49 protein-coding genes, 3 tRNA genes, 1 pseudogene and 1 riboswitch (1 of these 54 running past the window's edge) are annotated in these 57,137 nt (G+C 63.1%); of the genes and pseudogenes, 30 read left to right on the top strand and 23 right to left on the bottom strand.

The features are described from left to right. Positions 1-189 precede the first annotated feature (189 nt). Both G4923_RS12835 and G4923_RS21155 read left to right on the top strand, forming a co-directional pair. Positions 190-459 carry a hypothetical protein gene (locus tag G4923_RS12835; RefSeq protein ID WP_163137297.1) on the top strand — a complete coding sequence of 90 codons (270 nt, stop codon included), beginning with the start codon at positions 190-192 and terminating at the stop codon, positions 457-459. Between the two features lie 223 nt (positions 460-682). Beyond that, positions 683-1,003: a type I restriction endonuclease gene (locus G4923_RS21155; RefSeq protein WP_204356829.1), complete on the top strand. Its 321-nt coding sequence runs from the start codon at positions 683-685 to the stop codon at positions 1,001-1,003. Between the two features lie 212 nt (positions 1,004-1,215). Here the strand turns inward: G4923_RS21155 and G4923_RS12845 are convergent. Together G4923_RS12845 and dauA are read right to left on the bottom strand one after the other, a co-directional pair. Next, positions 1,216-1,303 (bottom strand) — tRNA-Ser (locus G4923_RS12845). 182 nt (positions 1,304-1,485) lie between these two features. Continuing rightward, positions 1,486-3,222, bottom strand: coding sequence for a C4-dicarboxylic acid transporter DauA (gene dauA / locus G4923_RS12850; protein ID WP_111912377.1), 1,737 nt, complete (start codon positions 3,220-3,222; stop codon positions 1,486-1,488). Between the two features lie 556 nt (positions 3,223-3,778). On the opposite strand from dauA, the gene G4923_RS12855 reads away from it, so the two are divergent. The 15 genes from G4923_RS12855 (at position 3,779) to G4923_RS12925 (ending at position 19,747) form a co-directional block, all read left to right on the top strand. Then, a tRNA-Asn gene (locus tag G4923_RS12855) sits at positions 3,779-3,854 on the top strand. A 2-nt stretch (positions 3,855-3,856) separates the two neighbouring features. Beyond that, positions 3,857-3,932, top strand: a tRNA-Asn gene (locus G4923_RS12860). A gap of 310 nt (positions 3,933-4,242) precedes the next feature. Continuing rightward, positions 4,243-5,679: a circularly permuted type 2 ATP-grasp protein gene (locus G4923_RS12865; protein ID WP_163137298.1), complete on the top strand. Its 1,437-nt coding sequence runs from the start codon at positions 4,243-4,245 to the stop codon at positions 5,677-5,679. After that, positions 5,673-6,599: an alpha-E domain-containing protein gene (locus G4923_RS12870; RefSeq protein ID WP_106887085.1), complete on the top strand. Its 927-nt coding sequence runs from the start codon at positions 5,673-5,675 to the stop codon at positions 6,597-6,599. The genes G4923_RS12865 and G4923_RS12870 overlap by 7 nt, the downstream gene beginning before the upstream one ends. Further along, complete coding sequence (locus G4923_RS12875) at positions 6,596-7,396, top strand: transglutaminase family protein (RefSeq protein WP_042648101.1); 801 nt, start codon at positions 6,596-6,598, stop codon at positions 7,394-7,396. The genes G4923_RS12870 and G4923_RS12875 overlap by 4 nt, the downstream gene beginning before the upstream one ends. 31 nt (positions 7,397-7,427) lie before the next feature. Then, the gene (locus G4923_RS12880) at positions 7,428-8,129 is read left to right on the top strand and encodes a proteasome-type protease (protein ID WP_163137299.1); all 702 of its coding nucleotides are present in this window, start codon (positions 7,428-7,430) and stop codon (positions 8,127-8,129) included. 87 nt (positions 8,130-8,216) lie between these two features. Next, positions 8,217-8,702, top strand: a complete 486-nt coding sequence (locus G4923_RS12885) for a YqhA family protein (protein WP_106887087.1) — start codon at positions 8,217-8,219, stop codon at positions 8,700-8,702. A 122-nt stretch (positions 8,703-8,824) separates the two neighbouring features. Continuing rightward, on the top strand, positions 8,825-9,274 hold the full coding sequence (locus tag G4923_RS12890) for a hypothetical protein (protein ID WP_163137300.1): 450 nt from the start codon (positions 8,825-8,827) through the stop codon (positions 9,272-9,274). Positions 9,275-9,278: 4 nt separating this feature from the next. Then, positions 9,279-12,269: a YncE family protein gene (locus G4923_RS12895; protein WP_163137301.1), complete on the top strand. Its 2,991-nt coding sequence runs from the start codon at positions 9,279-9,281 to the stop codon at positions 12,267-12,269. Next, on the top strand, positions 12,269-13,093 hold the full coding sequence (locus G4923_RS12900; protein ID WP_106887089.1) for an FTR1 family iron permease: 825 nt from the start codon (positions 12,269-12,271) through the stop codon (positions 13,091-13,093). The genes G4923_RS12895 and G4923_RS12900 overlap by 1 nt, the downstream gene beginning before the upstream one ends. A gap of 80 nt (positions 13,094-13,173) precedes the next feature. Further along, positions 13,174-14,595: an NAD(P)/FAD-dependent oxidoreductase gene (locus tag G4923_RS12905; RefSeq protein WP_163137302.1), complete on the top strand. Its 1,422-nt coding sequence runs from the start codon at positions 13,174-13,176 to the stop codon at positions 14,593-14,595. 169 nt (positions 14,596-14,764) lie between these two features. Further along, positions 14,765-15,325: a hypothetical protein gene (locus G4923_RS12910; protein ID WP_163137329.1), complete on the top strand. Its 561-nt coding sequence runs from the start codon at positions 14,765-14,767 to the stop codon at positions 15,323-15,325. 106 nt (positions 15,326-15,431) lie between these two features. Next, positions 15,432-16,694: a hypothetical protein gene (locus tag G4923_RS12915; RefSeq protein ID WP_163137303.1), complete on the top strand. Its 1,263-nt coding sequence runs from the start codon at positions 15,432-15,434 to the stop codon at positions 16,692-16,694. 87 nt (positions 16,695-16,781) lie between these two features. Beyond that, the gene (locus G4923_RS12920; protein WP_163137304.1) at positions 16,782-18,428 is read left to right on the top strand and encodes a hypothetical protein; all 1,647 of its coding nucleotides are present in this window, start codon (positions 16,782-16,784) and stop codon (positions 18,426-18,428) included. Between the two features lie 116 nt (positions 18,429-18,544). Further along, entirely contained in the window at positions 18,545-19,747 is a 1,203-nt protein-coding gene (locus tag G4923_RS12925) for a Bcr/CflA family multidrug efflux MFS transporter (protein WP_163137305.1), read from the top strand. A gap of 82 nt (positions 19,748-19,829) precedes the next feature. Here G4923_RS12925 and G4923_RS12930 read toward each other — a convergent pair whose 3' ends face one another. The 4 genes and pseudogenes from G4923_RS12930 to G4923_RS12950 all read right to left on the bottom strand — a co-directional run bounded on the left by G4923_RS12930 (position 19,830) and on the right by G4923_RS12950 (position 22,716). Further along, positions 19,830-20,396 (bottom strand): pyridoxamine 5'-phosphate oxidase family protein, encoded by a 567-nt coding sequence (locus G4923_RS12930; protein WP_163137306.1) that lies wholly within the window; start codon positions 20,394-20,396, stop codon positions 19,830-19,832. 29 nt (positions 20,397-20,425) lie between these two features. Beyond that, positions 20,426-21,853 (bottom strand): sodium:proton antiporter NhaD, encoded by a 1,428-nt coding sequence (gene nhaD / locus G4923_RS12935; protein WP_163137307.1) that lies wholly within the window; start codon positions 21,851-21,853, stop codon positions 20,426-20,428. Positions 21,854-22,108: 255 nt separating this feature from the next. Then, a pseudogene (locus tag G4923_RS12945) lies at positions 22,109-22,204 on the bottom strand (DUF4357 domain-containing protein); the annotation flags it as partial. A gap of 38 nt (positions 22,205-22,242) precedes the next feature. After that, positions 22,243-22,716, bottom strand: a complete 474-nt coding sequence (locus G4923_RS12950; protein WP_025326602.1) for a DUF4357 domain-containing protein — start codon at positions 22,714-22,716, stop codon at positions 22,243-22,245. Between the two features lie 152 nt (positions 22,717-22,868). On the opposite strand from G4923_RS12950, the gene G4923_RS12955 reads away from it, so the two are divergent. The 5 genes from G4923_RS12955 (at position 22,869) to G4923_RS12975 (ending at position 29,546) form a co-directional block, all read left to right on the top strand. Further along, complete coding sequence (locus tag G4923_RS12955; RefSeq protein WP_111912345.1) at positions 22,869-23,543, top strand: ABC transporter ATP-binding protein; 675 nt, start codon at positions 22,869-22,871, stop codon at positions 23,541-23,543. A 21-nt stretch (positions 23,544-23,564) separates the two neighbouring features. Next, complete coding sequence (locus tag G4923_RS12960) at positions 23,565-25,985, top strand: FtsX-like permease family protein (protein ID WP_163137308.1); 2,421 nt, start codon at positions 23,565-23,567, stop codon at positions 25,983-25,985. Next, on the top strand, positions 25,982-27,049 hold the full coding sequence (locus tag G4923_RS12965; protein WP_163137309.1) for a lipocalin-like domain-containing protein: 1,068 nt from the start codon (positions 25,982-25,984) through the stop codon (positions 27,047-27,049). Before G4923_RS12960 ends, G4923_RS12965 begins: the two co-directional genes overlap by 4 nt. A gap of 385 nt (positions 27,050-27,434) precedes the next feature. Next, positions 27,435-28,256 carry an ATP-binding protein gene (locus G4923_RS12970; RefSeq protein WP_240455336.1) on the top strand — a complete coding sequence of 274 codons (822 nt, stop codon included), beginning with the start codon at positions 27,435-27,437 and terminating at the stop codon, positions 28,254-28,256. Between the two features lie 69 nt (positions 28,257-28,325). Further along, positions 28,326-29,546 carry a DUF3644 domain-containing protein gene (locus G4923_RS12975; RefSeq protein ID WP_240455338.1) on the top strand — a complete coding sequence of 407 codons (1,221 nt, stop codon included), beginning with the start codon at positions 28,326-28,328 and terminating at the stop codon, positions 29,544-29,546. Positions 29,547-29,581: 35 nt separating this feature from the next. On the opposite strand, the gene G4923_RS12980 is transcribed toward G4923_RS12975, so the two are convergent. Beyond that, positions 29,582-30,364 carry an alpha/beta fold hydrolase gene (locus G4923_RS12980; RefSeq protein WP_163137310.1) on the bottom strand — a complete coding sequence of 261 codons (783 nt, stop codon included), beginning with the start codon at positions 30,362-30,364 and terminating at the stop codon, positions 29,582-29,584. Positions 30,365-30,473: 109 nt separating this feature from the next. Here G4923_RS12980 and G4923_RS12985 point away from each other — a divergent pair, with 109 nt between their 5' ends. Genes G4923_RS12985 through G4923_RS12995 form a run of 3 tightly spaced genes read left to right on the top strand, consistent with a single transcriptional unit; the run spans position 30,474 to position 31,734 of the window. Next, on the top strand, positions 30,474-30,845 hold the full coding sequence (locus G4923_RS12985) for an MmcQ/YjbR family DNA-binding protein (RefSeq protein ID WP_163137311.1): 372 nt from the start codon (positions 30,474-30,476) through the stop codon (positions 30,843-30,845). Between the two features lie 5 nt (positions 30,846-30,850). Continuing rightward, positions 30,851-31,387 carry a GNAT family N-acetyltransferase gene (locus G4923_RS12990; RefSeq protein WP_163137312.1) on the top strand — a complete coding sequence of 179 codons (537 nt, stop codon included), beginning with the start codon at positions 30,851-30,853 and terminating at the stop codon, positions 31,385-31,387. An 11-nt stretch (positions 31,388-31,398) separates the two neighbouring features. Continuing rightward, entirely contained in the window at positions 31,399-31,734 is a 336-nt protein-coding gene (locus G4923_RS12995; protein WP_163137332.1) for a DUF3802 family protein, read from the top strand. 278 nt (positions 31,735-32,012) lie between these two features. Here the strand turns inward: G4923_RS12995 and msrA are convergent, their stop codons facing one another. Then, positions 32,013-32,645 carry a peptide-methionine (S)-S-oxide reductase MsrA gene (msrA, locus tag G4923_RS13000; RefSeq protein WP_106887105.1) on the bottom strand — a complete coding sequence of 211 codons (633 nt, stop codon included), beginning with the start codon at positions 32,643-32,645 and terminating at the stop codon, positions 32,013-32,015. A 252-nt stretch (positions 32,646-32,897) separates the two neighbouring features. On the opposite strand from msrA, the gene argA reads away from it, so the two are divergent. Both argA and lysC read left to right on the top strand, forming a co-directional pair. Continuing rightward, positions 32,898-34,226, top strand: a complete 1,329-nt coding sequence (gene argA, locus G4923_RS13005; RefSeq protein WP_025326593.1) for an amino-acid N-acetyltransferase — start codon at positions 32,898-32,900, stop codon at positions 34,224-34,226. A gap of 108 nt (positions 34,227-34,334) precedes the next feature. Beyond that, positions 34,335-34,556, top strand: a riboswitch (Lysine riboswitch). A gap of 86 nt (positions 34,557-34,642) precedes the next feature. Further along, entirely contained in the window at positions 34,643-35,995 is a 1,353-nt protein-coding gene (gene lysC, locus G4923_RS13010) for a lysine-sensitive aspartokinase 3 (protein WP_163137313.1), read from the top strand. A gap of 136 nt (positions 35,996-36,131) precedes the next feature. Here lysC and G4923_RS13015 read toward each other — a convergent pair whose 3' ends face one another. Continuing rightward, positions 36,132-37,226 (bottom strand): protein kinase family protein, encoded by a 1,095-nt coding sequence (locus tag G4923_RS13015; protein ID WP_163137314.1) that lies wholly within the window; start codon positions 37,224-37,226, stop codon positions 36,132-36,134. Positions 37,227-37,475: 249 nt separating this feature from the next. Between G4923_RS13015 and G4923_RS13020 the strand changes: the two genes are divergently transcribed. Further along, the gene (locus tag G4923_RS13020; RefSeq protein WP_163137315.1) at positions 37,476-39,737 is read left to right on the top strand and encodes an LTA synthase family protein; all 2,262 of its coding nucleotides are present in this window, start codon (positions 37,476-37,478) and stop codon (positions 39,735-39,737) included. Positions 39,738-40,215: 478 nt separating this feature from the next. Here G4923_RS13020 and G4923_RS13025 read toward each other — a convergent pair whose 3' ends face one another. Next, positions 40,216-40,533 carry a heavy metal-binding domain-containing protein gene (locus tag G4923_RS13025; protein ID WP_163137316.1) on the bottom strand — a complete coding sequence of 106 codons (318 nt, stop codon included), beginning with the start codon at positions 40,531-40,533 and terminating at the stop codon, positions 40,216-40,218. A gap of 253 nt (positions 40,534-40,786) precedes the next feature. Between G4923_RS13025 and G4923_RS13030 the strand changes: the two genes are divergently transcribed. Continuing rightward, positions 40,787-41,977 carry an OmpP1/FadL family transporter gene (locus tag G4923_RS13030; RefSeq protein WP_163137333.1) on the top strand — a complete coding sequence of 397 codons (1,191 nt, stop codon included), beginning with the start codon at positions 40,787-40,789 and terminating at the stop codon, positions 41,975-41,977. 84 nt (positions 41,978-42,061) lie between these two features. Here the strand turns inward: G4923_RS13030 and G4923_RS13035 are convergent, their stop codons facing one another. The 5 genes from G4923_RS13035 to G4923_RS13055 all read right to left on the bottom strand — a co-directional run bounded on the left by G4923_RS13035 (position 42,062) and on the right by G4923_RS13055 (position 48,979). After that, positions 42,062-43,354 (bottom strand): NAD(P)/FAD-dependent oxidoreductase, encoded by a 1,293-nt coding sequence (locus G4923_RS13035; protein ID WP_139744328.1) that lies wholly within the window; start codon positions 43,352-43,354, stop codon positions 42,062-42,064. Positions 43,355-43,428: 74 nt separating this feature from the next. Further along, positions 43,429-43,968 carry an alpha/beta hydrolase YcfP gene (gene ycfP / locus G4923_RS13040; protein ID WP_163137317.1) on the bottom strand — a complete coding sequence of 180 codons (540 nt, stop codon included), beginning with the start codon at positions 43,966-43,968 and terminating at the stop codon, positions 43,429-43,431. A 209-nt stretch (positions 43,969-44,177) separates the two neighbouring features. Then, positions 44,178-45,998 carry a M3 family oligoendopeptidase gene (locus G4923_RS13045; protein ID WP_163137318.1) on the bottom strand — a complete coding sequence of 607 codons (1,821 nt, stop codon included), beginning with the start codon at positions 45,996-45,998 and terminating at the stop codon, positions 44,178-44,180. A gap of 114 nt (positions 45,999-46,112) precedes the next feature. Then, positions 46,113-47,891, bottom strand: a complete 1,779-nt coding sequence (locus G4923_RS13050) for a M3 family oligoendopeptidase (RefSeq protein ID WP_163137319.1) — start codon at positions 47,889-47,891, stop codon at positions 46,113-46,115. 173 nt (positions 47,892-48,064) lie between these two features. After that, entirely contained in the window at positions 48,065-48,979 is a 915-nt protein-coding gene (locus G4923_RS13055) for a DUF808 domain-containing protein (RefSeq protein ID WP_106887111.1), read from the bottom strand. Between the two features lie 270 nt (positions 48,980-49,249). Here G4923_RS13055 and G4923_RS13060 point away from each other — a divergent pair, with 270 nt between their 5' ends. Next, a complete protein-coding gene (locus G4923_RS13060) occupies positions 49,250-49,852 on the top strand; it encodes a DUF924 family protein (RefSeq protein ID WP_163137320.1) in 603 nt (200 codons plus the stop codon). A 66-nt stretch (positions 49,853-49,918) separates the two neighbouring features. Here the strand turns inward: G4923_RS13060 and secF are convergent, their stop codons facing one another. The 8 genes from secF to G4923_RS13100 all read right to left on the bottom strand — a co-directional run. Then, positions 49,919-50,833 carry a protein translocase subunit SecF gene (secF, locus tag G4923_RS13065; protein ID WP_205597071.1) on the bottom strand — a complete coding sequence of 305 codons (915 nt, stop codon included), beginning with the start codon at positions 50,831-50,833 and terminating at the stop codon, positions 49,919-49,921. Positions 50,834-50,942: 109 nt separating this feature from the next. Beyond that, a complete protein-coding gene (secD, locus tag G4923_RS13070) occupies positions 50,943-52,745 on the bottom strand; it encodes a protein translocase subunit SecD (protein ID WP_163137321.1) in 1,803 nt (600 codons plus the stop codon). A 146-nt stretch (positions 52,746-52,891) separates the two neighbouring features. Further along, a complete protein-coding gene (locus G4923_RS13075; RefSeq protein WP_163137322.1) occupies positions 52,892-53,389 on the bottom strand; it encodes a hypothetical protein in 498 nt (165 codons plus the stop codon). A gap of 68 nt (positions 53,390-53,457) precedes the next feature. Beyond that, positions 53,458-54,318, bottom strand: a complete 861-nt coding sequence (locus G4923_RS13080; RefSeq protein WP_106887116.1) for a DUF6279 family lipoprotein — start codon at positions 54,316-54,318, stop codon at positions 53,458-53,460. Between the two features lie 51 nt (positions 54,319-54,369). Then, positions 54,370-55,233: a phosphotransferase gene (locus G4923_RS13085; protein WP_205597072.1), complete on the bottom strand. Its 864-nt coding sequence runs from the start codon at positions 55,231-55,233 to the stop codon at positions 54,370-54,372. Beyond that, positions 55,223-55,819, bottom strand: a complete 597-nt coding sequence (lpoB, locus tag G4923_RS13090) for a penicillin-binding protein activator LpoB (protein WP_163137324.1) — start codon at positions 55,817-55,819, stop codon at positions 55,223-55,225. The genes G4923_RS13085 and lpoB overlap by 11 nt, the downstream gene beginning before the upstream one ends. Beyond that, a complete protein-coding gene (locus tag G4923_RS13095; protein WP_163137325.1) occupies positions 55,819-56,217 on the bottom strand; it encodes a YcfL family putative periplasmic lipoprotein in 399 nt (132 codons plus the stop codon). Before G4923_RS13095 ends, lpoB begins: the two co-directional genes overlap by 1 nt. Before the next feature lie 67 nt (positions 56,218-56,284). Next, positions 56,285-57,137, bottom strand: the 3' portion of a protein-coding gene (locus tag G4923_RS13100) for a COG3014 family protein (RefSeq protein ID WP_163137326.1). Its footprint extends 569 nt past the window's final position; the window shows 853 of its 1,422 coding nt (coding positions 570-1,422); its start codon lies beyond the right edge, outside the window; it ends in the stop codon at positions 56,285-56,287.

Here is a 57,137-nt window from a genome sequence, read left to right on the forward strand (position 1 = left end):
GGTTTCGGGTTTGAATTGAGCAGTAAATGAGGGACTTAATCTTGTCATTGAACACCTCAAGGAATGGTGGCGACTGTACAACCTAAAATGGTGGCCGGGAGGATTAGACCACTACATGTGGACTTTATAGCGGGCAATGCTGGCAAGGTCTTTGTCAAGCCGAAGCCTAGAACCCGCGGATGGAACCGAGTGATCCAGGATCTGATAGACGAGACGGCCAAGGCTAAAACCATTTTTATAGGGCGTGCGGCTGGCCAATCCACATCTGCTATGCGAGGGAATGGCGTATTGTTCTGTTCGCAGGCAGGTCACTCCAGTTTCTCCCTGTTTGGCGGAGGCGATGATGGCGCGGCCAACAATGTCGACAAAACACCAAATGTACCAGCCGAGTGGAATGGCGATGACAACGGTGGTGGGATATCAATCATCGAGTTTGTGGTGGAACAAGGAGAAGGCTAATGGTTTTTTTATCCAAGGCCTCGGTGGAACTGGCATTACTGGAACAGTTGGGAGAGTTGGAATACAGCATCGCACGCTAGGAGGTCATCGGCCCTGATGGACATCGATCAGAGCGCGAGAGTCACGATGAGAGCGTCCTCAAGGAACGACTCTAAGACGCTGTCGCACGTCTGAGCCCTAGCCTACCACTGGAGAGGTCAAGCAGGACTCCTTGTGCCGCGTGATGCAATCCGAACTGTCATCGTTGCTCGAAAACCGCCGCATCCACAAGCTGATGACAGAAGGTGTGTACGTCCAGCACTACGTGAACAACTGCACTGTGACTGCTGGCAAGACAGCGCTCATCAACGTTGAGCAACCGGAGCAGAACGACTTGCTGGCGGTAAGCCAGTTTGTGGTGATCTGCAGTCAGAATAACCGGCAGCCCGATGTGGCGGTGTTCATAAATGGCTTGCTGCTGGCCATGTTCAACCAGTTGCAGACTTACAAGAATCAGATTCCAGGGTTGTTCAAAACCGACGAGATAAGAGATAACGCTCATTAAGCTACGTGGGAGGTGGGCGTTATCCCTATCTAGATAGCACATGATGATCGCTCTTGTCCCGTAGGTGACAACCCGTGAATCATCGACCACATTGTCCAACAGGGTACGAGATAGTTCCGTACCAGCCAACATCAGATGGCATAGTGGATGGCATATCAAAAATAACGCATAAAGAAAAAGCCCAAGCAATTCAATTGCTTGGGCTTATCATTTGGCGGTGAGGGAGGGATTCGAACCCTCGATACGTTGCCGTATACACACTTTCCAGGCGTGCTCCTTCAGCCACTCGGACACCTCACCAAATTTTTGACTGCCGTTTAACGTGTTCAATCGCCACGTGGTTCGTTGCGCTGCTGCGCTGGAACGGGGCGTAATGTAAGGGATAGGAGCAAGCCGGTCAATCTCATTTTTCATCTTTTGCTATCGTTTGCTCAATTTGCGAACCAACTGACCAAAAAGATGCCGTTTCCTATCCCTTTACGTCAATTTTCAATCGCTTCGTGCAAATGTTCCCCTCTGATAGCCTCCTCCAGCGAGCCGTAGAACTCCAGCTCACCCGGGACAGGACGCACTTTGGCCCGCGCCAGGGTCTTGAGGGGCTGGAACTGCAACTCGGCCACCTTCAGCTGGACGCCCGACTTGGCCATGCGCCTGGCAAATTGCTGGAAGGCAGAGAGCCCGCCGGCGTCCAGGATGGAGACGGCCTCCATCTGCAGGATCAGCGCCTTGTGCTCCCCAACCTGGGCCAGCAGCTCCTCGAAGACCCGCTCGGCGGCGGCAAAGAACAGGGGACCGTTGATCTTGTAGAGCAGGGTCTGCGCCGGCACTTCGCTGGCATATCGACCGTGCTCGGCCAGGTTGTGCAGTCGGGTCATCTTGGCGATTTCACGCATGAACAGCAGGGACGCCAGGATCACCCCGAAGGTGATGGCGATGACCATGTCGAAGATGACGGTGAGGGACAGGCAGACCAGCAGCACCAGCACATCCGAGCGGGGCGCCCGGCGCACCAGATCCACCACCTTGTGAGCCTCGCTCATGTTCCAGGCCACCAGCAGCAGCAGGGCAGCCATGGCGGAGAGCGGCAGCCAGGAGAGCCAGGGGGCCAGCACCAGAATGGCGGCCAGCACCACCAGCGCATGGACTATGCCGGAGATGGGCGAGGTGGCCCCCGCCCGCACGTTGGCGGCGGAGCGGGCGATGGCGGCCGTCGCCGTGATGCCGCCGAAGAAGGGGGCCAGTATGTTGCCAAGCCCCTGCCCCACCAGCTCGCCGTTGGAGCTGTGCTTGCGCCCCGTCATGCCGTCCAGCACCACGGCGCAGAGCAGGGATTCAATGGCTCCCAGCATGGCCATGGAGAAGGCGGCGGGCAGCAGCCGTTCTATGGCCGCCAAATCCCAGACCACGGGGGCGCCGTCCGGCCCGGGCAGGGCCCAGGGCATCACCAGGGTCGGCGCTATGGGGGGTATCCCCATGCCCTGAGTGCCATCGGCCAGGGTATAGCTGAACTTGCTGCCTATGGTGGCCACGTCCACGCCCAGGGCGTGCAGGCCGACCCCCAGGCCTACCCCCACCAGCACGGCCGGCAGGTGACCCGGCACCGGCAGCCGCAATCTTGGCCAGAGCAGCAGCACCGCCAGGGTGGCCACCCCCACCAGGGTATCACCCCACTGCCAGCTGGGCAGGGCATGGGCCAGCGCCTGCACCTTGCCGACATAGGTTTCCGGCATCTCGGGAACGTGCAGGCCGAAGAAGTCCTTGATCTGCAAGGTGGCGATCACGATGGCGATGCCGCCGGTGAAGCCCAGGGTCACCGAGGGCGGAATGTATTCGATGAGGCGACCGAGGCGCGCCATCCCCATGGCCACCAGGAAGAAGCCGGAGATGAGGGTCGCCATCAAGAGGCCCCCCACCCCGAATTGCTGGGCCACCGGATAGAGGATCACCACAAAGGCGGCGGTCGGCCCCGAGATGGAGAAGCGCGAGCCCCCCGTCACGGCGATGACGATGCCGGCGATGATGGCGGTGTAGAGGCCGTGCTGGGGCGGCACCCCGCTGGCGATGGCCAGCGCCATGGCGAGCGGAATGGCGATGATGCCGACCGTGATGCCGGCGATGAGGTCGCGGCCGAAGCGCGCCACGCTATAGGGTTCATCGATGCAGGATTGGCGCAATGCGATAGCCAGCTTCACGCCTTGTAAGGAAGCTTGATTGTGCATGTCTAGGGTAATACCAGAAGAGGGAGACAAAGGCCGGAGTGAACCGGCACCCGATCATCATCAAGGGCCGGCAGAGCTGTCGACGCGGCGATGGTATCCAGAGCAACCATACCCGAGCCGGCCCGATAATTCGATGGGCAGGATCAAGAAATGGCCATTACCCTGCATTATTGTCATCGATAGCTCGCATATCGCCGATTTTCCCAGCCATCCCTGCAGTTATTTGCTCATCGCGAATCAGCATCTTCCCCGCATCCCCCTCCCAACGCCTCAGAGGCAAGTCCATCGGCAATCGGTATATCGCCGATATGCATCACCTCCCCCCTCCATGATCGGCTCATCCATTGCCTGCCCCCTCCAGGCCGGGGCACGCCTTCACGGCCAGCTCAACCGTGGCCGCAGGCAGGGCACCTCAAGCTGCTGATTGTGCTGAAAATAGTCCACAGCGCCCAAGTTTTGGGCAAACGGGCCGAAAAGCCATTTTTCCGTGGAATGGCGGGTTGACACCCGTCCGAGGGATCATTAATATCCGCTCCGTCTCGACGAGACAGGCAATTCCTCCTTAGTTCAGTCGGTAGAACGGCGGACTGTTAATCCGTATGTCACTGGTTCAAGTCCAGTAGGAGGAGCCAATTCCCTCGTAGTTCAGTCGGTAGAACGGCGGACTGTTAATCCGTATGTCACAGGTTCAAGTCCTGTCGAGGGAGCCATCTTCTAAAGCCCAGTCTCAGGACTGGGCTTTTTCGTTTCCCCTGCCCCAGCGCGGGGCAAGGCGAAGCTGCGCGGCCTCCCCTCCCTATCCGCCTCTGCTCATCGCGCCTGGGGCGCTGCCACAAGATGACGCAGGACTACCCTCTCTGGGGTACCAGTCTGGTGCAGCGTCCTTTCCCCTTTGATGACAACGCACTCATCCTTCTGATTTATCAGTATAAAATTACTGATATCGGCCTTCATAGCGACTCAGTTGACTGGCACAGCCCTTGCAATTCCTGACCTCAGGGACGTCACAAGGAGTTGCCTATGCTACCCATCAAGCCGCCCGGACCCGGTTGCTACGACGAGATGTTGCTCGCCAACAACCAGTTTCGCGATCACTACCACGCCTACCTGGCGTGGCTGCACCAAACCGACGAGAAGAGCATAGAACGCAAGCGTGAGGAGGCCGATCTACTGTTTCACCGGGTCGGCATCACCTTCAACGTCTATGGGGATGGCGATGGCGCCGAGCGCCTTATCCCGTTCGACAGCATTCCCCGCATCATTCCCGCCCAGGAGTGGCAGCATCTGGACAAGGGGATCCGCCAGCGCGTCACCGCCCTCAACGCCTTCCTGCACGACATCTATCACGATCAGCGCATCCTGAAGGCGGGGGTGATCCCGGCCGCCCAGATCCTCACCAATGCCCAGTACCAGCCCTGCATGCAGGGGGTCGACCTGCACCGCAACACCTATGTCCACATCACAGGGGTCGACATCATCCGCAACAGCGACGGTGACTACTACGTGCTGGAGGACAATCTGCGCACCCCCTCCGGGGTCTCCTACATGCTGGAGAACCGCAAGATGATGATGCGCCTCTTCCCGGAGCTGTTTCACAACCAGCCCATAGCGCCGGTGGAGCGCTACCCGGCTCTCTTGCTGCAGACCCTGCGCGAGAGCAGCCCGGTGGACAACCCCTGCGTGGTGGTGATGACCCCGGGCCGCTTCAACAGCGCCTACTTCGAGCACAGCTTCCTCGCCCAGCAGATGGGGGTGGAGCTGGTGGAGAGCGCGGATCTGGTGGTCAAGGATGGTCAGGTTCTGATGCGCACCACCACTGGGCTGAAACGGGTGGATGTCATCTATCGCCGCATCGACGACGACTACCTGGATCCCCTGGCCTTCAACCCGGACTCTCTCATAGGCGTGCCGGGCCTGCTCTCTGTCTATCGCGCCGGCGGCGTGGTGCTGGCCAATGCCATCGGCACCGGGGTGGCCGATGACAAGTCAATCTACCCCTATGTGCCGGAGATGATCCGCTTCTACCTGGGGGAGGAGCCCATCCTCAACAACGTCCCCACCTGGCAGTGCCGGGAACCCGATGCCCTGGCCTATGTGCTGGCGCACCTGGAGGAGCTGGTGGTCAAGGAGGTCCATGGCGCCGGCGGCTACGGCATGCTGATCGGCCCCTGCGCCAGCCGCGAGGAGCTGGCCCGTTTTCGCGAGCTGCTCAAGGCTAGGCCCGACAACTACATAGCCCAGCCCACCCTCTCCCTGTCTACTTGCCCCACCTTCGTCGAGGCGGGCATAGCCCCCCGCCACATCGACCTGCGTCCCTTCGTGCTCACCGGCCAGGAGCTGCGCCTGGTGCCGGGCGGCCTGACCCGGGTCGCCCTCACCGAGGGCTCCCTGGTGGTGAACTCCTCCCAGGGCGGCGGCACCAAGGACACCTGGGTCATGGAGGGCAACCCATGCTGAGCCGCACCGCAAGCGAACTCTACTGGATGTCCCGCCACCTGGAGCGGGCGGAGAACACGGCGCGCATGCTGGACGTCACCCAGACCATGTCGCTGATGCCCTCCATCGACGCCGATCACAGCGAGCTGCTGGCCCCCCTCACCATCAGCGGCACCCACGAACCTTTCCTCGCCCGCTACGGCCAGGTGAACATGGAGAACCTGCTGCAATTTTTCTGCTTCGACGAGGAGAACCCGAGCAGCATCTTCAGTTGCCTGCGCATGGCCAGGGACAATGCCCACGGGGTGCGCGGCAAGATCCCGGGAGAGGTGTGGGAGAGCATCAACGCCGCCTGGATAGAGATACGCAGGCGCCGCAAGGCGGGCCTGTCCAGCGGCCAGGCACAGGAGTTCTTCGACTGGATCAAGGAGCGATCCCACCAGTTCCGTGGCGCCACCTACGGCACCATGATGCGGGGGGACGTGCTCTGGTTCCTGCGCCTTGGCACCTTCATCGAGCGAGCCGACAACACGGCGCGCATCCTTACCGTCAAGTATCAGGTGATCCGGGAGGACGAGGACAGCGTGCGCGAGTTCTACCGCTGGAACGCCCTGCTGCGCTCGGTGGGGGCCTACGAGGCGCACCAGACCCTCTACAAGACCCTCTCCCACGCCTCCATCGCCGAGCTGCTGATCCTGCGCAACGAGGTGCCGCGCTCCCTGCGGGCCTGCCTCGACGAGATGGAGCACATCCTGGCCCAGATCGAAGGCAACGCCGGCCAGGCGCCGCGCCGCCTCACCACCATACTCAACGCCCATCTGACCTATGGCGCCATCGAGGATGTGTTCGCCCTCGGCATGCAGGCGTACCTGAGGGACTTTCTCAGCGACATCGGCGCCATCGGCCAGAGCATCCACGCCGCCTACCTGGAGGTATTATGAGACTCATCATCGATCACCAGACTCGCTACCACTATGCCGACGTGGTGCGCCGCAGCACCCAGTACCTGCGCCTGACCCCCCACAGCACGGCCCGCCAGCAGATCCTCTCCTGGCAGCTGGAGCTGCCCGGCGAAGCCACCTGCACCACGGACGGTTACGGCAACATACTGCATGTGCTGAGCCTGGAGTCCCCCCACGAGGGGATCCTCATCCGCGCCCGTGGCGAGGTGGAGATCCGCGACGATGCACAGGAGGACGAAGAGCACTCCCTCATCTCTCCCCTGAGCTACCTGAGGCCCACCACCCTCACCTGCCCAAGCGAGGCCCTGCGCGCCCTGGCGCAGGAGTGCCTGCCCTCCGAGCCGACCCAGGCCGACCTGCAGGGCCTGATGGCGCGCATCCTGGCCCGCATGCCCTATCAGCCGGGCAGCACGGACGCCACCTTCAGCGCCGACGAGGCCCTCGCCTCGGGCAGCGGCGTCTGTCAGGACCACACCCATGTCTTCCTGGCCTGCTGCCGCCACGCCGGTCTGCCGGCCAGGTACGTGAGCGGTTACCTCTACAGCCAGGACAGCAGCCACGTGGCGATGCACGCCTGGGCCGAGGTGTGGATTGAGGCGCGCTGGCACACCTTCGATGTCACCAACCTCACCTGCTCCGCCAACGAACACCTCAAGCTGGCGGTCGGCATGGACTACCTGGATGCCTGCCCGGTGCGCGGTGTGCGCTACGGCGGCGGCTGCGAGCAGTTGCAGAGCCAGGCGCGGGTCACCCGCCTGGATGGGCAGCAGCAATGAGGGCCCAGGAAGTGCTGGCGGGAGCGCGGCCATGACCTATTGCGTCGCCATGTGCCTGCAAGATGGCATCGTCTTCGCCTCCGACTCGCGCACCAATGCGGGGGTGGACCACATCGCCACCTTCCGCAAGCTGCACCTCTTCACCCAGGAGGACAGGGTGATAGTGCTGCAAAGCGCCGGCAACCTGGCCACCACCCAGAGTGTCATCAGCCTGCTGACGGAGGGGACGGGTCTGCTCAGCCTCCCCAGCCTGTACGAGGTCGCGGCCCTCATAGGCCAGACCATACGCACCGTCATCAGCCGGGATGGGGGCCAGCAGCAGGGGCATGTCAACTTCGGCTGCAACATACTGCTGGGGGGCCAGATCCGGGGGGAGCGCCACCGCCTGTTCCACATCTATCCGGAGGGCAACTTCATCGAGGCGGGCCCGGACACCCCCTACTTCCAGATTGGTGAGAGCAAGTACGGCAAGCCCATCATAGATCGCATCATCCAGTACGAGACGCCGCTCCAGACCGCCATGCAGTGCGCCCTCATCTCCATCGACTCGACCCTGCGCAGCAACCTCTCGGTGGGCCTGCCCCTGGATGCGCTCGTCTATTCCGAGGGGAGCTTCTCGGCGGCACAGCTGCACCGCATCACAGAGCAGAATCCCCACTTCCAGGCCCTGCGCAAGGCCTGGGGCGAGGGGTTGCAGCGGCTGTTTCGAGATCTCCCCCCCTTCCCCCTCTGAACGGGCGAGGGAGCGCCATGGCGCTTTCCCGCCCCCCTCTTTCCAGATATTCTGGCTGCCATTCGCTTCCCTCTCGATGGAGTCCCCATGCGCCGCTTCAACTTCATGCTCAACGGCAGCCGGCTGATGATGTTCCCCTTCTATGTCTGCATCCTGGTGTGCGTCGCCCTCTTGATGGTGAAATTTGCCATGCAGCTCTATGTGCTGTGCCGCGACATCATCGAGATCGACTATCTGGATCTCATCACAGGGGTGCTCACCCTGGTGGACTTCGTGCTGGTGGCCCAGATGCTGATCCTGGTGGCCATCTGCGGCTATGTGCAGTTCATCAAGACCCCGGAGCAGCGGGCGGCCCTGGGGGACAACTGGCTCAGCAAGATCAACTTCGCCTCCCTCAAACTCATCGTCATCAACTCCCTGGTGACCATAGCCGGGATCGAAGTGCTCAAGGCCTTCCTGGAAGATGGCACCGGCAACGAGATAGAGATGAAGTGGTCTGTCATCGTCTTCCTGGCCTTCTCCACCGCCGCCCTCATCTACGCCATCACGGAGCGGCTGGCTGATCACAAGTGACCCGGCCCTGATTTCATTCAGGATCTATTCATCAGTGGCCGAATTGATAACTCTTTTCATTACCCTTACCCCATTGTAAACTTGCTCGCCCCGGGCCGAACCGCCCGGGTGCTGGAGCACCTATGACAAGCCTTTCCCTCTCACCGCGACACCTCTGGCAATGGCTGACCTATCACCATCAGGCCGCCGAGGGCTCCCTCTACCTGATGTTCTTCTCCGGCCTGCTGCTGTGGGAGCCACTGACCCCGGTCTGGTCCCTGGCACGCTGGAACCTGTTTCTCCATGTGATGCTCTCCCTCTCCCTGTTTCCCCTGTTGTTTGGCGCCTTCTGGCTCTCCCATCGCAGCCTGCTGAACAAGAGCCGCAAACCCTTTCTGCGCACCACCGGCCGCATCATCGAAGGCTTGCTGCTGGTCTGTCTCGCCAGCGGCCTGTTGCTGGTGCTGCACGGTACCCCGGGGGACAGCCTGGGCAACCTCGCCAGCTGGGCCCACTGGCTGAGCGCACTAGCGTTGACGCCCCTGGTGCTGCGCCACGCCTGGCGCTGGACCATCTTGAAATGGCGCACATGATCTTATGTTGAAGTTGTTGTTATCCCTGATGTTTGCCGCCCTGCTGCTGGCCAGCCCCCTTGCCAGCGCCCAGGAGATGGGCACGGCCATGGTAGCCTATGACGAGGGCGACGCCCCTCGCCTGCTGGTAGCCAACCAGAGCGCCGGCTCCGTCACCCTGCTCGAGCGGGGCAGCGGCAAGGGAATAAAAGAGGTGCAGCTGGGGGGCGATCTGCGCCAGCTGGCCCGTGCCGATGACGGCACCCTGCTGGTCACCGACTACAGCGGCGATCGCCTGCTGCTGCTGGACGAAGATCTCGACTTGGAGAGGGCTATCCCCACCGGCCATAGACCCTACGGCGTCATCTTCGATCCCAAGCGGCGCTGGTTCTGGGTCACGCTGTTCGAATCGGCTCGCCTGCAGGCCTATGACAGCTCGGGCAAGCTCCAGTTGGATGTGACCGTTGCCGAGACACCCCGCGGGCTGGCGCTGACCGACGATGATCGCCTGCTGCTCACCCACGCCATGACCGGCCAGCTCGCCATCTATGATCTCGCCAAGCTTGGCAACGGCGCCAAGGGCGCCGCCTTACCCAAGCCCAAGCTCATTACCTTGGCCGAGACCCATAGCGATACGCCGAGCGACTCTCAGGGATTGCCACGCCTGCTGGACGGCATAGCCCTCTCCCCCGATGGCAGCGAAGCCTGGCTGCCTCATGTGCTGTGGAGTTTCGACCACCCCTTCCAGTTTCAGAGCACCGTCTTCCCGGCCGTCTCCATCATAGATCTCGATGAGGAGCAAGAACGGGTAGACGAGCGCAAGCAGCTCTTCTTGCAGATCAATCTGCCAAGCGTCGGCAACCGCAGCCAGATCGTCTCCAACCCCTTCGCCGCGCGCTTCGCCGCCGATGGCAAGCGGGTCTACCTGACCCTGGCGGGCTCGGAAGATCTGCTGGTGTTCGACTTGTCGCGCAGCGGTAAATCCAACAGCAACCGTCACAGACGCAAGAAGTTCCAGGGGGGCGCCAAGGCGACCCAGCTCTTGCGCCACCTGCCGGGCCAAAATCCGCGGGACTTGTTGGTTGATGACGACCACATTCTGGTGCACAACGCCATGGGGCAGGATCTTACCCGCCTCCATAGCGGCGGCAGCGGCCCCTTCGCCCGGGTCACCGTCGATGTGCCCCACTTTGCCAAACTGGTAACGACGGATCCGCGCCCCGAACCGCTCAAGCGCGGCGAGCGGCTATTCAACCTGGGCAACACCGCCGCCAATGCCCGCTTCCCCATGGCCGGGGACAACTGGATGAGCTGCAACTCCTGCCATCTGGACGGGTTCAACTTCACCAACCGCCATCTGATGGCGGCCCATCGCCAGCAGAACGGCGACAACGCCATCAACGGCCACGCCAACCTCGCCAACATGGTGGCGGGGGACTTCGTCGGCGAATACCTGCGCATGACCCAGCAGACTCAGGGCGGCATGGGCCACGATGGTCGCGATGGGGCCGAGACTGTGGATCCCGCCAAGCCCCAGCCCGAGGTGAAGGCGATGATGGAGGATCTGCACGCCTTCGTCACCGCCGATGGCAACCTCCCCTATCTCGCCAACTGGCTGCGACTCGATGCCCCGCGCAGGGATCCCACCAAGGCGCCGACCACCCATCCCAAGGAGTGGCTCAACTCCGCCTCCTGCCAGAACTGCCACCAAGAGGCGTTCAAGGACTGGAGCGAGAGCAACCACAGACTGATGGGCAACTCCCACCCCTACTACAAGGTGGTGCAGGCGCTGGCCCGCGAAACCGAAGGGGAAGCCTTCGGCCAGTGGTGTCAGGGCTGCCACATGCCCCAGCAGGTGATGACAGGCCAGATGGATCTGCCCAAGGGCTCCCACATGTTCGAGCAGGGGGGCGCCTCGCTCATTGCCGCCCACAAGGCAGGCGAACCCGTGGTGGAGGAAGGGACAGGTTGCGTGCTCTGCCATCGCATCACAAGGCTCGAAGATGCGGGCGGCAACAGCGCCTTTACCGTGAATTTGAAAGACCGCGAGAGCTATGTGTTCGAGGATGCCCCGGGGGGGAGCGCCCGCCACTGGCTGGCAGAGCGGCAGATCAATGCCCGTCCCGCCATGCACAAGGCCTCCTATCAGAAGGATTTCTACCAGGATGCAGCCCTGTGCAAGTCATGCCACAACGAGTTTGCCCCGGGCAGCGGCGCCAATATCGTCAACACCTGGGACGAGTGGGAGAACTCCAGCTTCGCCAAGGCGGAGGATCCCGCCAAGCGGCGCACCTGCATCGACTGCCATATGAACCCCGAGCCGGGCAACGGCGGCGCCCCTGTGGCGGGCCAGTCCACCGAAAACGGCACAATGAAGGCGCGCCTCTATCGCCACAACTTCACCGGTGCCCAGCACCAGCTGGTGGGGTTACGAAATCCAGACCTTGAGCAGGAGAGCCTGGCGCTGCTGCGCTCCAGCGCCACCCTCTCTGCCCGCATCGAACAGGCTGCCGAAGGGCAGCAACTGGTGGTGCGGGTCGCCAACACAGGCGCAGGCCACGCCCTGCCCACCGGGGTGGCCGATTTTCGTGAACTCTGGCTGGAGCTGACCGTCACAGACGCCAGCGGCAACATAGTGCTCACCAGCGGCCAGCCGGTGGAGGGCGCCGTGCCCGAGGACGCGCGGCTGTTTCGCAAAGTATTCGGTGATGCCGAGGGCAAACCGGTGGGGCTCAAGTTCTGGCGTTACGCCAAGCTGCTGGCGGATACCCGCATCCCGGCCGATGGCTGGCGCGATGAAGCCTGGCCGCTGCCGGCGGATGCCAAGGGGCCCTTCCAGGCCGATATCAGACTCAATTTCCGCACCTACCCCAAGTGGGTCAGTGATGCGGTGCGCGCCGCCGAGCCGAGCCTGCCGGCGCCACCCATAGTGCTGCTCACGCGTCTACAACTAAATCGGTTGCAACTCACCCTGCAGCCTCTCCCCGTCACGCCCGATACGGAGCCTCAATCCTGATGTTTGCAAGTTTTCTCATTACCCTGCGCGAGGGGCTGGAAGCCTTTCTGCTGGTGGGCATCTGCCTCTCCTACCTCGCCAAGCTGGGGGCAAGCCGCTACAACAAGTTCATCTATCTGGGGGTGGGGCTGGGTCTTGTCGCCTCCCTCGTGGTCGCCTTCCTGTTCCAGGTGGTGGTGAGCCAGTTCGAGAGCGAGCGTTACAACCACCTCTTGATGGCGGGGATCCTGATCTTCGCCACCCTGGTGCTCACCTATATGGCAATCTGGATGCAAAAACAGGCCAAGTCCCAGGTGGGGGCCATGACGGCGCGCATCGATGCCGCCATCGACGGCGGCAACCTGTTCGGTCTGGTGCTGCTCGCCTTCCTCGCGGTGATGCGGGAAGGTTTTGAAACCGTACTGTTCTTCTCGGCCCTGGTCTATTCCGGGCAAGGGGTGGATCTGCACGAGGGACTGATGGGGGCGCTGGCGGGGCTGCTGGTCTCAGTGGTGCTGGTGTGGGGGCTGCTGCGCTCCACCCGCAAGGTGGCGCTGGCCCCCTTCTTCCGCTGGACCGGGCTGCTGATCATCATCATAGCCGCGGGGCTGCTGTCGTCCGCCGTCAACATGTTGCAGGCGGCGGACGTCATCACCTTCTGGACCACGCCCGTGTTCAACATCAGCCACATCCTCGACGATCAGGGGGTCTTCGGCACCTTCCTGCGCGCCCTGTTTGGCTACAATGCCTCACCCGCCGGCTTGCAGTTGCTGACCTGGGCCACCTATCTGGCCATCTTCGTCACCCTCTGGCATCGCAGCTATCGCCCTCGGGTGCAGGGTTAAACCCGTCCCCGGTTGCAACCCCATTCGGGGGCCGCGCCCTGGCACGGTCCCCTTAGATATCAAGCCGTTTCGGAACACTCATGAGCGACAACAACAAGAAGATTGCGGTACTGGGTGCCGGTCCCGCCGGTCTGATGGCCGCCTGGCGCCTGTGCCAGGCCGGTTATGCGGTCACCCTGTTCGAGCAGGAGAGCGTGGTGGGGGGCATGTGCGCCACCCAGACCTTCAAGGGGCGCGATGGTGACTATCGCTTCGACTACGGCGGCCACCGCTTCATCACCAAGAACCCCGAGCTGCTCGCCTTTATCGACGAGCTGATGGGGGACGACTTGCTCCACGCCGAGCGAAAGAGCGTGATCCGCTTCGGCGGGCGCACCTATGACTACCCCTTGAACCTCACCAACCTGCTGAGGACTGCCCCCCTAACCCTGATGGCGGGGGCGGTGAAGGATCTGCTGCTGTTGCCTTTTGCCAAGAAGCCGGACGATTTCGCCAAGGCGAGCTTTGCCGAGTGGATCCAGAGCCACTTCGGCCGCACCCTCTATCGCCAGTTCTTCGAGGGTTACACCGGCAAGCTGTGGGGCATCAACCCGGACAAGCTCTCCGCCGACTGGGCCGGTCAGCGCATCAGCCTGATTGACCTTAAAGACGTGGCACGCCGCCTGCTGCCAAGACGCAACGGCAACCTCTCGGTGCGCACCTATGCCCGCAAATACCGTTATCCAAAGTACGGTTTCGGCCAGATCTTCACCACCCTGGGGGAGCGGCTGGTGGCGGAAGGCGTGACGGTCAAGACAGGCGCTACCATCACCCGCCTCGAGCAGGTCGATGGCCGGATTGAACGGGTCTATTGGTCACAAGATAACGTTGAGCAGTGCGAGCACTTTGATCAGGTGATCTCCACCCTGCCGCTGCCGCTCACCTGCCAGCATCTGGGCTTGCCGTGCGATCTCCACTACCGGTCGCTTCGCTTCGTCAATATGCCGCTTAAACAGGAGAACCTGTCGGACAACACCTGGCAGTACCTCTCCGACCCCCATATTCTGGCCACCCGCTTGCAGGAGCCACGCCGCCGCAGCCCCTTTATGGCGCCACAGGGCCAGACCTCGGTGATGCTGGAGATCCCCTGCAACCCGGGGGATGCCACCTGGCAGGCGCCGCTGGCCGAGCTGCGGGGCCGGGTGACAGAGGATCTGGCAACGCTTGGTGTAGATACCGCCAAACTTGGCGATGAGACCTTCGAGGCGCGAAGCGAGTACGCCTATCCGCTGATGGATCTTGGCTATCAGGCCCGCCGCAACGAAGCCATCAAGGCGCTGATGCCTATAGCCAACCTCATCATGACAGGTCGCCAGGGGACATTTCGCTACATCTTCACCGACACCGCCATGGAGATGGGGATGATGGCTGCGGACATGGTGATCGACGGGGTGGACAGACGCCACGCCATCTTCAATCATCGCAACGAAAATACCGTGATCGAAACCCAGAGCGTGGCGTAGCAACAGGAACAACCCCCTCCCGACCTCCCTCTTCGAAAGGGAGAGGTGCTTTACCGACGTTGTCAGCAACGCGATTTGCTCCCTCCCCTGACAGAGGGAGGGTCGGGGTGGGGTCCAACGAATCAGGACTGGCGCCATGCCGTCAGGACAAATCAACAAGGAGAACAGGATGACCATACGCCCGGGTTTACTCGCCCTCACCCTGCTGCTGACCCTGAGCGGCCAGGTGCAGGCTTACTCCTACGCCGCCGCCGGCAAGGAGCCACTGATCGATGCGCGCGAAGCATTGCTTGGCGCCGCCAGTGAAGGCAAGGATGCCAGCGCCACCTTGAGCGAGATTGCGGACGAGCTTACCTATCTGGAAGAGCACCACAAGGTGACACTGCAAGCGCCCCTGGCCGCCGCCATCAAGGGGAAAGATGCCGCCGCCACCGCCGCCCTGCTCAACCGAGCCTATAAAGCGGAGATAGAGCGTCGCCTCGAGGGGGCCGGGCAGAACCTCGGCGACTACCAGAGCGCCAAGGTGCTGGTGGTCAAGAGCAAGCGCTTCCTCGATTTGATCCTCCCCTCCCTCAGCGAAGGGGATCGCAAGGCCGCCGAACAGGCGCTGGCCAGGGTGCTGGATGCCATCGGCAACCCTGGGGTATTCGGGGTGGGGGCCAAACCCGCCGATGCTGCCGCCTTCGCAGAAGCCGAGAAAGCGCTGATGGCCGTGCTGGCGCCGCTCTGATGACATTTCATCGATGATGACGGCCCCCCTCATCCCCGGCCCTTCTCCCGCAAGGGGAGAAGGGGGGCGTCACTACGGCCGATTACGCTTCGCTAATCGACCCTACTTGCTGATCCTTCTGCAACTGGTCTGGACGGGCTGGCTATTTACCTTCCCTGTGGCCCTCGATTCCGACGATGCCCTGAACTTCGCCCACGGGGTGGTGCGCTTTAGCGTGCTGGAGTTCTCCCCCCACTTTCCGGGCTACCCCGCCTTTATCTGGCTGGCGCGGCTCATCAATCTGGCGGTGGACGATCCCGCCGCTGCGGTGCAGTGGGCGAGCCTTTTGGGCACAGCGCTGATAGCGCCGCTCGCCGCCTTGCTGGCGGTGAGATTGTGGCAGCGACCAAGCCTGCTCGCCCCCGTCTGGCTGCTGGTGCTGGCCCTGCCGCTCACGCCGACGCTGGCCCTCTCCGGCCTCTCGGACGGGCCCGCGCTCGCCGCCTGGCTCGGGACGCTGCTGGCCTTGCAGAATCGCAAACCAGCGCTGGCCGGTCTGCTGCTGGGACTCTTGCTGGCGCTTCGCCCCTCCTACTTAGTGCTGGCCCTGCTGCCGCTCTGGCTCGGGATAGAGCACAAGGGTGAGCGGCGTAAGTTTCTGCTGCCCATCGCTTTGGTAGGGCTGATAAGTCTGCTCTTTGTCTGGCAGGCCGATGGCTGGGCCTATTTTGGCGAGGGGCGGCGCTTTACCGACGGCCACTTCACCCTCTGGGGCAACACGGCGGCGGCCCACGGCGATCGGCTGCTGAGCTGGGCACGCACCTTCCATGATCAGCTCACTCCGCTCTGGCCCTTGGCTGTCGGAGCCTTGCTGGTGCTGCCGCTCTGGCAAAGATCAAAAGACCAAGTAGCCGCCCTCTCCCCGCTCTGGACCCTCTACTGGCTCGCCCTGCTGCTCTGGACCCTGTTTGGCCAGAACCCGGACAATCCCCGCCATCTGGCCCCCCTCACCCTGCTCGGCATAGTGCTGCTGGCGGGCAGGCTGCCGCTATGGGGCGAGCGACCTGCCATGCTGGGGGCCCTCTTGCTGCTGACGAACACACTCACGCCTGCGGCGCCGCCCGCCATGGTGCAGGCGGCCATGCTGGCAGAAAAAACCTGCCCGGCCCTGGTGACCCAGTGGGGGGTACGGCTGCTTAGGGAAACCACTGCATTGCCGGTGACCGATGGCTGGTACCAGGGGGATGCGGCCCTTGCGCTCACCCAGGGGGCCTGCCGCCTCAGCCGCCGCTCCATAGCGCAGAGCGAGATGCCGCTCCCCCACCAGGCGCACTGGTTTGCCCCCCGCTTTGGCGCCGAACCCGGCCTCTGGCTCGCCATACCGCGCTGACAGGCTCAGGGCTCTGGCCCAAACGCGTCGCTGCGCCAGCTGACTCGTCTACACTCACTGCGCATGGGCGTGGCAGGGAGAGGATGCATGAAGGGAGGCAAGGAGTGGGCACTGGTGCCCCTGGTTCTGGCGCTGGCCAGTGCGCTCCTGGTGCTGCCTGTCTGGTTGCAGGGGGGCACTCAGGGGCACGATCTGTTCCACCACCTGCTCTCCGGCCACTATTTTGCCCGCCAGCTGTGGCAGGGGGAGCTCTATCCCCGCTGGCTGATGGCCATGAACGGCGGCTTTGGCAGCCCCACCTTCTTCTTCTATCCCCCGCTCCCCTACTATGTCAGCGCCCTCTTTGCCGGCCCCGCCGCCCCCGCCCAGCAGGCCATCTATCCCCTGCTCGGCAGCGCCACCCTGGCGCTGCTGCTCTCAGGCGCGTTCGCCTATCTGTGGCTGCGCGCCACCACACCCCCGGGCCGGGCCCTGGCGGTCAGCCTGCTCTACCTGATCCTGCCCTATCACCTGGCCATGGATCTCTATGCCCGCTTCGCCCTGGCGGAGTTCTGGGCCTTCGCCTGGGCGCCGCTGATCCTGCTTGGCCAGGATCTCGCCCATCGCGGCCTGCGCCAGGGCCTGCCCCTGCTGATCCTGGGGCTGGCGCTGCTGGCCTTCTCCCACCTGCCCAGCCTGCTGCTGATGATGGGTCTGGTCAGCGTGCGCGCCCTCTGGTTCGCCTGGCGATCCCGCACCCTGGCACCCTGCTGGATAGCCCTGGGGGCCCAGGGGCTGGGGCTTTGTATGGCGGCGGCCCTGCTGCTGCCCGCCCTGGCGGATCAGGGGGCCATCTCCATGGAGCTGATGCGCGGCGGCATGTTCGACTTTCGGCGCAACTTCCTCGACCGCCTGCCTTCTGGCTGGGGGGACTGGCGCTTTCGCGGCCACCTGGCGTGGCAGAGCCTGCTGACCCTGGCCTTGCTGCTCATCGCCTGGGCCGCCGCCCGCGAGCCGCGCCACCCCGAGCTGCTCTGCTGGGGGGCGCTCGGAGTGGGAGCCTTCCTGATGATGCTGCCCCTGAGTCAGCCCCTCTGGAGCCTGCTGCCCCCCCTGCAACGGGTGCAGTTTCCCTGGCGGCTCAATCTCATCCTCACCCTGGCCACGGTTGCCGTGGTGGCCCTGGGCACCCCCACTCACCGCCCCTGGCAGTGGCTCTGGTGGGGAACACTCCTGCTGACCCTGATCACCACCCTCGCCTACGTCCGTCACGCCCCCCTCACCCAGGCCCCCACCCGGGAGGCCATGGCCTTCGAGTTCGACAGCAAGCGCAGCGCCCGGGAATACAGACCAAGAATGGTGCCGGGGGGCATGTTCGCCCCGACCCTGCTCGCCTGGAAGGACGAGTTCCAGCCCCCGGTGAGCGCCGAGCCCCCGGGCGCCAGCTGGACAGTGCACCGCTGGCAGCCCAGGGCCCTGACCCTGGCGGTGACGGCGGCCGTGCCGACCCGGCTGGTCCTGCACCAGTATGATTACCCCGGCTGGCAGGCCTGGCTCGACGAGCGCCTGATGCTGACGGTGGGCGCCAATCCCCAGGGCCTGATGCAGCTCTGGGTGCCGGCGGGCAGCCACAGCCTCACCCTCAGGCTGACGGCGCGCTGGCCCGAGCGGGCAGGCAATGCCCTCTCCTTGCTCGGGTGGCTGGGCTGGCTGCTGCTTCTGTGCCACCACAGGGCGAGGCGTCCGGGGCGCTGATCCCGCCGCAGATCTGACCTCAAGGGCCGGGGCAGGATAGACCTGCTCAAGCCTGCCAAAGCTGATAGACTCAACACTCGCCCCTTTTCCCTGCCCTGCCACGACTCGGATACCCTATGCCTCAAGCCACGCCCCTCTCTCCCCGCTTCCTGTTCATCCTGCTCGGCGCCCTGGCGGGCCTGACCCCGCTCGCGGTGGATATGTACCTGCCCGCCATTCCGGCCATAGCCCGGGATCTGGCCACCAGCATAGACGGGGCCCAGCTCACCATCAGCGCCTTCCTCGGCGGCTTCGCCATCGGCCAGCTGTTCTATGGCCCGCTGGCAGACAGCTTCGGCCGCAAGCCGGTGATCCTGGCGGGACTGACGATGTTCGCCGTGGCCTCTGTGGGTTGCGCCATGGCCGACTCCCTGCCGGAGCTGCTGGCCTGGCGTATGCTGCAGGCTGCCGGCGGGGCGGCGGGATCCGTAGTGGTCAATGCCCTGCTGCGGGATCTGTTCGAGAAGGATGCGTTTTCGCGGGCCATGTCCTTCGTCATCCTGGTGATGACGCTGGCCCCCCTGGTGGCCCCGGTGGTGGGCGGCTACATCAGCGCCCACAGCGATTGGCGGGTGATCTTCTGGCTGCTGGTGGGGGTGAGCCTGCTCATCTGCGTGGTGATGCAGTGGAAGATCCAGGAGACCCTCAAACCCGAACACAGGCAGCCGCTCAAGCTCGGCCAGGTGCTGCGCAACTACTGGGGCGTGCTCTCCCACCGCGGCGCCATGGGCTATGTGCTGTGTGGCGCCCTGTCGAGCTCCGGCATGTTCGCCTTCCTGAGCGCCTCCCCTTATGTCTATATCGAGTATTTCAAGGTACCGACCGAGCACTACGGCTGGCTCTTTGGCCTCAACATCCTGCTGATGATGGTGGTCACCTTCGTCAACAGCCGTCTGGTGAAGGGGGTGGGCGCCGAGCGCATGCTGCAATACGGCCTGACTGTGCTGCCGCTGGCCGGGGCCCTGCTTATCTATAACGCCTGGAGCCAGACCGGGGGCCTCTGGGGCATCGTCATCCCAGTGGTGCTCTTCGTCGGGCACATCAGTCTGGTGGGGGCCAACGCCATGACGGGCCTGATGGGCCACTTCCCCCAGTCGGCGGGCACCGCCTCGGCGCTCGCGGGCACACTGCGCTTTGGCATAGGCGCCGTGGTGGGCATTTTGGTCAACCTCAATCCCCCCGAGTCGCCGCTGCCCATGGCCATCGCCATCGCCGCCTGTGGCCTGGGCTCGGCACTCAGCTACTGGCTGCTCACCGGCAAGCGTGCCAGGGCGGCCTGACGCGCTCTTAGGCTCACCGCGATGCCGACACGAAAAAGCCCTGTCCACCGGACAGGGCTTTTTGCATCTGGGGCGCGGGCCCTCAGGCGTCTGCCGGCAAGCCGCTGCGGGCCAGGATCTCGCTCTCCACGCCATCCAGGCTCAGCTGATTCTTCTTGCGCCAGTAAGCCTCTATGCCCTCCTTGCCCTGGCGGGCCGACCAGTTGGCGAGATCCTCCCTGTCCCCCTGGTAGTCAAACAGGGGCACCGACATGCCGCAGGAGGTCTGGACCCGTTCAATGTCGAGCAGGAAGATCTGGCGGGCCGCCACGCTGGCCGGGAAGCGCGCCAGGGCCGTCTCCCAGTCCGGATCGCCCCGGTGCAGCACCCGCGCCTGACCATAGGCCCGCAGTATCATGGGCGCCCCCTCGAAGGCGCAGAACATCACCGTCATGCGCGGGTTCTGCAACACATGGGCCGCCGACTCGTTACCGCTGCCGGTCAGGTTGAGCCAGGCCAGGGTATGGGCATCGAGAATGCGCAACGAATCCCCGCCCTTAGGGGAGAGGTTGACCGTGCCCTCCCCCGCCGCCGTGCCGACAAAATAGATCTTCTGCGCCGCGATAAAGGCCACATGGCGCGGCGAGAGCGCCTCGAACAGTTGTCCCATAGTCCCTTCCCTTGCAATCTTCATGGTGCTCAGAACAGGGCGCTGTTGAGCCACAGATGCGCCCCTATGCTGACCATATAGCCAAGCAAAATGGCAGGCAACCACTTGAGATGGCCAACGAAGGTATACATGCCCCTGGCCTGCCCCATCAGAGCCACACCGGCGGCGGAGCCGATGGAGAGCAGGCTGCCCCCCACCCCCGTGGTCAGGGTCACCAGCAGCCACTGCCCGGTCGACATCTGCGGCTCCATCGACAACACGGCGAACATCACCGGAATGTTGTCGATGACGGAGGAGAGCAGGCCTATGACCACATTGGCCTGGGTCGGATCCCCCTGATAGAGGAGCTGGGACGCCAGCGCCAGATACCCCATGAAGCTGAGCCCGCCGACGCACATCACCACCCCGTAGAAGAAGAGCAGGGTGTCCCACTCGGCCTTGGCAATCTTGTTGAACACATCGAACGGCACTATGGAGCCGAGGCGCAGCAGCCGCGCCTCGTCACCGGTGCGCTCATAGAGGGCGCGCTCCCGCGCCAGGACGCCAGGCTGGGTCTTGCGCAGGTAGAAGCCGAAAAATTGCAGATAGCCCAGCCCCGTCATCATGCCGAGCACCGGGGGCAGTTGCAGGAAGTGATGGCAGGCGACGGCCGTCCCTATGGTGAGGAGGAAGAGCAGCACTATGGTGGCGGCCCCGCGCCTGAGCGTCACTTCCTCGTCCAGCACCCTGGGGGCATGGCGCGGCACCATCAGGCTCATCAGGAGGGCCGGGATCAGGAAGTTGAGCAGGCCGGGGATGAAGAGCGCGAAGAACTGGCCGAAGGGCACCTTGCCCGCCTGCCACACCATCAGGGTGGTGATGTCGCCGAAGGGGCTGAAGGCGCCGCCGGCATTGGCCGCCACTACGATGTTGATGCAGGCCAGGTTGATGAAGCGGCGATCCTCGTTGGCCACATTGAGCACCACTGTGCACATCAGGAGCGCAGTGGTGAGGTTGTCCACTACGGGGGAGATGAAGAAGGTCAGGAACCCGGTGAGCCAGAACAGGGTGCGCAGGCTGAGCCCGGCCCGCACCAGGCGGGCGCGCAGGGCGGCAAACAGCAGCCTGTCCTCCATGGCGTTGATGTAGGTCATGGCCACCAGCAGGAACAGCATCAACTCCCCATATTCCAGCAGGTTTTGCCGAAACCCCTCGTGGGCCAGCGGGCTCAGCCCCGCGTCCGCATAGACGACGCCAATGGCTATCCAGATGATGCCGGCGGCGATCAGCACCGGCTTGGATTTTCGCAGCTTCAGGTACTCTTCGGCCATCACCAGGAGGTAGGCGAGCACGAAGATGACGAGGGCAAAGAGGCCGACGCCACTGTGGGTCAGGGCTAGGGGGCCGCCCTCGGCCAGGGCGGGGCCACAAAACAGGCAGAGCCCGGACAAGGGGGCAAGGCGTGAGGATCCAGACATGAGTGCGCGTCTCTTGAGAACTGTCTGGCATTGAGGCTAGCAGTGGACAGGGAAGTCACCCTCATCCCTATCCGGATGATCGAGCCACCCGCCTCGGTCGGGCAGGCGGCGTGGCTTAGGGGGCATCAGGGGGATTTTTTGCCAAAACCGGATTGCTTGAGGGTGTAGCCGGCGCTGTTTTGCCAGGCATCCAGCCCGCTTCTGTTGTTGCCCGCCGCCCGCCTCGGCCGGGCAGGCGGCGTGGCTCAGGGGGCATCAGGGGGATTTTTTGCCGAAACCGGATTGCTTGAGGGTGTAGCCGGCACTGTTTTGCCAGGCGTCCAACCCGCTTCTGTTGTTGCCCGCCACCCACCTCGGCCGGGCAGGCGGCGTGGCTCACTCAAGGGGCATCAGGGGGATTTTTTGCCAAAGCCGGACTGCTTGAGGGTGTAGCCGGCGCTGTTTTGCCAGGCATCCAGCCCACTTCTGTTGTTGCCCGCCACCAGACTGGCGGCCAGGCTCGGGCTGTTGAACAGCTGATCGGCGCTAAACACGAAGCCCCCCTCGGCTCGGGGCACAAGCACCCCCTTGGCCAGCAGCTCCTGGCGCAGCTCGATCACCGCCTCGCGCAAGGAGGCGGCATCCTCGCCGTTGGCGGTGGAGCCCGCCTGCACCATGAAGCCGGGGTTCTGTCGCTTGCCCACCGGATAGCCATGGGCCTCGGCCCCCTTGCCGTTGAAGTGGTAGAGCTCGCGCTCGCCGGGCTTGTTGTCGGAGAGCGCCTTTTGCAGGGTCATCAGCTCGTTGTAGATATCGATGGGGACCACGGCAGCCTGCTTGGCCCCCTTGCTGTCGACGATAAAACTGACTTGCTTGTGTAACATCCTTGCTCATCCTGTGACCCATGGAAGCCCCTATTCTAACCACCTCTGGCAAGCGGGATCCAGCAAGGATCCTCATCCCTTTTGCAGGCGCGATCACTAACTGGCATAGTGACTGACATTGTGAAAGCCATTGGCCATCAACCGGTTATCCCATGTTGAATCTGCGCAACCTCGGTAAACACTTCGCCAACGGCGGTGAGACGCTCCCCCTGTTTGCCGGTCTGGATCTCAAGCTCAACCCCGGCGAAACCTGTCTGCTGCTGGGGCAGAGCGGCTGTGGCAAGTCCACTCTGCTCAACCTCATTGCCGGTCTCATCCCCCCGGATGAGGGGGAAATCTGGTTGGGAGAGACCCGGCTCGACACCCAGTCTCCGGACGAACGGGCCCGCCTGCGCGGCCGGCATTTTGGCATCGTCTATCAGGACTTCAACCTGCTGCCGACCCTCACAGTGCTGGAAAACCTCTGCCTGCCCCTGGAGATAAACCACCTGCCCCGCGACATGGCGCGCCTCGATGCCCTGCTCGAACGCCTGGGGATGAGCCACAAGCGCCACGCCTGGCCGGAGCAGCTCTCCGGCGGCCAGCGCCAGCGGGTGGCCCTGGCCCGGGCCCTGGTTCACCAGCCAAAGTGGCTGCTCGCTGACGAGCCCACCGGGAGTCTCGATGAGCACAACGCCGAGCAGGTGATGGGGCTGATGATGGCGGCGGTGCGCGACACCGGCGCAGGGCTCTTGCTGGTGAGCCACAACCCCGGCTATGGCGCCCTGGCAGACAGGGTGCTGCGCCTGGAAGGGGGGCAGTTGCTCGAGGCCGGACCCCATGGGTGACGCCCGCTGCCGGGATGCATCATGCTGCCGCTGAAGGCGCTGCTGCGCCTCTATCGCGCCCACCCCTGGCTGCTGCTGATGAGCCTGGCCGGGCTCATGCTGGGGGTCACCCTGGTGGTGGCCATCGAGCTCTTGAACCACAGCGCCCGCACCAATTTCGTCGCCGCCCGCAGCCAGCTCGCGGGGGACGCGAACTACCGCCTGGCCCCGAGCGGCGGCCTGGATGAGGGGCTCTACGTTCGGCTGGTGCGAAGCCAGCCCGCTCTTGACGCCATGCCCCAGTTGCACGCCTGGCTCAAGGACGAGCAGGGGCGCAGCTTCCAGCTGCTGGGGATGGATCTCTTCAACCCGGGCCCCCTGCGCCGACTCTTTGGCGAGCAGCCGGGGCGCGAGCCTGACTTCACCCTGAGCCGCGCCGACAGCGTCTGGCTCTCGGCCCCCGAGGCGAAACGCCTCGGCTGGTCGCTGGGGCAGTCTCGCTCCTTTATGCTGGGCGGTGACGGGGAAAGTGCCCGCACACTCACCCTCACCCTCGCGGGTACCTTCGAGCCGGGCGCCGTCCCCATGGAGCGGCTGCTGGTCACCGACATAGGCCTGGCCCAACCCCTGCTTGGCAAGGCAGGAAGGCTGGATCGCATCGTCTTCAAGTTAAGCGACGCAGAGGCCAATGCCTTGCAAAGGGCGCTGCAAACCTATTACCCCCATCAGCCGCTCTGGCTCGAGCCCATCAGCCCGGCCCTCGATGCCAGCCAGCTCGGGGATGCCCTGGCCCTCAACCTCAGTGCCCTCTCCCTGCTCGCCATGGCGGTGGGATTGTTTCTGGTGTTCAACGCCCAGCGCTTCGTACAGAGCGTGCGCCGCCCCCAGCTCGCCCAGCTCATCATCCTGGGGATGCCGCCAAGCCGGGTACTCCGCTATCTGGCCCTGGAGCTGCTCATTCTCGCCACCATAGGCACCCTGCTCGGGCTGATGCTCGGCAGCCTCTTGGCGTTGGCCCTCATGGGGCAGCTCACCCAGGCGCTGGCAGACCTTTATGGCCCCAACCCCATCGATCTGCTGCGCCTCTCCCCGACCAGCCTCATCAAGGCGCTGCTGATAGGCTTGGCTGGCACCCTTGCCGCCAACCTCCCCGGCTGGTGGCAGTTGCTGCGCCAATCCCCTCTTGAACTGCGGGAGGGGAGCAGCCGCCCGCCGGTTCATCCCTGGCGCAGGCGTCTGCTCGCCATCGCCATACTGTTGCTCTGCGCCCTCTGCCTCTTGTTGCCGCAGACCGGCCTGGGGGGCGCCCTCTTCGTGGCCGGAGGCTGGCTGCTCGCCATGGCCCTCGCCCTGCCCGATGCCCTGCGCGCTCTGCTGGGGCGGCTGCGCGGGCACGGCCCCCTCAGCGTCCGGCTCGGGGTGGCCGAGACCCAATACCATCTGGATCGCACCGCCATCGCCGTGATGGCGCTGCAACTTGCCATAGCCGCGGCCATCGGCATCGGGGTCATGGTGTCGAGCTTTCGTTCGAGCGTGGAGATCTGGCTCGGCCAGCGGCTCGCCGCCGACCTCTATGTCAGCGCCCCCAAGGGGGTGGCAGGCAGCAGAGGCCAGCTGAGCGAGCAGACCCTGACCGCCATACTCGCCGAGCCAGAAGTGAGCGCCGCCTCCCGCCGCGCCGTGCACCCCGCCCGCTGGCAGGGGCAGCCCATAGAGTGGGCGCAGATGGACTTTATCCCCGAGCTCAAGGCCGCCTATCCGTTGCTGGCCGGGCGCTGGCCCGCCACCCCCGACGAGGTGCTGGCGAGCGAGCCGCTCACTGTGCGCCTCGGAGTCAGAGTGGGTCAGACCCTGGATGTGACGAGCGAAGGGGGGCCAAGGCGGCTCACCGTCACCGGCGTCTATCAGGATTACGGCAGCGACAAGGGGCAGATACTGCACGCCTTCGAAGGGGGCAAGGTGCAATCCCTCGCCCTCTTCAGCACGGACCCCGAGGGCCTAAGCGATCGGCTGCGCGCCCGTTTTGGCGAGCGGGTGAACCTGCTGCCCGCCCCCGCCATCCACGCCGCGGCGCTTAAGGTGTTCGATCAGACCTTTGTGGTGACCGAGCTGCTGAAATTGCTGATCCTCGGCATCGCCTTCGTCGGCATAGGCTCCGCCTTTATGGTGCTGGGGCTGGCCAGGCGCGGGGAGTTGCAAACCCTGCAGAGCCTAGGGATAGGCCCCCGCCACTGCCGCCGCCTGCTGGTGTGGCAGGGGGCGGGATTGGGGTTGCTCACGGCGCTGCTGGCCCTGCCGGTGGGCTATGGCCTCGCCTGGGTGCTGATTGAGGTGGTCAACCCCCGCGCCTTTGGCTGGCGTCTCGCCTTCGAGGCCGCCCCCTTGCACGCCGTCACGGCGCTCTTGCTGGCCCCCCTGTGCGGGGCGCTCGCCTCCTGGTACGCCGCAAGGAGAGTCGTATGAAATTGAGTTGGAAGTGGCCGCTGATGATTGCCTGCATCCTGTATGGCGCTACGGTCGGTGCCAGCGATCTGGGCACCCTGCTCGGGGGCGGCAGCGATCAGTTCAGGAAGGCCGAGCCGGGCCAGCCCATCCGCCTGCCCGCCGATCACGGCGCCCACCCGGACTACAGATCCGAGTGGTGGTATCTTACCGGCAACCTGAAAGACGAGCAGGGGCGCGACTACGGCATCCAGTGGACCCTCTTTCGGCAAGGTGTCGAGCAGCAGATCACATCGGACAACCCCTGGCTCAGCCCCCAGCTCTGGCTGGCCCAGTTCGCCATCACGGATCTCGCCCGTGGCAGCCACCGCCAGGATGAGCGCACCAGCCGCCAGGGGCCCGGGCTCGCCGGGGCCAGCGGCGGCGAATATTGGCTCAAAGAGTGGCGGCTGGCCTCTCAAGGCGATGCGCTCTTTCCCGCCACCTTGAAGGTGCAGAGCAAGATGGGTGAGCTGAACCTCAAGGTGAGTGCCGCCAAGCCGGTGGTGCTGCAAGGCAAAGCGGGTTACAGCGAGAAGAGCCCGGGCAACGCCTCCTTCTACTACTCCTACCCGCGCCTGACACTTAGCGGCACTTTGACCCTGGAGGGGGAGACCCGCAATGTCACGGGCCAGGGGTGGTTTGATCACGAGTGGAGCAGCTCGGTACTGGCCCAGTGGCAGTCGGGCTGGGACTGGTTCTCCCTGCAACTCATTGATGGCCGCGAGCTGATGCTGTTTCGCCTTCGCACCAAAGCGGGCCGCCCCGAGCCTGAAAACCGCTACGGCATACTGATCGAGCGGGACGGCAGCAGCCGGGTGCTCGCCCCCGAATCCATCGTCCTCACCCCCGGTAAAACCTGGCGCGGCCCCAAGGGCCAAGACTACCCCGTCGAGTGGCAGCTTAAGGCCGCCGATCTGAACCTCGTTATCAAGGCGCGCCAACCCAATCAGGCCATGACGGGGCGCTTTGACTACTGGGAGGGGGCTGTAACTGTGGAGGGCGATGCGCAAGGGCTGGGTTATCTGGAGATGACGGGGTATTAAGCCCCCAGTTTATGGCCGCGTCCCCTGCTACCACTTTCTTGTTCACCAGCCCCAACTATCTTGGTAGACCTCCGTCAAAATCTGACCGGCATCAAGATTTCATTCAAATTCCACGAGTTAGCTGCGTTTTCACTCAACAAGGATAGTCAGCGTTTGATAGGCTTCTCATCCGGCCCTCGCCACCCTAGAAACACCAGAGGTGTGCCGATGCTCTATCTCTCTTCAATTCGGTTAAAAACAGCATGCGGGGAGCTGTTCCCCGTGCGGTAGCTATCTCGCTTATTACCATCACGTGTGTCTAGATACCAACTAGTGACGCTCGGTTATATACACTATAATTTTCAATAAATTGTCTAAATAGATATATACCAAGTATTCAATTTTTTTGGCTGGCTTTATCATTGTTATCTTTTCATTCTGGTTACATATTGAGGCATGGGATTTGTTAATTAATAAAAACTGGGACCTTCAAACTACATTTGAAGTAGTAAATAGAAATTATTATCCAGGGGGGATGCAAAGTGGCCCTCAACGAAACAGATTGATAGAAACCTGGGGGCAATTAGTTGGTAAATCAAGGGCTCTGAGCGAACTTGACTCTTTGGTCGTTGACTATGGCTCAATAAATAAAATGTCCAAGTCAGTACGAATGGCATCACGTACTATCAAAAATCTCAGAGTCTTTTTCGAATCACTACCAGATGAATTTGAAAATCCAGCTCCAATTAAAAAGCATATATTTAGTGAAGGTGAAAAATGCACATTAGAAGAGGATTTACATAATGAGTTTAAAGAGATAAAAGGTCAGAATCCAACTAAGTCGATCCAGAACATTGTCGATGAGTACATACTGGCATTTCTCAATAGCTCAGGTGGTAGTGTTTTTTGGGGAATTCGAGATGACGGCATAATCAAAAGTATAATTTTGGATAGCCGATTAAAAGATGATATAAATAAATGCATCAATTTAAAGATAAACACTATTGAGCCTTCAATTGACCCCACAAGAATAAATGTAATATTTCATGGCGTGGTTGGAATAGATGGTGGTTATGTGCTTGAGGTACGCGTCCCTAAATCAAATTTATCTGGCTTACATTTTAACTCATCTGGCCATACTTGGGTAAGAGTCAATGGGTGTAAGCAAAAGTTGCAAGGGGTTGCGTTACAAGATTATATCATCCAAAGATTACAGAATAAATTTTAATGACAACACTTAACATTTATTCACACAAATAATTTCTTAAAACTATAAAAAATGAGCCGGGTTATATAAATGACTAGAGAAGACAAGCGGATATTATTACTCGAATTCTTCAGAGAAAAAGAAGAAAACAACGAATGCTTTTCAGTAACACAAGCTGCAGCTGCCACTGGATACAATCCTAAAAGCATCATCAAATATATAAGCGAAAAATTAAAAGGAAAATTCATCTTTAAATCAGAAAGTAATTATTTTATTTCAAAAGGGCTAACAAAGATATCAAATGATGAGTTTATTAGACTTATGTCTCAAAGCACATCATCAAAAGAAATAACGCCACAGGAAAAGATGTACCAACAGCTAATCAAGAGGAGCCTTGACGCATTTACTCTTGCGTTAGAAGTTTACAATAGGCCTAGTCTATGTAATCGAGTCGAAGCATTCACTATTATGATGGTCAATGCATGGGAGCTCTTCTTAAAGGCTGAGATACTAGATACTTTCGGTGAAGAAAAAGTATTTTATAAAAATGGTAAAAGCATCTCAATCTCTGATGCACTTCCTCTTAGAATTCAAAACAACGACCCAGTTAAGCGAAATATTGACACATTAATTTTGCTGCGAGATCAAGCGACTCACTTGCTTATTCCTGAGTTACAACCACAACTTTCACGCCTATTCCAAGCTAACGTTTTTAACTATCAAGATAGATATAGAAAGCAAATGGGCAACTCACCTCTTGCAGGGCAGAGTGTGGGGATGCTTAGTCTAGTTATCGACGGACCAGCACCTGAAATTGGTGTTATTAAAGAAAACTATGGAGCATTAACAGCGACGGAAGTTGATAAATTCATTAAAGCTTTTGACGATACTAATAGAGCGCTAAACTCTGATAAATTTTCCATTAGCATCGAGTACATGCTTGCTCTTGTTCGAAATCCAAATAAATCAGATTTGGTACTGAGTACAGGAGAGCAAGGGCAGAAAGCAATAATAATAACTCAAGCAAAAAATCTCAATGACACCCATCCATACTTTACCGATGATGCGATTTTAGCAATCAACACTAAACAAACAGCATCAAAGATAAATAGGCATTCATTTCAGGCTATCGTCTTTAAACATAAAATAAAAACGAATAAAAACTCAGATATGTACAATTTCACTGATAGAGCTCGATACTCTGAAGCATTTGTTACCTGGGTCGTAAAAAATATAACCGAGCAAGCCGGCTGGCTACAGAAAGCATTAGATACATATAAACCAAAAGGTAGGAAGCGCAAAATAGCATGATCTTGCACCTTGATAAACGTTGGGCTGCGTATTACTCAGCCCAATCTACCTTGTAAAAACGCCAACGACTGCCGATTGAAGTGATCCGGCTGCTCCACATTGCAGACATGGCCGCAGTTTTCGATGATGGCGAGCTGGCTGTAGGGGTCGCGGGCGACCTGCTCGCGTACCGGGGCGATAAACATATGATCCTCCTCCCCCATCAGGTAGAGGGTCGGGATCGGCAGGGCGCGCTCCTTGAAGTAGCGCATCAGGGGGTTCACCTCGGTGGCGAGGCGGAACCAGCGTTTGAACTCCTTCTGGCAGAGTTTGCGGGCCTCGCGCACGAAGAGGTTGCGGGACTCCTGATGGTGCTGGCGCGGCATGATGATGAAGGCGAACAAGCGGTAGAGCCACATGTAGGGCAGTATGTGCTGGCCGACCCGGCCAAGCTGCACCAGCACCCGGGAGCGGATGTCGAGGCGCAGTATGGCGCCGCCGAGCACCATGCTCTTGACCCGCTCGGGGCAGAGCTCGGCCAGGTGGCGAATGAGGATGGTGCCAAGGGAGATGCCGACAAAATGGGCGCGGGGAATGCGCAGGTGATCGAGCAGCCGCAAGATGTCCTCGGTCACGGCCCGAAAGCTGTAGTGCCCCTTGACCACCTGTTGCAACTGGTTGGATTGGCCGTGGCCGCGAAGATCCAGCAGTAGCACGTTGAAGTGCTCCCGGTAGGCGCGCAGTTGCTTGAACCAGATGGAGGAGCTGCCGCCTGCTCCGTGCACGAACACCACCCAATCCCGCTCGGGGCCAAGCTCAAAGGTCTTGTGGTACAACATCTTATGGGCTCCCGGGGGGGTTGGGGGATATACTCGGCGGGCATATTAACAGAAGGGGTGCCCCGCTGAATATGCTGCCACCCATCATCGGACCAGCATGGAGTCCTGTATGAGCCTTGCATCGTTACGTGAATTTCTGCTAAGCCAGCCAGGCGCCACCGAGGATACCCCCTTTGGCCCGGAGATCCTGGTCTATCGCATCGCCGGCAAGATGTTCGCCCTGGTGGACTGGCAGGCAGAGCCGCTGACCATCAACCTCAAATGCGAGCCCGAACTCGCCCTGCTGCTGCGAGAGATACACCCACAAGTCAAACCCGGCTGGCATATGAACAAGCAGCACTGGAATACGGTGACCCTGAGCGAGAATCTGGACGCCGAGCTCTGGCAGGGCTGGATTGAACACTCCTACCAGCGCGTGGTAGCGGGCTTGCCCAAGGCCAAGCGGCCGCAGGCGCCGACCTTATCAGCAAAGGCAGGATAACAGCCATGCCGCAGACACAAAACACCGTGCCCGCCCGGAGCATCCCCCTGAGGGAGCAGCACATCCCCGCCCTGCTCGCCCTGTTCGAGCAGTCGGTTCGCCGCCTGGGCCCGGAGCACTACAGCCCGGAGCAGGTGGAGCAATGGGCCCAGGGCGCCCGTCATCCCGGCCTCGCCAGCCAGCTGCGCGAGCACCACGGCTGGGTCATGGAGCAGGAGGGCATGCCCCTTGGCTTTGTCACCTTAAGCGATGATGGCCACCTCAGCCTGCTCTATGTGAGCGCGGATCATCAGCGCCAGGGGCTCGGCGGCCTGCTGCTGGAGCGGGCCTTGCAGGCGGCCAGCCAGCTCGGCCTGCACAGACTGACCACAGAGGCCAGCGCCTTCAGCCTCGCACTCTTTCTGCGTCACGGCTTCGAGCAGGCCGGATTGGAAACCGTGGAGCGCGGCGGGGTCAGTTTTGTCCGCCATCGCCTCTACTGCCGCTTGCCAAGCCAGGGCCAGCCACTAAAATACCCACCATTTCCCCAAAGCAATGAATGAAGGCAGCCATCATGGTGGTAGAGAGCGACGGTTATATTGCGCTTATCGAGTATCTGGTAGAGAGTCTGGGCCTGTTCGAGAGCCAGCAGCAGGGCACGGGCTCCCAGACCATTGAGGATCTGGTGAGCAACCGGGTGGCAGACAACCTCATGGCCATCTGCGAGCAGAACCCCCAGCTCGACCCCAAGGTGCGTTTCATGATCATGCAAGAGGCCGACGCCGTGGTGGCCGATCTGGAGGAGGTGCTCTCCGCCGTCTGGCTGCGGGCGCCCACCCCGGCCCAGCACGCCTTCCTCGATGAGTTCATCGATCTCATCAAGAACCTGTTCGACAGCACCATCGGCTAGTCCCCTCCCCGCGGCCGCACGGCCCGCAAAGATCCGCAAAATGAAAAGGGCCGCCTCAAAGGGCAGCCCTGCTTGCTATCACTTCCGATTCATCGCGCTTGTCAGTTGAATGAATATCGAGGCAAGAAATGTGTCTGGTCTTGGCTGCCGTCCATGGTAGCTACCCTGATTAGTCTGCCGAGGTTGGGTTAAGTTCCCGGCCAGGACGCTTTTTTTAATATTTCTTTCAAAAAAACGAAACAGGGGCCTAATGGCCCCTGCTTTATCCAGGCTGCGCCTCAGCGGTTCAGGCTGGGCGGCAGGCAGACGCCAATGCCCCCCAGTCCGCAATAGCCTTCCGGGTTCTTCTCCAGATATTGCTGATGGTAATCCTCGGCGTAGTAGAAGGGTGCCAGCGGCAGGATCCGGGTGGTGATGGCGCGGGCATCGCCACTCGCCATCATGGCCTGCTGGTAGGCCGCCAGGCTCTGCTGGGCGATGGCCTCCTGGGATTCATCCCCATAGAAGATCACCGAGCGGTACTGGGTGCCGATGTCGCCGCCCTGGCGCATGCCCTGGGCCGGATCGTGCTGCTCCCAGAACAGCTTGAGCAGATCGCCGTAGCTAATGACCTTGGGGTCAAACACCACCTGCACCGTCTCCGCATGACCGGTCAGGCCGCTGCACACCTCCTTGTAGGTGGGGTTCGGCGTCAGGCCCCCCTGATAACCGGCGGCGGTGGAATAGACCCCGGGCTGCTGCCAGAACAGGCGCTCCACGCCCCAGAAACAGCCCATGCCAAACCAGGCCAGCTCCATCCCCTCGGGCCAGGGGCCCTGGGTCGGGTGGCCGTTGACGGCATGCTGCTGGCCGATCGCCAGCGCTTCCCGTCGTCCCGGCAGGGCCTCTGCCGGTGAAATAATCTGCTCCATATGCCCTGTCCTTGAATAAAATCCCGCGCGAGGCGGCTGACGAAAAGGAACCCCGAAGATAACAGGTTATGAGCCCGGATCAACCAAGGCGGCCCCTTCAGCAGGCTGACCGCCGCCCGGTTCACCCAGGCGCAGGGCGTCTGCGGCTGGTCAAAATGGCGGCACAAAACAGCAAAACCAATATTTAGTCTTGATTTGTGAATTTATTTTCATATATTGAGCAAATTGCTGCTTTTTTATGGAACGAAACACGTGCGTGAACGCGAACCCAGCCTGGTCCATGCCTTTCGGCAATCCACCCCCTATGTCAACGTGCACCGGGGTGCCACCTTCGTGCTGATGATGGGCGGGGAAGCCATCTGTCACCCCAACTTTGCCAACATAGTGAGCGACATCGCCCTGCTGCAGACGCTCGGCATTCGCCTGGTGCTGGTGTTCGGCTCGCGTCCGCAAAACGACGAGGCGCTGGCCCGTGCCGGTATCGAGGCCCAGTACCACAGACGGATCCGGGTCACCGACGATCAGAGCTTCGCCATCATCAAGCAGGTGTGCGGCGGCCTGCAATACGACATCACCGCCCAGCTCTCCATGGGGCTGGCCAACACCCCCATGCAGGGGGCGCGCATCAGCGTGGTGAGCGGCAACTTCGTCACCGCCCAGCCCCTCGGGGTGGAAGATGGCATCGATTACTGCCACAGCGGCCGGGTGCGGCGCATCGACGTGGAGGGGATCACCCGCCAGCTGGATCAGCATGGCCTGGTGCTCATCTCCCCCATCGGCTGCTCGGTCACCGGCGAGAGCTTCAACCTGAGCTCCGAAGAGGTGGCGCGCCGGGTGGCGGTGGATCTGAAAGCCGACAAACTCATCTGCTTCAGCAGCACCCAGGGGGTGATGAACAGGCAGGGCGTGGCCATCTCGGAGCTCTTCCCCGAGCAGGCCGAAGAGCTGCTGGTGGAGCTGGAGCAGGCGGGCGAGGAGATGTCCGGCACCGCCCGCTACCTGCGCGCGGCCATCGCCTCCTGCCGCGGCGGCGTGCCGCGCTCCCACCTGGTGAGCTATCAGGATGACGGCGCCATGCTGCAGGAGCTGTTCAGCCGCGAGGGGCTCGGCACCCAGATAGTGCGCGAGAGCGCCGAGCGGGCGCGGGCCGCCACCATAGAGGACATCGGCGGCATCCTGGACCTCATCCGGCCGCTGGAGGAGGAAGGCATACTGGTGCGCCGCTCCCGCGAGCAGCTGGAGATGGAGATAGACAAGTTCACCATCATAGAGCGCGACGGCCTCATCATCGGCTGCGCGGCGCTCTACTGCTTCATGGAGGAGGCCATGGCCGAGATGGCCTGCGTCGCCATCCATCCCGAGTACCGCAACTCCAACCGGGGGGATCAGCTGGTGGCCAAGGTGGCCGAGCGGGCCAAGCGGCTCGGCATCCGCCGCTTGTTCGTGCTCACTACCCGCTCCATCCACTGGTTCCGGGAGCGGGGCTTCGATCCCCTGGAAGTGGAAGATCTGCCGGTGGCGCGCCAGCGCCTCTACAACTGGCAGCGTCGCTCCAAGGTTTTGTCCAAGACGATTTCGTAACTGATTGATCTTGTGCCTGGTTGTTGCCAATTGTGTACTTTTTTACAAACTCGATTGACAGTGCAATCCAGTGCAGGGTATTTCTACATGCACGCCACCTTCCAAGGTGGCACCAGAAGAGGAGCGCTGCCCAGGCAGCCCAAGGGAGGACACCAGAGTCCGGTGAACTTGGGTCAGGGGGAGCAGCGCCGAGACGAGTGAGGCAACTGGATACCTCAACGTCGGCTGCGGGGGCTGAATCCCCCGGGTTGTCATCGGTCGTGTGCATCCCACAGGCATCCAGCAGGATCCTTGTGGGATGGGCACCGCGGATGGAGTGCTTCTGGCCGGGATCCTTACGTTTTCCTGCCATTTTCTGCCTCCTCCTCTCTTTTGCCCGATGAAACCGGATTTTCACCTTGAGACAGGAGTATGCAATGAGCCCGATCAACGTCGCCAAGTTTGGCGGAACCAGTGTCGCCGATGCCGCGGCCATGAACCATTGCGCCGACGTGGTGCTGGCCAATCCGGCGACCCGGGTGGTGGTTCTGAGCGCCAGCGCCGGTGTCACCAACCTGCTGGTGAGCCTGGCCCAGGGTGAACTGGACGAAGCCGGGCAGGATGCCCAGCTCGACAAGTTGACCGGGATCCAGCAAGCCATACTGACGGCGCTCGGCAACCCGGGCGAAGTGAGCGCTCTCATTCACGCCCAGCTCGGCGACATTCGCACCATGGCCCGCCAGGCCTGCCAGCACACGGATGCCGAGCTGGCAGACCGCCTCATCGCCTGCGGCGAGCTGATGTCCACCCGCCTCTTCACCGAGCTGCTGCACCAGCGGGGCATCAAGGCCCAGTGGCAGGACGCGCGCCAGCTGCTGCGCACCGACAGCCGCTTTGGCAAGGCGACCGTGGATCTCGCCGCCACCCGCACCCTCTGCCAAGCCACGCTGGGCCCGCTGCTGGGTGACAGCCTGGTCATCACCCAGGGCTTCATCGGCGCCGACGCCGATGGCCGCACCACCACCCTCGGCCGGGGCGGCTCCGACTACAGCGCGGCCCTGCTCGCCGAGGCGCTGGACGCAGGCAGCATAGAGATCTGGACCGACGTGCCCGGCATCTACACCACGGATCCGCGTCTGGTCACCCGGGCCCGTCCCATCCCCGAGATCAGCTTTGTGGAGGCGGCCGAGATGGCCACCTTCGGCGCCAAGGTACTGCACCCGGCCACCCTGCAACCCGCCCTGCGCCAGGACATTCCGGTGTTCGTCGGCTCCGCCAGGGATCCCGCGGCCGGTGGCACCTGGATCCGCGCCAGCACCGAGACCAGCCCGCTGTTTCGCGCCGTGGCCCTGCGCCGCCAGCAGGTGCTGGTCACCCTGCACAGCCTCAACATGTTCCACGCCTACGGCTTTTTGGCGGAGGTGTTCGGCATCCTGGCCCGTCACCGCATCTCGGTGGATCTCATCACCACCTCGGAGGTGAGCGTCTCCCTGACCCTGGATCACACCGGCAGCCAGAGCAACGGCGAGCCCATCCTGGGCGACAAGGTGCTGGCGGAGCTCGGCCAGCTGTGCAAGGTGGAGGTGGAGACCGACTTCGCGCTGGTGGCCCTCATCGGCAACCGCATGAGCGAGGCCGCCGGGGTGGGCAGCCGGGTGTTCGACGCCATTCGCGAGCACAACATCCGGATGATCTGCTACGGCGCCAGCGCTCACAACCTCTGCTTCCTGGTGAAAGAGAGCGAGGCGGGCAACATAGTCAACCGCCTCCATCAGGAGCTGCTCGACTGAGCCTGATTAAACCTTGTCAGACCCTTCTCCCCCTGCGGCAGAAGGGTCTGGTATCGGGGGAAGGCCATGGCGCCAGAAGCTATACCAACGAAGAGGGGCGCCCATGCGCCCCTTTTGTCACTCTGTCATCCCCATGTCAGCGCGCAGGCTGGCTGGTCCGGGTCGGCAACAGGTTGGCCCGGATCTGCTCGCGCAGCCCCCCCAGCCGTTGCAATAGCGCCGCCTGACCGAGCCCGGCCTCATCAAATCCCAGGTTATCGGCCAGCGCCGGGAAGTGCTCCCGCACCGCCTGCTCCAGCCAGTCGAGGCGGCGCAGGGTCATGGGGCCGCAGCTCTTGCCGCTGAGATCGTCCAGAATGTCGAGCCGGTGGCTGCGATACATGTCGCGCCACCAGTTGGCAGCGAGCGCCTGCTCGCTTGCCAGCGCCGCACTCCACTCCCCCACCAGCCCCTGCATCCGGGCCAGCACGGGGGCGCTGGCACCCTCCCGTGACAGATATTGCAACTCCCCCTTCGCCCAGGCGAGGCAGAGCTCGCGCCAGTGGCGAAACAGCGGCAGGGGATCTGCCTCCTCCAGCCAGAGCCCGGACAGGGTGCGGGTCTCCAGCCGCTCAGCCACATGAAATGCCGGATCGGTGAGGCCGTTGGAGTTGAACTCGTGCAGGGGATCGAAGGGCCACATGTAGCCAAAGTCGAACACCGAGATCTGCTGGCCGTCGTCGAGCAGATTGCCCGGGCTCGGATCCCAGTCAAACCAGCCCCAGCGGGCCAGCTCGGCCTCCACCGCCAGCATCTGCGCCAGGTTGCGCTCATTGAGCCTGCGCACCGGATCTCCCCGCAGCCAGGGGGAGACCAGCACCCCGGCGCGGGCGGAGCCGAAGCTGGTGCAGACCACGTTGGAGAGTATGGTGGGGTGCAATTCCCGCAGGCTCTCTATCTCCCGGCGCCGCTCCAGCTCGGTGAGAAAGGCGGTCTTGCCGTCGACGTTGGCCACCAGGGAGTCTGGCCGGCAGCGCTTCAGGCACCAGTGATGGCCCTCCACCTTGAGGTGAAACACCTCGGCGGTGAGCCCCTGACCATAGAGCTTGACGACGTCCGGGTGATCCTCGGTCAACCTTGTCAACTGGGCCAGGGGCAGGGGACAGTCTCGCTCACGCCCGATCCGGATCTCGTCCCCGTTCTCCAGCATCTGGAGCAGTCTTGCCTGACGTGCCGCAACCTTGGGATTCATACATGTACCTCCAACCGTTACTGAGAGACTAAACAGCACCCCCCTCCCAGACCAGCGGCAAAGGCCCATGATGACGCTTTCATCACAGAATGAGTGCCCCTGCCGGATCGGGATCACAATTTGCACGCACAGGCCGTCACCCAATATTCATCCCGTCGTCATTAAATTGACATCAAGGAACAAGCCCCTCACCATCGGGTCAAAATAGATGCAGCGTTGCTGCCCTGCCCGCTCCAAGGATGAGCCCCTATGAATGCCCCCGTCTGTGATCGCCCCCCCTCTTCCTCCCAGTCTCTGACCGGGTGGTTGTTCGGTCTGCTGATCGCCCTGCTGTTGCTGACTCTCGCCCTGCCGCTGCTCAATCCCGTCGGCTGGCTCGGGAAGGCACAGCCGCTGATCCTGGGGCCCGCCGATCAGCCCATCGCCACCCTCAGCCGCCACAGCCTGCTCTACAAGAGCGACAGTCGCGGCCTCTACCTGGTGGTGCGCAGCCAGTGGCAACTGCTCAAGCCGCTGCAGGCGGGAGACAAGGTGCGGGTGGAGCTGCTCAACGACAAGGGCATTCGCATCGATCAGCTGAGCCAGGCGGTGGAGAAGCGCCAGAAGTGTCGCCAGGAGCGCTGCACTCTGGATCTCAACAGCGCCCTGCGCGCCCCCGACGACGCCCTGGACAGCCGCTATCAGCTGCGGATCGGCCTGCTGCTGGCAGACAGACCCGAGAGCGCCGAATACAGCCAGATCCTGCAGACCCTGCCGGAGCGCGGCTTCAACCTGACCTATCTGATGACCAGCCTGCTGCTGGTGCTGCTGGTGAGCGCCGCCGTGCTCAGGGCCCTGCTGCCGCGGCTGCGCCGCAGCTACCGCTCGCGGGTGCTGGGCAGCCTGCTGCTCGGCAACCTCACCTTCGTGCTGCTGCACGGCTTCGTGGTGTTCAAGCTGGGGGAGTTTCTGCTCTGGTCGGGCTTTAGGCCCGAGCACTACTACCTCGCCTGGGGCAGCATGGTGCTGGGCTGGAGCCTCTGCGCCCTGGCGGGCTTCAACCTCTATATGGGGCTGGTCTTCACGGCGCTTTCGGGCATAGGCCTGCTCGCGAACTTCATGAAGATAGCCATCTACGGGGTGCCCCTTGGGGGGGACGATCTCGGCAACCTGATGGCCCTGCTGCACATACTGCTCGATCAGCACCCCGTGCTGCCGGTGCTGGCCGTGCTGGGGCTCTTGTTCCTGTGCTGGCGCTTCGCCCTGTCGCGCTGGATCCTGCGCACGGCCGCCGCTACCGCCGCCTTCTTCGCACTCTGCGTGTTCGCCACCCAGACCGGCAACAAGCTGCTCGGGGCCAACATCCGCTACGTGGACAGGGCGGTCAACTACCACAGGGACATCATCCGCGCCGGTCCCGGCCTCTACCTCTTCAACCTGGTGGACGAGATGCTGCAAAGCGGCAACATCTTCCGCTACCCCCTGCAGATCAACGAGCGCACCCCCGAGCTCAGCCAGCCGGCACCGGGCCAGCCGCCCCGCTTCGATCTGGTGATAGTGCTGCAATATGAGTCGCTCTGGCTCGACTGGCAGGGCAAGATCTGCGCCCCCGCCCCCACCCTGAGTCTGCCCGCCGGCGTGGCCCAGTGGCACAAGACCATCCACTCCCCCACCACAGGGGGCATGACGGTGCTGGCGGAGTTCGAGATGAATACCGGCCTGCCGGTGGGCCTGCTCAAGCAGGGGGTGGTGCCCTACTACTACCTCTCGGATCAGGTGCCCGGCCTTGCCAGAAGCGCCAGGCAGAACGGCTACCAGACCCTGTTCGCCCACCCCTATGTGGAGAAGTTCTGGGGCCGCGCCAAGGCGATCCCGGCCCTCGGCTACGAGGAGCGCTGGTTCGACACCCGCTTCACCACCCTAGAGCACAAGGGGCTCTACATCTCGGACGATGCCCTCATCGATCACCTGCTCAGACGCAGCGAGCAGGATGACAAGCCGCTGTTCGCCTACGCGGTCACCATGCAGGGGCACGGCCCCTTCGACGGGGATCGCTATCGGGCCCAGCAGATCGACAGGGCCTGCCCGGATCAGAGCCCGGCGGACAGGCAGTTGCTCAACACCTACTACACAGGAGTGGTGGACGCCATGGCCTCCCTGGAGCGGTTGCTCAAGACGCTGGATCGCTCCGGCAAGCGCTACCTGGTGGTGGCCTTCGGGGATCACCAGCCCTTCCTGATGTCGGCGGGCAAGAACATCCATGGCGCCAAGCCGCCCCGGGATGCCCCCTACCAGATCCCCATGATGGCCTTCACCCGCAACGATGGCGCCATCACGCTCGATCGCCAGTTCGCCCCGGTGCGCCAGCTCTACCAGATGGGACAGGCCACCCGAGCGCTGCTGGCAGGGGATCTCACCCCCATAGAGGACAAGCCCGTGCTCCATCCGGTGCTGGGGGAGGAGAAGGGCTTCGACCCCTCCCCCCTGGTGCCGCAGATCCGCGCCAGCTTCCGGGCCGATGCCCTGCCCTGAGATCAATAAACATTTAAGAGACGAGGGCCGCAGATCCTTGCAACACCTTCCGGGCCGATGCCCTGCCCTGAGATCAATAAACCTTTAAGAGACGAAGGCCGCAGATCCTTGCAATACCTTCAGGGCCTATGCCCTGCTCTGATCCCTGACCTGAGAAAGTGAAAGAGGCCGCAACTGCGGCCTCTTTGCATGAAACGGGACATAAGGGCTGAACCTGCTGACGCCAGGTGTTTTCATCCCCACAAGGGCTAACAGGCACCGGGCGGGCCGTTTTTTGTTTAGATAAATCGAACAACACAACCAAATCGGATAGAAAAAATAAACAACATTCCCGGCTCAGGGCCTCCCCCTCATCCCCGGCCCTTCTCCCGCAAGGGGAGAAGGGGGAATCGCCCCCCATACCCTAGGGGTGCCGCGCCCAATAAAAAAGCCGACCTTGGGGTCGGCTTGCTGCAGGCGGCCAGGGGGCAAAGGCGAGCTAGATCACCACGGCGGTGCCGCTGATGCTGACCATCAGCATGCTGCCGTTCTGGCCCACCACCTCGTAGTCGATGTCGATGCCGACCACGGCGTTGGCACCCAGGGCCTCGGCACGCTCCTTGAGCTCCTCGAAGGCGATCTCCCGGGCCCGGGCCAGCTCCTTTTCGTAGGCGCCGGAGCGGCCACCTATGATGTCGCGGATGCCGGCGAACAGGTCCTTGAAGATGTTGGCACCCAGGATGGCTTCACCCACGACTATGCCGCGGTATTCACGAATGGCCTTGCCTTCCAGGGTGGGGGTGGTTGAGAGGATCATGAGGTCTCCTGTGGGTTCAATAGGATGCGCTGGGCACCGTTGCCGCCATGGTAGCAAGGCGAAGACCAAAGCATAACCCCGCCTTGCCGGGGACAGCGGGGGACGCTGCGCACCCGGAGCTAACAAGTGATTGATTCAGCATCCAAAGTGCCATCTATACTGCCTGTGTCGCGGATCTTTTCCCCCTTTTACAGATGCATCTGGCACTTGCAGGAGGGGGCCGATCCTCCGGATTGATGGGAGAGGGACCTTGATGAAACGAACGCTGCTGCTGTTGCCACTGGCCACCTTGCTGAGCGCCCCCACCGAGGGCGCCGGCCTCTATCTGTACGAAACCGGCACCAATGATCTCGGGCTCGCCTCCGCCGGCATGGCCGCCAGGGCCCAGGATGCCACTGTGCAGCTGGTGAATCCCGCTGGCCTGAGCCACCTGGAGGGGCGCCACCTGACCCTGGGCGGGCAACTGCTCTACGGGGATGTGCCCTACGATCTGGACGATCCCGCCGAGGGGGACGTCGATACCGTCATCGGCTGGTTCCCTGCGGCCTCCGCCTACTACAGCCAGCAGCTCGATGAGCGCTGGTCGGCGGGCCTGGCGCTCTATGGCAACTTCGGGCTGGGACTGGATTTTGGCGACTGGGCCGGCAAGCAGCTCATCGAGGAGGCCACCCTGATCGGCCTCACCCTGCAGCCATCCATTGCCTACCGCGTCGACGAGCACTGGTCGCTCGGGGCCGGGGTCGGCATCAACTACGGCCTGTTCGCCCTCACCCGGGAGGGCAGTGGCGGGGAGCAGAAGCAGGACGACAGTGACTGGGCCCTCAATGCCAAGCTGGGGCTGCTCTATGAGTGGAACCCGGGAAGCCGCGTCGGGCTGGGCTATGCCAGCGAGGTGACCTATCACTTCGACATAGGCCGCGACATCACCTTCTCGCGCCCCAATCTGCCCGGGATCAGCGCCACCATCCCCCTCTCCGGCATGGTCAACAGCCCCCAACAGTTGATGGTGAGCGCCTTTCACGCCTTCGCCCACGACTGGGCCATCATGGGCAATCTGGGCTGGCAGGACTGGAGCCGCTACAACGACAACCAGGTCGCCGTCTTTGACCGCACCTCCTCAGAGAAGGGGATCTATCAGGACAGCTACCACCTGGCGGTCGGGCTCCAGCACGATCTGACGCCGCAGTGGACCCTCAATGGCGGCGTGGCCTACGACAGCAGTGCCTATCGGGATCAGAGCCACACCTCCCTGACGGTGCCGAGCGGCAGTGCGCTGCGCCTCGGCACAGGAGTTATCTATGCGTTCAACGCCCAGGAGACCCTGGGGGCCGGTTTTGAGTACATACACATGGAGAGCGCCAGCGTCGATGAAAGATCCCTCTCAGGTCACTATCCCACCCCGGCGCTCTATTTCTTCGCCGTGAACTACGGCAAGCGCTTCTAGGCAGCCCCCTCTTGGACCATAAAAAAAGGAGAGGCCTGGCCTCTCCTTGTCGTTTGTCTTGTGCTTGCCACTCAAGGCACAGGCTTAGTGCAGCTTCATGCTCGGGCGCAGCACCCGGTTGATGCGGCCCACCAGCATGATGAGGCCTGTCTTGATGTAGCCGTGCAGGGCGACCTGGTGCATCCGGTACAGGGAGATGTAGACGATGCGGGCTATGTAACCTTCCACCATCATGGAGCCGCGCATCAGGTTGCCCATCAGGCTGCCCACGGTGGAGAAACGGCTGAGGGACACCAGGGAGCCGTGGTCGTGGTAGAGGTAGGGCTTCATCTCGCCGCCGTTCATCTTGGCCAGGATGTTCTTGAACGCCTGGGTCGCCATCTGGTGGGCGGACTGGGCGCGGGGCGGCACGAACTTGCCGTCCGGCTGCGGGCAGGCGGCGCAGTCGCCGATGACGAAGATGTTCTCGTCACGGGTGGTCTGCAGGGTCTCTTTGACCACCAGCTGGTTGATGCGGTTGGTCTCGAGGCCGGCGATCTCCTTCATGAAGTCCGGTGCCTTGATGCCGGCAGCCCACACCATGAGGTCTGCTTCAATCAGCTCCCCATCCTTGGTGTGCAGCCCATCGCTAGTGGCTTCGGTGATCATGGTGGCGGTGCGCACGTCCACGCCGAGCTTCACCAGCTCCTGGTGGGCGGAGCCGCTGATGCGCTCAGGCAGCGCCGGCAGGATGCGGGGGCCCGCCTCCACCAGCGTCACCTTGAGGCTGTCGGTGGTGAGGTTCTTGAAGCCGTAGGCATAGAGCTGCTCCACCGCGTTGTAGAGCTCGGCGGAGAGTTCGACGCCGGTGGCGCCGCCACCCACGATGGCGATCTTCACCTTGTCACCGGGCTTGTATTCGGTGGCGAACTGCAGGAAGCGGTTCATCATGCTGTTGTAGAAGCGATGCGCCTGGGAGGGGCTGTCCAGGAAGATGCAGTGATCCTTGATGCCCTTGGTGTTGAAGTCGTTGGACACAGAACCTATGGCCATCACCAGCACGTCGTAAGCCAGTTCCCGCTCGTTGACCACCAGGGCGCCGCTCTCGTCGTGGATAGGCGCCAGCACTATGCGTTTCTCGTCGCGCTTGATGTCGGTCAGGCTGCCGAGCTGGAATTCGAAGCCGTGGTTCTTGGCGTGGGACTGGTAGCTCAGGGCGTCGATGCCCGCATCCATGGAGCCGGTGGCCACTTCGTGCAGCAGGGGCTTCCACAGGTGGGTGCGGTTGCGATCCACCAGGGTGATCCTGGCCTTGTTCTTCTTGCCCAGCTTGCGGCCCAGGCTGGTCGCGAGCTCGAGACCGCCGGCGCCACCGCCTACAACGACAATATTCATCATGATGATTTTCCTTGGTTCCTCAAAACGAAAGGGAGCCATTGGCTCCCTAAAACGAAATCGGTTGACGTGATGGCTCAGGCTTCTTTGAAGGCCTTCATCCGTTGCAGATGGTGCGAGATGTTCTTGAACTTATGGGTCTCGCGCTCATCCCATACGATGTCGTAATAGTTCTTCAATTCACGTTCAGTGTCCCGATTATCGCGGATTTCATCCTGAACGGAAAGGATGCACAGGCAGTTTCCTGAATTTTTATTACGAAATTCGGTTACACACTTGGTGCCGATGTCATCGTACTCTTCCGGCCTGTCGATCTTGCCCTGCATGTTCTCTTCCGGGTGCAGGTTGGGGTTGAAGACTACCTGTTTGATGCCGCACAGAAAACCGATCCGCTCGCTCCAGTAGCCGCCGAGCCCGACTCCGCAGATGAGGGGCTTGGGGTCTGTGCTCATGTCGAGCTGCTTCTTCACCTCCTTGAGCAGGTGGCTCATGTCGTGGCGGGGGTGAACCGTGCTGTAGTGCACGAAGCGCACATCATCATCGATAAACTGCAACTGCAGCACTTTCTCATGATTGCCGGGGCTGGTGGCATCAAAGCCATGCAGATAGATGATCATGGATAAGACCTCAAGAACTGTGTCGGTTCTATCGAAACTACCCCAGCGAACGGCCGAGGCGCCACCAAAACATCGCACTTTCTTGCTTTGGATCACGCCCCTCGCCGCCGGAAAATCCTTTTCTCACCCCCTTTGGGCGCATTCGGCAGGGGAAAAGGAGCGCCAGGCCCCTGACGAGGCATCCACGGCGCCCCTGCCAGCGCCCGGCCTCAGCTCTGGGTCTGCTCGAAACGATCCACCGCCGCCGCCACCAGGGCCAGGCTCCCCTGCCAGAAGGCCGCCTCGCGGATGTCCTGCCCCAGGTGTTTTGCGACCAGATCCTCGGCGCTCATGCGGCCAGTGTCTCGCAGCAGGGCGCGATAGGCCTCGGCCACGTTCGACTCCCCTGCCCCCTTGCGGCTCATCAGCTGCTGATAGACCCCGAGGCTGAACAGGTAGCCAAAGAGGTAGGGGTAGTTGTAGAAACCGAAGCCCGCGATGGAGAAGTGCGCCTTGGCGGCCCAGAACATGGGGTGATAGCGGCCAAGGCTCTTTTCATACCAGCGCCCCCAGGCCTCGTCGGTGAGCGCCTTGAGCCGGGCCGAGGACACATAACCCTGCTCGCGCTCGGCCACCAGGGCCTGCTCGAAGTCAAAGCGGGCCGGGATGTTGACCAGGAAGGTGGCGGCGCCGTCGGCTTCCGCCCAGGCGATGGCCTGGCGCTCCTCGGCGCTTCGGGCCTGCTCGAACAGGGCGCTGCGCACTAGCGTCTCGGCGAAGATGGAGGCTGTCTCGGCGAGCGTCATAGGGTAGCTGCGCTGGCTCATGGGCAAGTCCCGGATCAGCCAGTTGTGCCAGGCGTGCCCCAGCTCGTGAGCCAGGGTGATGACGTTGTCCATGGTGCCGGCATAGGTGATGAAGACCCGCGGCTCCACCGGATCGGCAAACTTGGTGCAGTAGGCCCCGGTGCGCCGGTTCGGGGTGGGGGCGGCGTCAATCCAGCCGCGCTCGGCCATCATGCGGGCAAACGCCCCCATCTCGGGATCGAAACCGGCAAAGGCCAGGGCGATGATGTCGATCGCCTCCTCGAACGGTATGCTGCGGTGGCTGCTCGCCGGGGGCGGCGCGAACAGATCCTCAGGCCCCAGCTCCTCTATGCCGAGCCGCCGGGCCATCAGCCCCAGGGCCCGCTGGCCCAGCCCCCGCGCCTGCCAGGTCTCCCGCATCAGGGTATCCAGGGTCGCCCGCTCGATGTGGCTCTGGTGGCAGGAGAGATCCAGGGCATCCAGGGTCCGCACCCTGCCGCGCTGGCGAGCCAGTTCCAGGCGCCAACCGTTGAGGGCATTGAGGATGGCGGCCACCGTCTCCTGCTCCCCCTCCCAACCGGCGCTGATGGCGTCGAAGGCCTCTTTGCGCTGCGCCCGATCCGGGCTGGAGAGCAGGTTGCTCGCCTCTGCCAGTCCCCGCTCCTGGCCGGCTACCTGCACCCGGATCTTGCCCACCAGATCGTTGTAGAGGTTGCCCCAGGCGTGCAGGCCGTCGGTGCCAAGGCCGATGACCAGCTGCTCCGCCTCCACCGGCAGCCGTTGATCCTGCAAGCGGCGCTCGTGGCGCAGCCGGTACTCCTCCTCCCCGAGCAGGGGATCCTGCATCAGTTGCCGGAACTCGGCCTCGGGCAGCCCCAGCATCAGATCTTCGATGGGCGCCAGCGTCTTGAACAGGTCCGCATTGAGGGCCCGGGCCCGGGAGGCCAGCTGCTTGGCCAGGGGATCCCGGGCATCCTGGCTCCCCGTGCAGGCCGCCAGCACGGCAATGTTCCAGCCTATTTCGCGGATGCGTCGGGCCCGCAGCCGCACCTCCCGCAAGCCATCCCGCAAGCCATCCTGCAGGGCGGCGCCCTGATCAGGCAGCGGGCCCAGGCCGTCGATAAAGACCGCCAGCTCGGCGAGGCTGGCGCGGGCCAGGCTCATGTCCGCTTCCAGTACGCTGCTGTCGAGGGAGGGGTAGATGTGCTGATTTTGCCACTGCTGTGGGTAGACTCGTTGTTGCATCGAACGCTCATTGTCAGAGACGGGTTCGGCCCGTCGTGAAACAGGGGTGGCCCCAGGGCCACGAACAGGAATACCAAGGCTGGCGGCGACACCAGCCGGATCAAACACGGGCGACTACACCAGCCGCTCGAGACGGCTGACCGCCTCCTCCACAGAGCGCAGGCTCTCTTGCCAGAAGGCGGGCTCGCGAATATCGACCCCCAGGTGCTTCTCCACCAGGCTCTCGGCGCTCATGCGGCCGGTGTCGGCGAGCAGCGCCCGATAGGCCGGCACGAAGTCGGCACCGACCCGCTCCTTCTGGGCATAGAGTCCCAGGCTGAACAGGTAGCCAAACAGATAGGGGTAGTTATAGAACCCGAGATCGGCGATGGAGAAGTGGCCCTTGCTGGCCCAGAACAGCTCGTCATATTCGCTGAGGCTGTCACCATACCACTGCTGCTTCGCGGATTTCATCATGGCCCTCAGCTGGCCCGCCCCCAGATACCCTTCGGCCCGGCCTGCCACCAGCGCCCGCTCGAAGTGGAAGCGGGAGGGAACGTCGAGCAGCAGGCTCGCGACCCGCTCCCCGTCCATCCAGGCGATGGCCAGGCGCTGTTCGCGGGTCTGTGCACGGGCGAGCAGGGCGTCCCGCACCAGGGTCTCGGCAAACAGCGAGGCGGTCTCGGCCAGCGTCTTGGGGTAGTCGCGCTGCGCCAGTGGCGCGTCCCGCAACAGCCAGCTGTGCCAGGCGTGGCCGAGCTCGTGGGCCAGGGTGATGACGTTGTCCATGGTGCCCTCGAAGGTGAGGAAGACCCGGGGCTCGGCGGGGTCGGCATACTCGGTGCAATAGGCGCCGCTGCGCCTGTTGTCGCTCGGGGCCGCATCTATCCAGCCCCGATCCGCCATCATGCGGGCGAAGTCCCCCATCTCGGGATCGAAGGCGGCGAAGGCATCGGCCACCAGGGTCAGCGCCTGTCCGAAACCAACGCTGGCCTGCGCCCCATAAGGCGCCGGGGCATAGAGATCCCAGGGGGCAAAATCCGTTATCCCCTGGGCACAGGCCATGGCCCGCAGGGTCCGCCTGCCCAGCGTCTTGTGGGCCTCGGCCTGCGTCATCAGGGTCTCCAGGGTGGCGCGCTCCAGGTGCCCCTGGTGGCAGGAGAGGTCCAGCGCATCGAGCCGCCGCCCCTTGCCGCGCTGGGCCGCCAGTTCGTTGCGCCAGCCGTTGATGGCGTTGAGGATGGCGGCCACCGTCTCCTGCTCCCCGGCCCAGGCGGCCTGAATGCCGTGCCAGGCGCTGGCGCGCCGCGCCCTGTCCGGGTGGGCGAGCAGGTTGTCCGCCTGGGCCAGCCCCATGTGCTCCCCATCCACCACTGGCCTGAGTCTGGCCACCAGGCTGTCGTAGAGATCCCCCCAGGCTTGCAGGCCGTCCACCGCCAGCCCCTCGATCAGCTGCTCGCTCTCGAGGGAGAGGGCCTGATCCTGCAACCGGCGATCGTGGCGAATGAGGTAGGCCAGCTCGAACAGCTCGGGATCCTGCAGCAGGGCCCGCACCTGATCCTCGGGGGCGTTCAGCCAGAACAGGGCCACCGGCTTGACGAGCTGGGCCAGCCTCGCCTGCAACTGCTGGCCACGGGAGAGCAGCACCCGGGCGGCCTCGTCGCGGCCGTTGCGGCTAAGCCTGTTGTAGGCGAAGGTCTGGCTGTTCCAGGCTTGTGTTCTCACGGCGTTGGCCTGACGGCGGATGGCCCTAAGCAGATGGCGCAAGGCGTTGATGTCCCGGGTCTCTGGCAGGCTGGCCAGCAGGTTGGCGATCTCGGTCAGGGCCTCTGCGGCGCGCTGGAAGTCGGCGTCGATGGCCGGGCAATCGGGGGCGGCATAGATGTGATCATCCTGCCAAAGGGTGTTGGTCATAACTGTCCTTGTCTGTTTGCGTCCATGTGGGTGCCCCGCCTCTGTGGGCAGTGGCCGCCAAATAGTACGAAGGGGGCCAGCCCTTGCCTAGCCCCCATTCTGGTCAACAAACAGCAGATCCGGCCTGCGACGCCCCCTGTCGGCAGGGGACGATTCCTGAGCGACCGCCGCTACTACTTCGCGGGGGTCAGCTTGCCCACCAGGGTCATGGCCAGCACCAGCAGCAGGCCGGCCACCACTCCCACCAGGGCGCTCAGCAGAGTCGGCGTCACCGCGGCCAGCACGGCGCCCCCGGCCAGGGGTGCCAGACTGGCGGCCACCCCCTCGATGAGGTGATGGGCAAAGGGCCAGCCGTGGACCAGAATGCCGCCCCCCACCATGAACATGGCGATGGTGCCGACCAGGGCCAGCAGGTGCATCAGCCGGGGCGCCGTTACCAGCAGCCCCCGCCCCACTGCCCGGCGCAGGACGCCGGCATCGGGTTTTTGCAACAGGTGCAGGCCTATGTCGTCGAGCTTGACGATGAGCCCCACCAGGCCGTAGACCCCCACCGTCATCAGCAGGGCTATGCCCGCCACCACGGCGATCTGCAGGCCCAGGCTCGAGCCCTGCACTGTGCCGAGGGCGATGACGATGATCTCGGCTGAGAGGATGAAGTCGGTGCGAATGGCCCCCTTTATCTTCTGCTGCTCGAAGGCCTCCAGATCGTCCGGGATCGCCTGCGCTGACGAGGCCGCCTCACCGCTGTCGTGGGGCAGGAACTTGTGGGCCAGCTTCTCGGCCCCCTCGAAGCAGAGGTAGGCGCCCCCCAGCATCAGCAAGGGGGTGATGAGCCAGGGGATCAGGGCGCTGATGGCGATGGCGGCGGGCACCAGGATCAGCTTGTTGCGAAACGAGCCCTTGGCCACCTTCCACACCACAGGCAGCTCCCGCTCGGCCCGTACCCCGGAGACCTGCTCCGCATTGAGGGCTAGATCGTCCCCCAGCACACCGGCGGTCTTCTTGGCCGCCATCTTGGTCATCAGGGCCACGTCATCGAGCACGCTTGCAATATCGTCGAGCAGGGCCAACAAACTGGTTCCGGCCATATCAGGCATTCCTTATATCAGTGGGAAACATCTCCCCAGGCAGCACGGCGCTCTTCCTGGTCACAGCCTTGGTCATCAGGGCCAGGTCATCCGGCACGCTGGCAATATTCGCCCGGCAGGGCCAACAAACTGGTTCCGGCCATCGGAGGGGGTTCCTTGTTTCAGGCAAAAGATGGCACAGTGTAACGAGAAGCCGCCCTTTCGGCAGCCCCCCATGACAGGGTCAATCGGCCTTGTTTCACCTCAAGGCCCCAGGCCCAAGGAGTTCCCATGCAACCCTGGCAACCTCTGCTCGATTTCTGGTTTGGCGACGACTCAGGCGACGCCCCCCGCGCCGCCCGGCAAGCCCCCCTCTGGTGGGGCAAGAGCAGCGAGACGGACGCGCTGCTGGCGCACCGCTTTGGCGAGCTGGCACAGGCCGCCGCAGAGGGGGAGATCGCCCACTGGGCCGAGGTGCCGGTGGGCAGGCTGGCGCTGATCCTGCTGCTGGACCAGTTGCCGCGCAACATCCATCGCGCCTCACCCGCGGCCTTTGCCCAGGATGCCAGGGCCCGGGATCTCTGCCTCAGGGGCCTGTCCCTTGGCGCGGACAAGGCCCTCTCCCCGCTGGCGCGGGTCTTCTTCTACCTGCCGCTGGAACATGCGGAGTCCCGGGAGCAGCAGGCCAGAAGCGTGGCCCTGTTCGAAGCACTGGCGGCCGAGCAGGCGGACGGCCCTGCCCGGGAGACCTTCGAGGGATTCGCCGACTTCGCCCGCCGCCATCAGGTGATCATCCAGCGCTTTGGCCGCTTCCCCCACCGCAACGCCATCCTGGGGCGCACCAGCACCCCGGAGGAGGCCGAATTTTTGCAGCAACCGGGCTCCGGCTTCTAGGCCAGCCAAAGAGACAAAAAAACGGGCCCGATGGGCCCGTTCTGCATGCAAGGAATGGCAAAGGCATCAGGCCGCCTCGGCCAGATCCTCCTCTTTCTTCTGGTAGGCCTGGGGGGAGAGCCCCAGCAGCTCCTGCACGGTGGAAGCCACAGTGATGGAGGAGATGGTGCCCACCAGGATGCCGGCGAACAGGGTGAAGGAGAAGCCGAACAGGGCGTCCCCCCCGAACAGCAGCAGGGCCCCCACGGTGAACAATGTGGTGCCCGAGGTGATCATGGTGCGACTGAAGGTGGCCTTGATGGCCACATCGGAACACTCATGGATCCCCATCTGGGTGCGCGAGCCGAGCAGGTCCCGCAGCCGGTCCGAGATGACGATGCTGTCGTTGAGCGAGTAGCCGATCACCGCCATCAGCCCGGCGATGACGTTGAGGTCGAACTCGATATTGAACAGCGCCAGCAGCCCCAGGGCCACCAGACCGTCGTGCAGCACAGAGACCAGGATGCCGATGGCCTGGCGCCACTCGAAGCGCACCGCGAGATAGGCGGAGATGGCCAGCGACGCCACCAGCACCGCCAGCATCCCCTGCTGGAACAGCTCGGCGCCCACCTGGGGGCCCACTATGGTGGTGCGCAGCAGCTCCACCGGCAGGGCGAGTTGCTGCCCCAGCATGATCGCCAGATCTTCCGCTGCCCAGGGCAGCTCGTGGGGAGGCAGCTTGATGAGCCACTCCCCGGGCACGCCGGCGCCGTGCAGCTCCACCGCCCCGGCCAGGGGGGCGCTCAGCAGGGCGTTGAGTTCATGGGCCTCCTTCAGGGTCTGGATGCGAAACTCCAGCAGTATGCCGCCGGTGAAGTCGAGCCCAAGGGAGAGCCCGTTGATGGCGAGCACGGCTATGCTCGCCACCGTCAGCAGCACCGAGGCCCACATCCCGATATAACGCCAGCGGGTCAGGCCCATGGCAATGATCATTCTCAGCATTCTTCTTCCCTCGACAGCAGATGGCTTGGGCTTCCCAACCGGAAGCAAGTGGCGCGAAGCTCGCTCGGACGCGCGGTGCTATGACGCAGGCAATGGGTGTCAGTCATGGTCATACCCTCAGCAGCTTGGCGCGGCTGTTGCCCCACAGGGGGTTGATGATGGCGCGGGTGCCCCAGATGCCGGTCACCATGCTGGAGATGAGCCCCAGGATCAGGGTGATGGAGAAGCCCTGCAGCGGCCCTGAGCCGATGGCATAGAGCACCACGGCGCAGATGAGGGTGGTGATGTTGGCATCGAAGATGGTGCGAAACGCCGAGCGATAGCCAAAGTCGATGGCGTTGGCCAACGAGCCCCCCTCCCGCAGCCTGTCCTTAATCCGCTCGAAGATGAGCACATGGGTATCCACCGCCATGCCCACCGTCAGCACCAGGCCGGCGATCCCGGGCAGGGTCAGCACGGCGCCGGGCAGCACCGCCAGCATCCCCACCTGCATCAGCAGGTTGCCGATGAGCGCCGTGATGGCGACCCAGCCGAACTTGCGATACCAGGCCATCATGAACAGCATCATGCCCGCCATGCCGAACGCCAGGGCGGTGAAGCCCGCCTCTATGTTCTGCAGCCCCAGGGTCGGGCCGATTGAGCGCTCCTCCAGGATCTTGAGCGGCGCGGTGAGGGCGCCGGCCCGCAGCAGCATGGCGAGCTCCTGGGCCTCCGGCAGGCTGCCAATCCCTGTGATGCGGAACTGGTTGCCAAGGGCGGTCTGTATGGTGGCGACGTTGATCACCTCGCTTCTGGCCCGAAGCTTGCCCTCGGCGTTGGTCTTGTACTCGGTGAAGACGGTGGCCATGGGCTTGCCCACGTGCTGGCGGCTGAACTGGTTCATCTTGCTGCCACCCAGGGTGTCGAGCACTATGTTGACCTGGGGCTGACCCATCTCCCCCATGTTGGCGCGGGCATCGACGATGTGCTCGCCGCTCAGCACCGGCTTGCGGGCCAGACCGACCGCCTGGCCGTTGCGATCCGCCATGAAGAAGCGGCTGTCGGCCTTGGCCTCGTAGAAGGCCAGGGACGCGGTGGCGCCTATCACCTCTTTCGCCTGCTTGGGATTGTGCACCCCGGGCAGCTCGATGCGGATGCCGTCCTGACCCTGACGCTGGACCGAGGCCTCGACGATGCCGAGCTCGTTGATCCGTTTCTTGAGGATCGACAGGTTCTGGGTCACGGCGTTGTTCACCAGCAGGGTGCGCTCAGACTCGCTCAGCACCAGCTTGAGCTCATTGCCGGAGCGGGAGAGCTTCCACTGATCCTGACGGGTGCCGGCGCTCTCCTTGATGATAGTGAGCCAGCCCTCCTGCCCGTCGACGTCCGGCAGGGTGACGGCCAGGGCCCCCTGGGCGGTGCGCATCACGCTGGCGCCGCGCAGGTTGGCCTCACGGAAGCGGGTGCGCAGGGTATCCACCAGGTTCTTGGTCTGGTTGTCGATGACAAAGTCCACATCGACCCCGATCAGCAGCTGGGAGCCGCCGCGCAAGTCCAGCCCGAGCTTGATGGGATCGGCGCCGAGCTGGCTTATCCAGGTCGGGGCATTGGAGTGAAACTCCAGGGTGAGGGCCGCGCTGTCCACCCCCTGCTGCTCCAGCAACTGCTTGGCCCGCTGCTGCTCGGCCTGGGTGGCGAACACCAGCTCGATCCGCTCCTTCTGCTCGATCTGCTTCTGGGGCGCTATCTGGTGCTCCTGTAGCAGGCGCTGCTGCGCCCCGCTCAGGCGGGTCTGGCCATGGAGGCCCAGGGAGGGCTGCTCACCGAAGAAGGTGGGCAGGGAATAGAAGGTGAAGGTGACCAGCATCAGCAGCAGCAGGGCGTACTGCCACGGGCTCATGCGGTTCAGCATGGTATGACTCTTTTTTCTCATGAAATCGGCCTCTGTCAGGCGATGGCAAGGGCGACGCCGGGTCGCACCGTGCAAAAAAATGAAACAAGACAGCCTAGCCGTTCACTAAAAGTGAACAGCAACAGAGAGAAGATGAGGCAACAGCAGGCAGACTGACCCCATCGGGGTCAGGCGAGGAAGCTCTGGGAGAAGCGGTATTGCAGGTGCCGGCGCTGCAGGCGGCGCCGGTGGATACTGGCGAAGTGATCGCGAAAGCTCGTCCTCGGGTAGAAGAGGGCGGCGTAGAGCAGCAGACCGCACAGCAGCAGCAGTATGGCCTGCTGGGCCCAGCTCATGACCAGCTCGTAGACCACGCTGCCGGGTTGATGATCCCGGCTCAGGGAGTGCTCGAGGCGCAGCAGGTGGCTCTGGTGGGAGCCGACAAACTTGACGACACCGTCGTCGCTGTCGCTGGCGCCGTGGCTCATGTGGGCGCCGTCGGCGGGATCCGCGGCCTCCCCCATCAGCTGGGCGGCGTGCTGGGAAGCGGGTACCTTGAGCCCCTCCACCGAAACGGTAGAGAGCAGCAGAGTGAGCGCGATGAGCAGGGTCATCGCCGCCAGTTTCACTTTGTCCAGCAGGCTCAAAAAGTTAATTCCCGAATAATAGAAAGGGCAAACTACCATAGCCCCCCCACAAGGACAAGGGCGGCGGGCCATGACCCCTGCCGCCCTTGCGGTGCGGATCGCGGCCATCAGCGGCTGCGGGTCATGGCCTCGAAGTCCTCGGCATAGTCCTTGAGCAGGGTGTAGAGGTGGGCGCGCTGGGAGAGATCCATCGACTGGCTGAGGGCGCTGAGCCACTGTATGGTGCGCTGGCGTGACTGGTCGGTGTACCCGGTGAAGCGGCCATCCATCAGGCCGTCCCCCTGTTGCAGCAGGCGAGTCAGCTCCTTGCCAAAGTCCGGGTCCTGGCGCTGCTTCATCAACCGCTCCAGCTCCTTGGTCCAGGCCTCCTGGAACTCGAGCCAGGGGGGCATCATCTCGTATTGCCACTCGGCCCACTGGGCAATGAGCGGCTCCTGGGCCGGCTTCACCTTGCCAATCCAGAACACCAGCCGTTCGCTCATCTTCTCCCTGAACTCCTTGAGCATCTGCGCCTTGGGCTCGGTGGCGAAATCATGCTTGCGCTCCTGCTGGCGTTTCACTCTATCGGTCATGAAGCGCGCCACCTGGGCATCGGTCAGGGTGCTGGCGAGACGCACGGTGCGGGGAATGGCGTTCTCCAGGGTGCGGGTCAGGCTGGCCTGGGTGCGGTCCAGGTGCAGGGTGACCTGGGCCGGGGTCATGGGGCTGGCCACCGCCCTCGCCAGGGCATCGAGATCCCGGGCATAGATGGGCAGCTCGTGTTGGCGATGCCAGGCCATCAGCCCCTTCACCTCCTTGTCCAGCAGGGTCTTCTGGCTGCGATCCAGGGAGAAGTAGTCGTCCAGTTGCCAGACGATGGCCGAATCGAGCCAGTAGTAGATCACCCGGGTCGCGCAGCCGGTCAGCAGCAGGCAGAGCAGCAGCAGGCTCCAGCTGCGGGGTTGACGCCATGAGAATCTGGTCACCATGCATGCCTCCAAGTCGTAGAAAATAAGCGTCGCGCTGGCCTCTGGCCTATCTCATTCCAGGCGCTGGCGGTTCATGTCGATGAGGGCCTGATAGTCGGGCCCGGGTTGCTGCTCCGCCATCAGCAGCGCCCACAGCAGGCCGATGTAATCGACCCAGGGCAGGAAGGCATCGGCCTGGAATCCCTTGCCATTGAGCAGCTTATGAGCGCCTCCCCTGCCTTCAAGATAGCAGCTCTCCAACTGGCACCGCAGCTCTTCGCTCCAGCCATGGGTGCGCTGTATGCTGGCCAGCTCGAAGCCGGGATGACCGGCGGCGCCATACTCCCAGTCGATGACCCAGGGCCTGTGGCCCAACAAGTTAGCCGGATTGAGATCATGATGGCAAGGGAGCCAGCAATCGTCCGGCTCGTGGCTCGCGAGCAGGGCCCGCTCCAGCGCCGGCAACCAGGGGGGCACCTGGGCCAGGCGCTGCCGATAGCCGGCGCTGTGGGCCCGCACCGCCATCACCACGGCGGGCAGCGCCAGTCGGTGCAGCCGTCTCAGCACCTCGGCCAGCAAGGGGGCTTGGGTCGCCAGGGGCGGCGCCTGCTCGGCCCAGTTCGGCTCGTCGCACCACGCCAGCAGCATCAGGCCGCTGGCGGGATCGCCGTGATGACAGGGCAAGGCCAGCCCCTGCCCCACGGCCCCCAGATAGAGCTGCCACTCGGTGGCGCGGTCTATGCCGAGCCGGACCGGATCCGGGTGGCCGCGCCGCAGGAAGCCGCTCTGCCCCGAGGGCAGACGCAGCCGGTAGTTGCCGTTGGTCAGGCCGCTCGCCAGTGGCTCAAGGCGCCCCTGGTGCCAGGGGGCCGGCAGGCTGGCCAGCAGGCTCAGCTCCGCCAGATCCCCCTGCTGCCGGGTCGCCTCACCAGCCAAAGGTGGAGGTCTTCGCCTGCTTGCGGATCTCTTTCTGATCGGCCCACAGCAGCTCGCCATTCTCCAGATCCATCAGGTTCATGGTCATCTGGTAGTAGACGTCCTTCACCTTGCCATTGTCCTTGACGATGCTGACCAGGTTGCCATAGACCATGTAGCGGGCGCCGGTCTGCTTGCCCAGGCGCACCATGGAGGCGGGATCCACCATGCCGCTGCTCTGCTGGTACTCGAGCTGCTGCTTGACCGCGCTCACCTTGCTCATGTCGACGAAGCGGAACTTGCCGGCGCGCAGCAGCTTGGTACGGATGGTGTCCGTGATGGCCTCGGTGTCGATGTGCTCCGAGGTCTTGTTGCGGATGGAGTCCATGAACATCACGGGACGGCCCCCTGCGGTGATTTCGCTGGTCGCCGGTGAGGCGAGCATGGAGTCCGCCATCTTGTCGGCGATGGCCTGCAAGTCGGAGGAGCCGTAATCCACCGTCACCGTCTCTGTCTCGGTGGGATCGCCATAGCTGACTGTGGTGCTGGAGCAGCCGCCGAGCAGCAGGGCCGAGGTCAGGATCAGCAGGGCATGGTTCATTCTCATCAGTTCGATTCCTCAATCACTTCGCGTACGTAAATCCGGTAGCCCCGGGCTGCCGGACTCGGCGCCAGGGCGGACAGGGTGCGGGTCTGGTAGCCGTGCAGCTTGATGGGGGTCCAGCCGCGGCCATCGCTGGCCACCTCCTGCCCGGCCTCATCATACCAATAGAACAGGTATTGCAACTTGTTGTCGCCGCGCTGGGTGCTGGCGGCGGCCACGTTGACCTGCAGCAGGCCGTTTTGCTGGCGGCGGCTGAGTTCGGTCAGGGTGACGTTGACGTTCTGGTGCTGCTCCGCCACCGCTGCCGCCCCGGCCGCGCCATAGAGCGCCACGCCGGAGGTATTGGTGGCGCACCCCGCCAGCAGCAGTGCCAGCCCGAGGGCCAAGCCATGTGCTTTCATCTTGTTCTCCTTGCCGGTGGCCGAGAGGCCGAACCGGTCAGTCTGTGATCCTTGCCCAAAGGGGCACTCATAGGGGCATCACCCGGCTGCTCAGGCCCGCGCCGAGGCGCTGCACCCAGACTAGGGTGGTGCGCCCGGCATGCACTGTGAGGGGGAGTGTGCGCATGGCGCTGCCCGCCCCCAGCTGGAGTTGCACCTCCCCGGCCGGGACCATTCCCTGCCAGCTCGATGCCTCGGCGGGCAGGGTCAGCCAGCTGCGGGTATCGGCCCGCTCAGAGAGGGTATTGAAGATGCCCACCAGGATATTGCCCACATCGCCCCCCTCCTTGGCGGCGCTGCGGCGCAACTGCTCCTTGGCCACCAGCCGCAGGGCCTGACGGGTCAGCATGCCCGGCAGCCGCTCCTGCAGATCCTTGGCCGCCAGCGATTCGAGTCGCACCAGCGAGCTGGTCCGCCCGGCCTGTTTGCCCACCGACACCATCAGCGGGCCTGTGTCGCTGGCCCTGTTGTCGTAATAGGGTACCGCCACGGTAAAGGTACGAAAATCGCCGCTGGAGGTGGAGATGGGCAGCGGCAGGAAGATCTCCCGCCGCGCCGGGATCAGGCCATCTTCAAACAGCACCACCAGCTGGCCCTGATCCTTGGCCGGTGGCGGCGCCTTGCGGCCCACCTTCTTCTCGGTCTCCTTGAGCTCGTCCGCGGAGCCGCGAAGCCGCGCCAGGCGCAGCAGGGCATCCTGCAGGCTCTGGTTGTCCGGCGCTATCTGGTAGCCCCGCTGATAGTCCACCCAGGCGTCGTTTAGATCCCCGACCGCCTCATAGAGCACGCCGGAGAAATAGAAGGTGTAGGCGTTCTGGAAACCGTTTTTCACCTGGCCTATCAGGCGATCGAGCTCGGGTGCCCCGCGCGACATCAGCTGG

The sequence above is a fragment of the Aeromonas rivipollensis genome (assembly GCF_010974825.1).
Lineage (GTDB): Bacteria > Pseudomonadota > Gammaproteobacteria > Enterobacterales > Aeromonadaceae > Aeromonas > Aeromonas rivipollensis.

Bases quoted from the DNA above. Each gene is read 5' to 3' on its own strand.
- G4923_RS21155 (WP_204356829.1), top strand. From the start codon at position 683: ATGCAATCCGAACTGTCATCGTTGCTCGAAAACCGCCGCATCCACAAG.
- dauA (WP_111912377.1), bottom strand. From the start codon at position 3,222: ATGCACAATCAAGCTTCCTTACAAGGCGTGAAGCTGGCTATCGCATTG.
- G4923_RS12865 (WP_163137298.1), top strand. From the start codon at position 4,243: ATGCTACCCATCAAGCCGCCCGGACCCGGTTGCTACGACGAGATGTTG.
- G4923_RS12870 (WP_106887085.1), top strand. From the start codon at position 5,673: ATGCTGAGCCGCACCGCAAGCGAACTCTACTGGATGTCCCGCCACCTG.
- G4923_RS12875 (WP_042648101.1), top strand. From the start codon at position 6,596: ATGAGACTCATCATCGATCACCAGACTCGCTACCACTATGCCGACGTG.
- G4923_RS12880 (WP_163137299.1), top strand. From the start codon at position 7,428: ATGACCTATTGCGTCGCCATGTGCCTGCAAGATGGCATCGTCTTCGCC.
- G4923_RS12885 (WP_106887087.1), top strand. From the start codon at position 8,217: ATGCGCCGCTTCAACTTCATGCTCAACGGCAGCCGGCTGATGATGTTC.
- G4923_RS12890 (WP_163137300.1), top strand. From the start codon at position 8,825: ATGACAAGCCTTTCCCTCTCACCGCGACACCTCTGGCAATGGCTGACC.
- G4923_RS12895 (WP_163137301.1), top strand. From the start codon at position 9,279: ATGTTGAAGTTGTTGTTATCCCTGATGTTTGCCGCCCTGCTGCTGGCC.
- G4923_RS12900 (WP_106887089.1), top strand. From the start codon at position 12,269: ATGTTTGCAAGTTTTCTCATTACCCTGCGCGAGGGGCTGGAAGCCTTT.
- G4923_RS12905 (WP_163137302.1), top strand. From the start codon at position 13,174: ATGAGCGACAACAACAAGAAGATTGCGGTACTGGGTGCCGGTCCCGCC.
- G4923_RS12910 (WP_163137329.1), top strand. From the start codon at position 14,765: ATGACCATACGCCCGGGTTTACTCGCCCTCACCCTGCTGCTGACCCTG.
- G4923_RS12920 (WP_163137304.1), top strand. From the start codon at position 16,782: ATGAAGGGAGGCAAGGAGTGGGCACTGGTGCCCCTGGTTCTGGCGCTG.
- G4923_RS12925 (WP_163137305.1), top strand. From the start codon at position 18,545: ATGCCTCAAGCCACGCCCCTCTCTCCCCGCTTCCTGTTCATCCTGCTC.
- G4923_RS12930 (WP_163137306.1), bottom strand. From the start codon at position 20,396: ATGGGACAACTGTTCGAGGCGCTCTCGCCGCGCCATGTGGCCTTTATC.
- nhaD (WP_163137307.1), bottom strand. From the start codon at position 21,853: ATGTCTGGATCCTCACGCCTTGCCCCCTTGTCCGGGCTCTGCCTGTTT.
- G4923_RS12950 (WP_025326602.1), bottom strand. From the start codon at position 22,716: ATGTTACACAAGCAAGTCAGTTTTATCGTCGACAGCAAGGGGGCCAAG.
- G4923_RS12955 (WP_111912345.1), top strand. From the start codon at position 22,869: ATGTTGAATCTGCGCAACCTCGGTAAACACTTCGCCAACGGCGGTGAG.
- G4923_RS12960 (WP_163137308.1), top strand. From the start codon at position 23,565: ATGCTGCCGCTGAAGGCGCTGCTGCGCCTCTATCGCGCCCACCCCTGG.
- G4923_RS12965 (WP_163137309.1), top strand. From the start codon at position 25,982: ATGAAATTGAGTTGGAAGTGGCCGCTGATGATTGCCTGCATCCTGTAT.
- G4923_RS12975 (WP_240455338.1), top strand. From the start codon at position 28,326: ATGACTAGAGAAGACAAGCGGATATTATTACTCGAATTCTTCAGAGAA.
- G4923_RS12980 (WP_163137310.1), bottom strand. From the start codon at position 30,364: ATGTTGTACCACAAGACCTTTGAGCTTGGCCCCGAGCGGGATTGGGTG.
- G4923_RS12985 (WP_163137311.1), top strand. From the start codon at position 30,474: ATGAGCCTTGCATCGTTACGTGAATTTCTGCTAAGCCAGCCAGGCGCC.
- G4923_RS12990 (WP_163137312.1), top strand. From the start codon at position 30,851: ATGCCGCAGACACAAAACACCGTGCCCGCCCGGAGCATCCCCCTGAGG.
- G4923_RS12995 (WP_163137332.1), top strand. From the start codon at position 31,399: ATGGTGGTAGAGAGCGACGGTTATATTGCGCTTATCGAGTATCTGGTA.
- msrA (WP_106887105.1), bottom strand. From the start codon at position 32,645: ATGGAGCAGATTATTTCACCGGCAGAGGCCCTGCCGGGACGACGGGAA.
- lysC (WP_163137313.1), top strand. From the start codon at position 34,643: ATGAGCCCGATCAACGTCGCCAAGTTTGGCGGAACCAGTGTCGCCGAT.
- G4923_RS13015 (WP_163137314.1), bottom strand. From the start codon at position 37,226: ATGAATCCCAAGGTTGCGGCACGTCAGGCAAGACTGCTCCAGATGCTG.
- G4923_RS13020 (WP_163137315.1), top strand. From the start codon at position 37,476: ATGAATGCCCCCGTCTGTGATCGCCCCCCCTCTTCCTCCCAGTCTCTG.
- G4923_RS13025 (WP_163137316.1), bottom strand. From the start codon at position 40,533: ATGATCCTCTCAACCACCCCCACCCTGGAAGGCAAGGCCATTCGTGAA.
- G4923_RS13030 (WP_163137333.1), top strand. From the start codon at position 40,787: ATGAAACGAACGCTGCTGCTGTTGCCACTGGCCACCTTGCTGAGCGCC.
- G4923_RS13035 (WP_139744328.1), bottom strand. From the start codon at position 43,354: ATGATGAATATTGTCGTTGTAGGCGGTGGCGCCGGCGGTCTCGAGCTC.
- ycfP (WP_163137317.1), bottom strand. From the start codon at position 43,968: ATGATCATCTATCTGCATGGCTTTGATGCCACCAGCCCCGGCAATCAT.
- G4923_RS13045 (WP_163137318.1), bottom strand. From the start codon at position 45,998: ATGCAACAACGAGTCTACCCACAGCAGTGGCAAAATCAGCACATCTAC.
- G4923_RS13050 (WP_163137319.1), bottom strand. From the start codon at position 47,891: ATGACCAACACCCTTTGGCAGGATGATCACATCTATGCCGCCCCCGAT.
- G4923_RS13055 (WP_106887111.1), bottom strand. From the start codon at position 48,979: ATGGCCGGAACCAGTTTGTTGGCCCTGCTCGACGATATTGCAAGCGTG.
- G4923_RS13060 (WP_163137320.1), top strand. From the start codon at position 49,250: ATGCAACCCTGGCAACCTCTGCTCGATTTCTGGTTTGGCGACGACTCA.
- secF (WP_205597071.1), bottom strand. From the start codon at position 50,833: ATGCTGAGAATGATCATTGCCATGGGCCTGACCCGCTGGCGTTATATC.
- secD (WP_163137321.1), bottom strand. From the start codon at position 52,745: ATGAGAAAAAAGAGTCATACCATGCTGAACCGCATGAGCCCGTGGCAG.
- G4923_RS13075 (WP_163137322.1), bottom strand. From the start codon at position 53,389: ATGGTAGTTTGCCCTTTCTATTATTCGGGAATTAACTTTTTGAGCCTG.
- G4923_RS13080 (WP_106887116.1), bottom strand. From the start codon at position 54,318: ATGGTGACCAGATTCTCATGGCGTCAACCCCGCAGCTGGAGCCTGCTG.
- lpoB (WP_163137324.1), bottom strand. From the start codon at position 55,819: ATGAGAATGAACCATGCCCTGCTGATCCTGACCTCGGCCCTGCTGCTC.
- G4923_RS13095 (WP_163137325.1), bottom strand. From the start codon at position 56,217: ATGAAAGCACATGGCTTGGCCCTCGGGCTGGCACTGCTGCTGGCGGGG.